General features: G+C 67.6%; 51 protein-coding genes and 2 pseudogenes (2 of these 53 running past the window's edge). 40 read left to right on the top strand and 13 right to left on the bottom strand.

Annotation, left to right across the window (positions count from 1 at the left end):
• The 4 genes from ACO2TI_RS12535 to ACO2TI_RS12520 all read left to right on the top strand — a co-directional run.
• On the top strand, positions 1-903 hold the 3' portion of the coding sequence (locus tag ACO2TI_RS12535; protein WP_336962437.1) for a long-chain fatty acid--CoA ligase. The gene continues 738 nt to the left of window position 1, outside the view; the window shows 903 of its 1,641 coding nt (coding positions 739-1,641); the start codon falls outside the window, past its left edge; it ends in the stop codon at positions 901-903.
• On the top strand, positions 903-2,639 hold the full coding sequence (locus tag ACO2TI_RS12530; RefSeq protein ID WP_024100073.1) for an aldehyde dehydrogenase family protein: 1,737 nt from the start codon (positions 903-905) through the stop codon (positions 2,637-2,639). Before ACO2TI_RS12535 ends, ACO2TI_RS12530 begins: the two co-directional genes overlap by 1 nt.
• A gap of 681 nt (positions 2,640-3,320) precedes the next feature.
• Positions 3,321-4,265, top strand: coding sequence for a LysR family transcriptional regulator (locus ACO2TI_RS12525; RefSeq protein WP_024100072.1), 945 nt, complete (start codon positions 3,321-3,323; stop codon positions 4,263-4,265).
• Positions 4,262-4,540 carry an EexN family lipoprotein gene (locus ACO2TI_RS12520; RefSeq protein WP_024100071.1) on the top strand — a complete coding sequence of 93 codons (279 nt, stop codon included), beginning with the start codon at positions 4,262-4,264 and terminating at the stop codon, positions 4,538-4,540. The genes ACO2TI_RS12525 and ACO2TI_RS12520 overlap by 4 nt, the downstream gene beginning before the upstream one ends.
• A gap of 129 nt (positions 4,541-4,669) precedes the next feature.
• Here the strand turns inward: ACO2TI_RS12520 and ACO2TI_RS12515 are convergent, their stop codons facing one another.
• Positions 4,670-5,650, bottom strand: coding sequence for an IS5 family transposase (locus tag ACO2TI_RS12515; protein WP_024100070.1), 981 nt, complete (start codon positions 5,648-5,650; stop codon positions 4,670-4,672).
• Between the two features lie 152 nt (positions 5,651-5,802).
• Between ACO2TI_RS12515 and ACO2TI_RS12510 the strand changes: the two are divergent.
• From ACO2TI_RS12510 to ACO2TI_RS12425, 18 genes and pseudogenes are all read left to right on the top strand, one after another.
• Positions 5,803-6,108: pseudogene (locus ACO2TI_RS12510) on the top strand (ISL3 family transposase); the annotation flags it as partial.
• A 67-nt stretch (positions 6,109-6,175) separates the two neighbouring features.
• Positions 6,176-6,610 (top strand): transposase, encoded by a 435-nt coding sequence (locus ACO2TI_RS12505; protein ID WP_079280737.1) that lies wholly within the window; start codon positions 6,176-6,178, stop codon positions 6,608-6,610.
• A 7-nt stretch (positions 6,611-6,617) separates the two neighbouring features.
• On the top strand, positions 6,618-6,950 hold the full coding sequence (gene tnpB, locus ACO2TI_RS12500; RefSeq protein WP_024100067.1) for an IS66 family insertion sequence element accessory protein TnpB: 333 nt from the start codon (positions 6,618-6,620) through the stop codon (positions 6,948-6,950).
• 64 nt (positions 6,951-7,014) lie between these two features.
• Positions 7,015-8,595, top strand: coding sequence for an IS66 family transposase (tnpC, locus tag ACO2TI_RS12495; protein WP_024100066.1), 1,581 nt, complete (start codon positions 7,015-7,017; stop codon positions 8,593-8,595).
• A gap of 43 nt (positions 8,596-8,638) precedes the next feature.
• Positions 8,639-9,589 (top strand): annotated as a pseudogene (locus tag ACO2TI_RS12490) (ISL3 family transposase); the annotation flags it as partial.
• Between the two features lie 222 nt (positions 9,590-9,811).
• Positions 9,812-11,845 carry a conjugal transfer protein TraG gene (locus ACO2TI_RS12485; protein WP_024100064.1) on the top strand — a complete coding sequence of 678 codons (2,034 nt, stop codon included), beginning with the start codon at positions 9,812-9,814 and terminating at the stop codon, positions 11,843-11,845.
• Positions 11,842-12,318: a CopG family transcriptional regulator gene (locus ACO2TI_RS12480; protein ID WP_024100063.1), complete on the top strand. Its 477-nt coding sequence runs from the start codon at positions 11,842-11,844 to the stop codon at positions 12,316-12,318. Before ACO2TI_RS12485 ends, ACO2TI_RS12480 begins: the two co-directional genes overlap by 4 nt.
• Complete coding sequence (gene trbB / locus ACO2TI_RS12475) at positions 12,315-13,352, top strand: P-type conjugative transfer ATPase TrbB (protein ID WP_024100062.1); 1,038 nt, start codon at positions 12,315-12,317, stop codon at positions 13,350-13,352. Before ACO2TI_RS12480 ends, trbB begins: the two co-directional genes overlap by 4 nt.
• Positions 13,349-13,741 (top strand): TrbC/VirB2 family protein, encoded by a 393-nt coding sequence (locus tag ACO2TI_RS12470; protein ID WP_024100061.1) that lies wholly within the window; start codon positions 13,349-13,351, stop codon positions 13,739-13,741. Before trbB ends, ACO2TI_RS12470 begins: the two co-directional genes overlap by 4 nt.
• Positions 13,738-14,010, top strand: coding sequence for a VirB3 family type IV secretion system protein (locus tag ACO2TI_RS12465; RefSeq protein ID WP_024100060.1), 273 nt, complete (start codon positions 13,738-13,740; stop codon positions 14,008-14,010). The genes ACO2TI_RS12470 and ACO2TI_RS12465 overlap by 4 nt, the downstream gene beginning before the upstream one ends.
• Before the next feature lie 9 nt (positions 14,011-14,019).
• Positions 14,020-16,479, top strand: a complete 2,460-nt coding sequence (gene trbE, locus ACO2TI_RS12460; RefSeq protein WP_024100059.1) for a conjugal transfer protein TrbE — start codon at positions 14,020-14,022, stop codon at positions 16,477-16,479.
• Positions 16,476-17,204 (top strand): P-type conjugative transfer protein TrbJ, encoded by a 729-nt coding sequence (gene trbJ / locus ACO2TI_RS12455; protein WP_024100058.1) that lies wholly within the window; start codon positions 16,476-16,478, stop codon positions 17,202-17,204. Before trbE ends, trbJ begins: the two co-directional genes overlap by 4 nt.
• Positions 17,205-17,215: 11 nt before the next feature.
• The gene (locus ACO2TI_RS12450) at positions 17,216-17,518 is read left to right on the top strand and encodes a hypothetical protein (RefSeq protein ID WP_024100057.1); all 303 of its coding nucleotides are present in this window, start codon (positions 17,216-17,218) and stop codon (positions 17,516-17,518) included.
• A complete protein-coding gene (gene trbL / locus ACO2TI_RS12445; RefSeq protein WP_024100056.1) occupies positions 17,515-18,858 on the top strand; it encodes a P-type conjugative transfer protein TrbL in 1,344 nt (447 codons plus the stop codon). Before ACO2TI_RS12450 ends, trbL begins: the two co-directional genes overlap by 4 nt.
• Positions 18,859-18,876: 18 nt before the next feature.
• Positions 18,877-19,581, top strand: coding sequence for a conjugal transfer protein TrbF (gene trbF, locus ACO2TI_RS12440; RefSeq protein ID WP_024100055.1), 705 nt, complete (start codon positions 18,877-18,879; stop codon positions 19,579-19,581).
• Positions 19,578-20,567, top strand: a complete 990-nt coding sequence (gene trbG / locus ACO2TI_RS12435) for a P-type conjugative transfer protein TrbG (protein ID WP_024100054.1) — start codon at positions 19,578-19,580, stop codon at positions 20,565-20,567. The genes trbF and trbG overlap by 4 nt, the downstream gene beginning before the upstream one ends.
• 2 nt (positions 20,568-20,569) lie before the next feature.
• Positions 20,570-21,832 (top strand): TrbI/VirB10 family protein, encoded by a 1,263-nt coding sequence (locus tag ACO2TI_RS12430; protein ID WP_024100053.1) that lies wholly within the window; start codon positions 20,570-20,572, stop codon positions 21,830-21,832.
• A complete protein-coding gene (locus ACO2TI_RS12425) occupies positions 21,829-22,080 on the top strand; it encodes a DUF2274 domain-containing protein (RefSeq protein ID WP_024100052.1) in 252 nt (83 codons plus the stop codon). Before ACO2TI_RS12430 ends, ACO2TI_RS12425 begins: the two co-directional genes overlap by 4 nt.
• 286 nt (positions 22,081-22,366) lie before the next feature.
• Here ACO2TI_RS12425 and ACO2TI_RS12420 read toward each other — a convergent pair whose 3' ends face one another.
• On the bottom strand, positions 22,367-25,000 hold the full coding sequence (locus ACO2TI_RS12420) for a [protein-PII] uridylyltransferase (protein ID WP_423284723.1): 2,634 nt from the start codon (positions 24,998-25,000) through the stop codon (positions 22,367-22,369).
• 16 nt (positions 25,001-25,016) lie between these two features.
• Entirely contained in the window at positions 25,017-25,853 is an 837-nt protein-coding gene (gene map, locus ACO2TI_RS12415) for a type I methionyl aminopeptidase (protein ID WP_423284722.1), read from the bottom strand.
• A gap of 121 nt (positions 25,854-25,974) precedes the next feature.
• On the opposite strand from map, the gene purL reads away from it, so the two are divergent.
• Positions 25,975-29,973: a phosphoribosylformylglycinamidine synthase gene (purL, locus tag ACO2TI_RS12410; protein ID WP_423284720.1), complete on the top strand. Its 3,999-nt coding sequence runs from the start codon at positions 25,975-25,977 to the stop codon at positions 29,971-29,973.
• A 22-nt stretch (positions 29,974-29,995) separates the two neighbouring features.
• Here the strand turns inward: purL and ACO2TI_RS12405 are convergent, their stop codons facing one another.
• From ACO2TI_RS12405 to ACO2TI_RS12395, 3 genes are all read right to left on the bottom strand, one after another.
• Positions 29,996-31,534, bottom strand: a complete 1,539-nt coding sequence (locus ACO2TI_RS12405) for a methyl-accepting chemotaxis protein (protein ID WP_423284719.1) — start codon at positions 31,532-31,534, stop codon at positions 29,996-29,998.
• Between the two features lie 105 nt (positions 31,535-31,639).
• A complete protein-coding gene (locus tag ACO2TI_RS12400; RefSeq protein WP_423284717.1) occupies positions 31,640-32,659 on the bottom strand; it encodes an LLM class flavin-dependent oxidoreductase in 1,020 nt (339 codons plus the stop codon).
• 115 nt (positions 32,660-32,774) lie between these two features.
• On the bottom strand, positions 32,775-33,365 hold the full coding sequence (locus tag ACO2TI_RS12395; protein WP_423284716.1) for an NAD(P)H-dependent oxidoreductase: 591 nt from the start codon (positions 33,363-33,365) through the stop codon (positions 32,775-32,777).
• A gap of 94 nt (positions 33,366-33,459) precedes the next feature.
• Here ACO2TI_RS12395 and ACO2TI_RS12390 point away from each other — a divergent pair, with 94 nt between their 5' ends.
• On the top strand, positions 33,460-34,293 hold the full coding sequence (locus ACO2TI_RS12390) for a metal-dependent hydrolase (RefSeq protein WP_423284714.1): 834 nt from the start codon (positions 33,460-33,462) through the stop codon (positions 34,291-34,293).
• Here the strand turns inward: ACO2TI_RS12390 and ACO2TI_RS12385 are convergent.
• Complete coding sequence (locus ACO2TI_RS12385) at positions 34,290-35,021, bottom strand: glutathione S-transferase family protein (protein ID WP_423284713.1); 732 nt, start codon at positions 35,019-35,021, stop codon at positions 34,290-34,292. The genes ACO2TI_RS12390 and ACO2TI_RS12385 overlap by 4 nt on opposite strands.
• Positions 35,022-35,037: 16 nt before the next feature.
• Positions 35,038-35,475, bottom strand: coding sequence for a DoxX family protein (locus ACO2TI_RS12380; RefSeq protein ID WP_423284711.1), 438 nt, complete (start codon positions 35,473-35,475; stop codon positions 35,038-35,040).
• A 74-nt stretch (positions 35,476-35,549) separates the two neighbouring features.
• Here ACO2TI_RS12380 and ACO2TI_RS12375 point away from each other — a divergent pair, with 74 nt between their 5' ends.
• Complete coding sequence (locus tag ACO2TI_RS12375; protein WP_423284709.1) at positions 35,550-36,491, top strand: LysR family transcriptional regulator; 942 nt, start codon at positions 35,550-35,552, stop codon at positions 36,489-36,491.
• Positions 36,488-37,213 carry a DUF1624 domain-containing protein gene (locus ACO2TI_RS12370; protein WP_423284705.1) on the top strand — a complete coding sequence of 242 codons (726 nt, stop codon included), beginning with the start codon at positions 36,488-36,490 and terminating at the stop codon, positions 37,211-37,213. The genes ACO2TI_RS12375 and ACO2TI_RS12370 overlap by 4 nt, the downstream gene beginning before the upstream one ends.
• 43 nt (positions 37,214-37,256) lie before the next feature.
• On the opposite strand, the gene ACO2TI_RS12365 is transcribed toward ACO2TI_RS12370, so the two are convergent.
• The 5 genes from ACO2TI_RS12365 to ACO2TI_RS12345 form a co-directional block, all read right to left on the bottom strand.
• Positions 37,257-38,072: a peptidylprolyl isomerase gene (locus ACO2TI_RS12365; RefSeq protein WP_423284703.1), complete on the bottom strand. Its 816-nt coding sequence runs from the start codon at positions 38,070-38,072 to the stop codon at positions 37,257-37,259.
• Positions 38,073-38,155: 83 nt separating this feature from the next.
• Positions 38,156-38,455 (bottom strand): BolA family protein, encoded by a 300-nt coding sequence (locus tag ACO2TI_RS12360; protein WP_423284701.1) that lies wholly within the window; start codon positions 38,453-38,455, stop codon positions 38,156-38,158.
• Positions 38,452-39,108, bottom strand: coding sequence for a septation protein A (locus ACO2TI_RS12355; protein ID WP_423284699.1), 657 nt, complete (start codon positions 39,106-39,108; stop codon positions 38,452-38,454). Before ACO2TI_RS12355 ends, ACO2TI_RS12360 begins: the two co-directional genes overlap by 4 nt.
• Positions 39,109-39,133: 25 nt before the next feature.
• Positions 39,134-39,565, bottom strand: coding sequence for a peptide-methionine (R)-S-oxide reductase MsrB (msrB, locus tag ACO2TI_RS12350; RefSeq protein WP_423284696.1), 432 nt, complete (start codon positions 39,563-39,565; stop codon positions 39,134-39,136).
• A complete protein-coding gene (locus ACO2TI_RS12345; protein ID WP_423284694.1) occupies positions 39,562-41,076 on the bottom strand; it encodes a protein adenylyltransferase SelO in 1,515 nt (504 codons plus the stop codon). The genes msrB and ACO2TI_RS12345 overlap by 4 nt, the downstream gene beginning before the upstream one ends.
• Before the next feature lie 188 nt (positions 41,077-41,264).
• Between ACO2TI_RS12345 and ACO2TI_RS12340 the strand changes: the two genes are divergently transcribed.
• The 14 genes from ACO2TI_RS12340 to ACO2TI_RS12275 all read left to right on the top strand — a co-directional run.
• Positions 41,265-42,911: a 3-(methylthio)propionyl-CoA ligase gene (locus ACO2TI_RS12340; protein ID WP_423284691.1), complete on the top strand. Its 1,647-nt coding sequence runs from the start codon at positions 41,265-41,267 to the stop codon at positions 42,909-42,911.
• 496 nt (positions 42,912-43,407) lie between these two features.
• Entirely contained in the window at positions 43,408-44,658 is a 1,251-nt protein-coding gene (locus ACO2TI_RS12335; protein ID WP_423284689.1) for a branched-chain amino acid ABC transporter substrate-binding protein, read from the top strand.
• A 101-nt stretch (positions 44,659-44,759) separates the two neighbouring features.
• Positions 44,760-45,782, top strand: a complete 1,023-nt coding sequence (locus ACO2TI_RS12330) for a branched-chain amino acid ABC transporter permease (RefSeq protein ID WP_423284688.1) — start codon at positions 44,760-44,762, stop codon at positions 45,780-45,782.
• A gap of 3 nt (positions 45,783-45,785) precedes the next feature.
• Positions 45,786-47,126 carry a branched-chain amino acid ABC transporter permease gene (locus ACO2TI_RS12325; protein ID WP_423284687.1) on the top strand — a complete coding sequence of 447 codons (1,341 nt, stop codon included), beginning with the start codon at positions 45,786-45,788 and terminating at the stop codon, positions 47,124-47,126.
• On the top strand, positions 47,123-47,890 hold the full coding sequence (locus ACO2TI_RS12320; protein ID WP_423284685.1) for an ABC transporter ATP-binding protein: 768 nt from the start codon (positions 47,123-47,125) through the stop codon (positions 47,888-47,890). The genes ACO2TI_RS12325 and ACO2TI_RS12320 overlap by 4 nt, the downstream gene beginning before the upstream one ends.
• Before the next feature lies 1 nt (position 47,891).
• The gene (locus tag ACO2TI_RS12315) at positions 47,892-48,587 is read left to right on the top strand and encodes an ABC transporter ATP-binding protein (RefSeq protein ID WP_423284684.1); all 696 of its coding nucleotides are present in this window, start codon (positions 47,892-47,894) and stop codon (positions 48,585-48,587) included.
• 121 nt (positions 48,588-48,708) lie between these two features.
• Positions 48,709-50,802 carry a 3-hydroxyacyl-CoA dehydrogenase NAD-binding domain-containing protein gene (locus tag ACO2TI_RS12310; protein ID WP_423284683.1) on the top strand — a complete coding sequence of 698 codons (2,094 nt, stop codon included), beginning with the start codon at positions 48,709-48,711 and terminating at the stop codon, positions 50,800-50,802.
• Positions 50,803-50,821: 19 nt separating this feature from the next.
• On the top strand, positions 50,822-51,391 hold the full coding sequence (locus tag ACO2TI_RS12305; protein WP_423284682.1) for an HD domain-containing protein: 570 nt from the start codon (positions 50,822-50,824) through the stop codon (positions 51,389-51,391).
• 22 nt (positions 51,392-51,413) lie between these two features.
• Complete coding sequence (locus ACO2TI_RS12300) at positions 51,414-52,589, top strand: acetyl-CoA C-acyltransferase (RefSeq protein WP_423284680.1); 1,176 nt, start codon at positions 51,414-51,416, stop codon at positions 52,587-52,589.
• A gap of 103 nt (positions 52,590-52,692) precedes the next feature.
• Positions 52,693-53,490 carry a hypothetical protein gene (locus ACO2TI_RS12295; RefSeq protein ID WP_423284679.1) on the top strand — a complete coding sequence of 266 codons (798 nt, stop codon included), beginning with the start codon at positions 52,693-52,695 and terminating at the stop codon, positions 53,488-53,490.
• A 34-nt stretch (positions 53,491-53,524) separates the two neighbouring features.
• Positions 53,525-53,998: a PaaI family thioesterase gene (locus ACO2TI_RS12290; protein WP_423284678.1), complete on the top strand. Its 474-nt coding sequence runs from the start codon at positions 53,525-53,527 to the stop codon at positions 53,996-53,998.
• Positions 53,999-54,105: 107 nt separating this feature from the next.
• On the top strand, positions 54,106-55,923 hold the full coding sequence (locus tag ACO2TI_RS12285) for an acyl-CoA dehydrogenase (protein WP_423284677.1): 1,818 nt from the start codon (positions 54,106-54,108) through the stop codon (positions 55,921-55,923).
• 11 nt (positions 55,924-55,934) lie between these two features.
• Positions 55,935-56,147, top strand: coding sequence for a hypothetical protein (locus ACO2TI_RS12280; protein ID WP_423284675.1), 213 nt, complete (start codon positions 55,935-55,937; stop codon positions 56,145-56,147).
• Positions 56,144-56,180, top strand: partial view of a Dabb family protein gene (locus ACO2TI_RS12275; protein ID WP_423284673.1) — the 5' end (the start) only. It continues 260 nt past the right edge of the window; the window shows 37 of its 297 coding nt (coding positions 1-37); its start codon is at positions 56,144-56,146; its stop codon lies off the right edge, out of view. The genes ACO2TI_RS12280 and ACO2TI_RS12275 overlap by 4 nt, the downstream gene beginning before the upstream one ends.

Here is a 56,180-nt window from a genome sequence, read left to right as displayed (position 1 = left end):
AAACTGGTATTGCCTGGCCCGAACCTTGACGGCCCAAGTCTCGCCACCCTGATCGACGACGAGGAAGTCGGTCTGGCACTTGGCGTTCCCACGATCTGGATGGGACTGCTGGCGGCGTTGAGGGCGCGCGGCACCAAGCCCAAAAGCTTGAAACGCACCATCGTTGGCGGCGCGGCACTGCCGCCGTCGATGTTCGCCGCGTTCCGGGACGAGTTCGGTGTCGAACTGATCCATGCCTGGGGCATGACCGAAACGAGCCCGCTGGGCACCCTGAATCAACCACTGGCTCGCCACATCCATCTTGATCCTCAGCGGCAGAGCGAAGTGCGACTGGGGCAGGGACGACCACCCTACGGCGTTCAGCTGCGCGTGGTCGATGACGGCGGCGCAGTCTTGCCGAACGACGGCAAATCCCCGGGCAAACTACAGATCAGGGGGCACTGGATCGTCAGCAGCTACTTCGGCGCCGAATCCAGTGCGCTGACCAGTGATGGCTGGTTCGACACCGGTGATATAGCAACGCTTGATGTCAACGGCTATATGGTCATCCGCGACCGCGCCAAGGACATCATCAAGTCTGGTGGAGAGTGGATTTCATCGGTCGAGATCGAGAACATCGCTATCGGACATCCTGCCATCGCCAATGCGGCGGCCATCGGCGTGCCCCACCCGAAGTGGGACGAACGACCGGTTCTGGTCGCCGTGAAAAAGGAAGGCGCGAATGTGTCCGAAGCGGACCTTCTGGCCTGCTTCAAAGGACGCCTGCCGGACTGGCAGATCCCCGACAAAGCCGTCTTCGTTGATGTGCTGCCACTCAGTGGCACGGGGAAGGTGCTCAAGAACAGGCTCCGCGAAGCCTACGGCAGCCTCCTGACCGGCAATACCACGGAGAGCACGCAGTGATGGGGGCCGCTCTCCCAAATTTCGATATTCAGGCCCTGTTGGATCAGGACTTGCAGGCACTGGATGGGGCCAAGCACCACTGGGCAAAAACCTCGGTCGCCGATCGGATTGCTATTCTCGGCCGCATCAAGCCAGCGCTGATGCAGGTTGCGCAGGGGTGGGCGGAGACAGCTGCCCGGAAGAAGCGCATTCCGCATGCATCGCCGCTGGCCGGGGAGGAATGGCTCTCCGGCCCCTACGCCCTCATGGGCGCCTGCAACGGGTTGATGCAGACACTCGGTGCCATTGATAGAAAGGAATATCTTGAGCACTTGCCCTTGGGCCACCTCAAGAATGGGCAATTGGCGGTTAGAGTTCTGCCCCATTCGATCTGGGATCGGTTGCTCCTATCCGGGGTCTCAGCTGAAGTCTGGATGCAAAAGGGAATCTCCGAGGCCAGTCTCGCTCAACATGCGGCGGTCGCCTATGACATCCCTCCCGAACAGCGGCGCGGTAAGGTGGCCCTAGTCTTGGGGGCAGGCAACATCGCGGCCATCTCGCCTCTCGATGCATTTCAGAAGCTGTTTATCGAAAACCAGGTGGTTCTGCTGAAGATGAATCCGGTCAACGACTACCTGACCGACTATCTCAAGGCAGCCCTGCGGCCCCTGATCGAATGCGACGCGCTACGCATCATTCGCGGCGATGGCGCCGTGGGTGCCTACCTGTGCGAGCATCCGCTGGTAGAGGAAATCCACATCACCGGCGCAAAGGCCACCCACGATGCCATCGTCTGGGGCATCGGAGAAGAAGGCGCACGCAACAAGGCCGCGAATACACCGAAGAACCATCGAAAGATCACGTCCGAACTGGGCGCAGTCTGCCCCACCATTGTGGTGCCCGGGCCGTGGTCGAACGCGGACATCCGCTTTCAGGCCGAACAGATAGCAACGCACAAGTTGCACAACTCCGGCTTTAACTGCGTGGCGTGCCAAACCTTGATCGTGCCTCGTGGCTGGCGACACACGGACAAACTTTTGGCTGCTGTGTCCAATGTCATGTCGCGCTTCGGGCAGCGGGAGGCCTACTACCCTGGCAACGAGCAGCGCATCGAAGAGTTTGCCGCCCACGCCGGAGGTTCGGATGCGATCGACCGTGGTCTGCTTGCGCCTGCGTGCATTCTTGCGAACATGGATCGGGGCGATGAGCCATGGCTGGCGCAGCACGAAGTCTTCGGCACGGCGTTAGCAATAAAGTCCTTCGAATATAAAGATGCGGGGTCGTACCTTGAATCAGCCATTGCGTACGCTAATGACCGTTTGTACGGCACCCTGGGGGCAAATATTCTGATTCACCCCAAGACTGTGCGAGAGATCGGTCGTCAACGCTTCGAAGAACTGCTTCAAAAGCTGCGCTACGGCACCATCGCCGTGAATGCTTGGACCGGATTGGGATTTCTGCTTGCACCCTGCCCCTGGGGAGGATTTCCCGGAGGGTCGTCGCGCGATCCGCAATCTGGTATTGGGACGGTACATAACTCGTTCATGCTTGAAGGAACGGAGCGTACCGTCATATCCGCCCCATGGCGACCATTCCCTCGCAGTCTGCTCTCACTGCATCCAACGCTCCTTCCTCGGCCACCTTGGTTCATCACGAACCGGCGGCAAGATGTGATTGGCCGTCTCTTGACCGACTTCCAGTTCAAACCCAGCTGGACCAAGCTGCCGAGGATTTTCGTCAACGCCCTGCGTGGGTGACGGCGAGAAATTCATACCAATTTGAAAGGATTTTCAGTTTACCCAAGCAAGTCTGGAGGTGAATCAAGGGCTCTTTCGCTACAGACTCTTTCCGACTTTGCGTGGGTTAAGCAGTTGCGGGCCTATCTGAACGAAGTTGTGCTTGCCTGTGCTCAGGAAGAATACGGTTCACCTGGTGGCGAAGCGGGTAGACGCGCGCCTTGCGCTTAGCCGCATGGAAGAAGCCGTTGGTCTGACGGACTTGCGTCTAGGCAACGATGTCCTCGAAATGTTTGCGGATCAGACAAGCGCCCCTCCTCGGCTCAACCCCGGAGCGCATGAAGGTCGTGTACCACTGGGTGCGCATCTCGCACGCAACGATGGTCTGCTTCCGAACGGGGAACTCGTGCAGCCGCTTTCGGTAAAGGCTCGCGCGCCGTGCGCTTGGTCGCAACTTGGGTGATGAGGCTGCTCAGATCGGCCCGTAGGAAGGCGGGCTGGCGGATGCGGTCTCTGATCAACGCCCAGCATGAGCCCTCGAGATCCGGTTCGATCTTCTGTCCAAGGTGAGGCGTCTAGTCAACATCGCTTGTGGCGTGGGCAACGAAGTAGAACTTATCGAAGGCAATGCGCGCGTTGGGGCAGGTCACTCGGCCATGCATCACCACAAGGCTTTGCCAGTCACCTAGTGAGGAACGGGATATGGAACTTCGTCATTTGCGCTGCTTTCTGGCTGTGGCCGAAGAACTCCACTTCGCCCGCGCCGCCGAGCGATTGTATATCGAGCAGTCGCCGCTATCGCGCGCCATCAAGGAACTGGAAGAAGAACTAGGCGTGATTTTGTTTGCTCGCACCACACGCAGCACGCGGCTAACCCGAGCCGGGAATCTGTTCCTTGAGCACGTGCGTCGCGTGTTTGCTGCCTTGGAACAAGCGCGTGACAGCGTGAAAGCGGCAGCCAATGGCTTTCACAGGCAACTGCGCGTGGCTCTGTCCGACGGTATCACGCTGTCGCGCCTATCCGCTTTGCTTGTACTTTGTCGCCAAGAAGAACCTGAGGTCGAGATTCGCCTCTTCGAGGTGCCGCTGTCGCAGCAGATCAAAGGGCTACATGACGATCTCTATGACGTAGGGTTCGCCCAGTCCAACGAAGTTGGCAATGGCATCGTTTCCGTGCCCGCTTGGAGCGATGCGCTGATAGTGGCAGTGCCCGCTCGGCACCCCCTACTGGCACATAAGCGCATTCCTTTAGACGAACTTTTGCGCTATCCGTTGGTCTTGTGCGATCCACAGGCATGTGAAGGCCATGCCAAGCACGTTGAGCGGGTGCTACGCCGCGCGGATATGGAGCCACTGATTGCAGAGCGGGTGGCATCCACTGACCTGATGATGGCCCTGGTATCAGCCGGCTTCGCGCTGGGACTGGTCGGCGCCGCACGCATTGCTGCCAATCGCGAGCCTGGCGTCGTGGCCCGGCCGTTGGCATCGCGCGTGCCGCCTTTGACAACTTACCTGCTGCGTCTCGAAGGCAACTCGTCCGATGTGCTGGCGCGGTTCATTGAGCGCGTGCAGGCCGTCGAGTCACCGGAGTCGCCCGGGCCCATACCGGACCTCCATCCCGATCCACCGGAGGAACCGAGGCCGTGAAGAAGATCATCCCCTTCCTGTTCGTGGCAGCCCTGACAGCCTGCGGCCAGTCCGAGACGCCTCAAAAGGCCGCCGTCTCAGAGGTCAGCATTCCAACGGTGGAAGAACTGGCAGCCAACCCCGAACGGCTCAAGGAGCTGCGGCGGCAATGCAAAGCCGGCCGCCCCAAGTTGGGTGACCTTCTGTGCAACCGGGTCGCCGAAGCCACGCGCAAGCGGTTCTATGGCGACGGCGAAACCCCGTACGCGCCACCGAAAGAATCGCCGAAGTTCTGACTGTTGGCGGTTAGGGAAGGTCTGAACAGGGCAAGAACGCGATGGCATTGAGCCGTGCGAACTGGTTCGGCCCGGAAGAGTGCCGGCGCTTCGAGGATTTTGGGCGCATCGCGCCGCGTTGTTCGTGCGTCATGCCATCTGCAGGCGGACGACTCCCACCATCGCCATCAACTTCTTGCGCGCCATCCACAGGTTCGACAGCGCGAAGAGGGTGACCACGTGGGCCGTGTTCTTCGCCAACCCCCGGAACCTGACCTTCACCAGCCCGAACTGCCACTTGATGACCCGAAACGGGTGCTCGACCTTTGCGCGCACGCTGGCCTTGCGGTACTCCTGCTTCCTGAGCCTCTGCTTCGCACGCCCCTCGGGCAGCTTGGCCATGTCGCTGGGCCGGCCGGCGATGTGCCAGTGCCGATCATCTCGGGTCACTCGGCGCTGCGCGCCCCGGTAGCCCGAGTCGGCCCACACGTCTTGTTCCTTGCCATGCAGCAGATCGCCGATCTGTTCGACGTCGGACTCGTTGGCCGCCGTGGTGGTGACCGTGTGAACCAGACCACTGTCGGCATCCACCGCGATGTGCGCCTTCATGCCGAAGTGCCACTGCTTGCCCTTGCGGGTCTGGTGCATCTCGGGGTCGCGCCCACCCTCGGCGTTCTTGGTCGAACTCGGCGCGGCGATGATCGTGGCGTCCACGATGCTGCCGCGCTTGAGCAGCAGGCCTTTGCGGGCCAGGTGCGCGTTGACCGTCTTGAGGATGTCCTCGGCCAGGTCGTTGGCCTCCAGCAGGTGGCGGAAGTTTAGGATCGTCGTCTCGTCAGGGATCGCCGCCAGATCCAGCTCGGCAAACGTGCGCAGCGAGGCGATCTCGTACAGCGCCTCTTCCATCGCCGGATCGCTCAGCGCGAACCAGTTCTGCATCAGGTGCACTCGCAGCATCGCCTCCAGCGGATACGGCCTGCGGCCCCGACCCGCCACCGGGTAGTGCGGCTCGATCACCTTGAGCAGCGCCTTCCACGGCACCACCACTTCCATCTCGCCGAGGAAGACTTCGCGCCGCGTCTTCTTCCTCTTGCCCGCTTGCTCCGCGTCCGAGAAACTGATCTGGCTCATCGATGTGGCTCCGCTGCGTGACCCTGTGCCTCATGCAAGAAACATGCACTTGTTCAGACCTTCCTTAGCCGCATCACCTCATTATTTTTGCCTCTCTTGAATTCCGAGTGGGTAATCTTGGGCCTTGGTGGGCATAGAAGCGGGGGGCAGTGATGACGGCCAAGCTGTTTGAGGTGGCGCTGGGGATTGCCCAGCCCTGGGTGGTGGACACGGTGGAGTTCGACGAAGCGGCCAAGGTGCTGACGGTGCTGATCGACTTCAAGCCGGGCACGCGCTTCACGATCTCCGGACACGAAGGTGCGCACCCGGTGCACGACACCGTGACCAAGACCTATCGGCACCTGAACTTCTTCCAGCACGAATGCCACCTGCAGGTGCGCACGCCTCGTGTCAAGCTGCCCAACGGCTCGGTGCGCCTGGTCGAGCCGGACTTTGCCGGGCGCCTGTCGGGCTTCACGCGTAACCGTCCGGCCAACCCACCTTGAATTGCCGCAGCCGGCCCTGGATGCTTGTGTCCACGAACAAATGCGTGGACACATGGACACTTCCCAACCCGATCCCGGTGTGGCGCGGCCACCCAAGCGGAGCTGGCGGCGGCACTGCGATGAGTTCAAGTCGCATGTCATCGCGATGGCCCGCCAAGGCCATGGCTCGGTCGCCGCAGTGGCGCTTGCCAACGGCCTGAACGCGAACATGCTGCGACGCTGGGTGCGCGAGTCGGAGATGGCCGACGATGCATCCGCGGCGACGCGCACCCAGGCCGCCATGAGCCCACCCGCATTCGTGCCGGTGACGCTGGCCGACTTCGGTGATCGAACACCTGCCGCGCCCGAGCCGAGCGCTGCCCCCTCGGCATCCGAACGCGTCACGGTGGAGATCCGCCGCGGCACCACCAGTGTCAGCGCCAGCCTGCCGATGGACGCGCGCAGCGCCGCCTGGCTGCGCGACGTACTGGCTTGAGACGCGCATGATCAAGGTCGATGCTGTGTGGCTGGCCGTACAGCCCCTGGACATGCGCCTGGGCACCGAGGCCGCACTCGCCCGCGTGGTCGGCGTCTTCGGCGCTGCGCACCCGAACCATGCCTACCTCTTCGCCAATCGGCGCGCCAACCGCATGAAGGTGCTGGTGCACGACGGCATCGGCGTGTGGCTGGCCGCTCGCAGGCTCAACGCCGGCAAGTTCGTCTGGCCCGCCGACGCCAGCGCCACGCTGCAGCTGACGCGGCCGCAGTTCGATGCCCTGGTGCTGGGCCTGCCCTGGCAGCGGCTGGGCGATGCGGGGATCATCCGTGTGATCTGAACCACCCTTGCAATTGCCGGATGTGCCGATGCGCAGGGCGCTTCGGCGCGGCAGGATCACGTCCATGATCAGCGCCGAGCAACTGGACACCCTGCAGCCGCAGATGCGCCAGGCCGTGCAGTCGCTGCTGGCGCAGATCCAGCAGCGCGACGCCGAGATCGCCTTCAAGCAGGCGTTCATCGACAAGCTCACGCACGAGATGGCCGTGCTCAAGCGGATGAAGTTCGCCGCCACCAGCGAACGCTTCGCTGCCAGCCTGGCACCCGAGCAAAGGAGTCTGCTGGAGGAGACGCTGGACGCCGACCTGGCCGAACTCGAACGGGAGATCGAACGCGAGCAGGGCCAGGCCGACGACAAGGCCAAGGACAAGACCGAGAAGAAGACGCCCAAGCGCACCCCGTTGCCAGCGCATCTGCCGCGCCGCGACGTGCTGCACGAGCCGGTGGACACCACCTGCAATTGCGGGCAGCCCCTGCAGCGCTTCGGCGAGGACGTGGCCGAGCGGCTGGACTACCAGCCCGGCGTGTTCAGCGTCGAGCGCCATGTGCGTGGCAAGTGGGCATGCCGCTGCTGCGAGCGGATTGTTCAGGCGCCGGTGCCGGCACACGTCATCGACAAGGGCATCCCGAGCGCCGGCCTGCTGGCGCACCTGCTGGTTGCCAAGTTCCTGGATCACCTGCCGCTGTACCGCCAGGAAGCCATCTTCGAGCGCGCCGGCCACCTGATCGCCCGCTCGACGCTGGCGCAGTGGGTCGGCGAGTGCGGGGCGCAATTGCAGCCGCTGGTCAACGCGCTGGCCGACGAGTTGCGCCGCCATGCGGTGCTGCACGCCGACGAGACGCCGGTGGCCATGCTCAAGCCCAAGCACCTGAGCGACGGCAAGACGCACAAGGCCTACATCTGGTCGTACTGCACCACGAGCTTGAACGCGACGAAGGCCGTGGTCTTCCAGTTCACCGAGGGCCGCAGCGGCGAGAACGTTCAGCAGTTCCTCAAGCTCGACACCCCGCGAGCCTGGCAGGGAACGCTGGTTACCGACGGCTTTGGCGGCTACACCGCCACGACGACCAAGGGCGTGACATCGGCGCAATGCATGGCGCACGCGCGCAGGAAATTCAACGACCTGTGGGCCAACCACGCCAGCGCGGTCGGCCACCAAGCGCTGCGCTACTTCCAGGTGCTGTTCAGGATCGAGCGCGAGATCGAGGAACTGCCTGGCGATGAGCGAAGGAAGATACGGCAGCGCAAGTCACGTCGGGTGCTAGCGGTCTTGCATCGCTGGTTGCTCAGACAGCGGCAGTTGGTGCCGCCGGGCTCGGCCACGATGAAGGCCATCGACTACAGCTTCAAGCGCTGGACGCAACTCACGCGCTTCGTGCAGGACGGCGATGTGCCGATCTCCAACAACTGGGTGGAGAACCAGATCCGGCCCATCGCCATCGGCCGCTCGAATTGGCTGTTCGCCGGCAGCCTGCGCGCAGGCCAGCGGGCGGCGGCCATCATGAGCCTGCTGCACTCGGCGCGCATCAACGGGCATGAGCCCTACGCCTACATCAAGAACGTGTTGGAGCGCCTGCCCACGCACCCGGCCAGCCGCATTGATGAGTTGCTGCCGCATCGCTGGAAGCTTGCGGCAGCCCCGTAGCAGCGCGCCAGATCAAAGGAATGCAAATCCGTCCAGGTGAGTTGGCCGGACGGATACCTTCACGCTGCTGTTCGAGGCGCTGATCCTGATGCTGGCGCAGCAGATGCCGTTTGCCGCCGTGGCGCGCATCGTGGGCGAGTCGGCCCACCGGGTGATGGCCGTGTGCGAGCGCTACGTTGAGATCGCCCTGGGCCTGGCCGACTTCAGCCAGGTCACGGCTCTGGCCATCGACGAGACCTCGCGTGCCCGAGGCCACGACTACGCCACTTTGGCTGCCGACGCCGCCGCACGCCGGGTGCTGTTCGTCACCGAGGGCCGTGACGCCAAGACGCTCCAAGCGCTGGCAGCGGACCTTGCTGCGCACGGCTGCCCGGCCGAGCAGATCACCTCGGTGAGCATCGACATGTCACCCGCCTTCATCAAGGGCTGCACTGAGTTCCTGCCCAACGCCCGCATCACCTTCGACAAGTTCCACGTTGTCTGGCATGCCAGTGCGGCGGTGGACAAGATGCGCCGCATCGAGCAGCGCAGCGACAAGTCGCTCAAGGGTCTGCGCTGGTCGCTGCTGAAGGATCGCAGCCGCCTCAGGCCCGAGGCCGCCGCCGATCTGGACGCCTTGATCGCCAGAATGACCACGGTGCGCACGGCCCGCGCCTGGGTCTACAAGGAGCAGCTGCGAGAGATCCTCGAGCGCAAGCAGATCAACGTCGTGCGCACCATGCTCCAGCACTGGTGCACTTGCGTCATGCACTCCAAGGTTGAACCGATGAAGGAGGTGGCCGCGCTCGTGCGTCGCCACCTGGAGGGCATCGTCGCCTGGGCGCAGACCCGCCAGACCAACGGCTTCTTGGAGGCCATCAACGGCCTGTTCCAGGCCGCCAAGCGCCGCGCCCGTGGCTTCGTGCGCCTGGCCACCATCAGAACCGTCATCTTCCTGATCGCCGGCAAGCTCGACTTCCAGGCCATCAATCCTCATGCCCCGCAACCCACTTGAAATTCAACAGAGCCTTATTTTTCTCAACACGCCGCAATGCGCCAGTTCTTGTGGCGTTTTTCTTTGACTCGCCGCTTCACGAATTCTTTCCTTTTGCTCGATCTTTCTGCCTGAAACGGTCTTTGACCGGCACTGACCTGACACCGATCCTGACGCCTGCGGCACGCCCTTGTGCCGCTTTTCCCATGAGGAATCAGCGCAGGAGAAATCGGAGGCAAGGTCATGCAAGGGACGAACGTACTGTTCGGTCAGATCGCCGTGGTATTCGGCATCGTGATCGCTGGCGTCTGGAGCGCCACGCAATGGACAGCCGCCGCTCTGGGCTATCAGCTACGCCTTGGCTCGCCCTGGTTTGATTTCCTGGGTACGCCGATCTACCACCCGTGGCGGTTGTTCGAGTGGTGGTTCTTCTTCGACGCCTACGCGCCCCGTGTTTTCGACATCGGCGGTGCGTTTGCCGGCGGCAGCGGCCTTGTCGCTGTGCTGGTCGCCATCGGCATGTCGATCTGGCGCTCGCGCCAATCACGCCTCGTCACCACCTACGGCTCGGCCCGCTGGGCCAACGCGGAGGACATTCGCAAGGCGGGCCTCACGCAGCCGGCCGGCGTGTTCCTCGGCCAGCACGACCGCCAGTACCTGCGCCACGAAGGCCCGGAACACGTCCTGACCTTCGCGCCGACGCGCAGCGGCAAGGGTGTCGGCCTGGTGGTGCCAACGCTGCTTTCCTGGCCCGCGTCCGCCGTCGTCCATGACATCAAGGGCGAGAACTGGCAGATCACCGCCGGCTGGCGCTCGCGCTTCTCGCATTGCCTGCTGTTCAACCCCACGGATGCGAAGTCGGCGGCCTACAACCCGCTGCTGGAGGTGCGGCGCGGCGCGCATGAGGTGCGCGACGTGCAGAACATCGCGGACATTCTGGTCGATCCCGAAGGCGCGCTGGAGAAGCGCAACCATTGGGAGAAGACTTCGCACGCGCTGCTGGTGGGCGCCATCCTGCATGTTCTGTATGCGGGCGAAGACAAGACGCTGCGCGGCGTCGCCAACTTCCTCTCCGATCCGGCCAGTCCCTTCGAGCTGACCCTGCACCGGATGATGACCACGCCCCACCTGATGAACGGGAACGGTGGAAGCCCGCATCCGGTGGTGGCCTCTGCGGCGCGCGAAGTGCTCAACAAGAGCGACAACGAGCGCTCGGGCGTGCTGTCCACCGCCATGTCGTTCCTCGGCCTGTACCGAGACCCTACGGTGGCCGAAGTCACGTCGCGCTGCGACTGGCGCATTGCAGACCTCATTTCCGCCGAGCACCCGGTATCGCTGTACCTCGTAGTGCCGCCTTCGGACATTTCGCGCACGAAGCCGCTGATCCGCTTGATCCTCAACCAGATCGGGCGGCGGCTCACCGAATCACTCGACGGCAGCGATGGCATCGAGCGCCGCCACAAGCTGCTGCTGATGCTCGATGAGTTTCCGGCGCTCGGGCGCCTGGACTTCTTCGAGACGGCCTTGGCCTTCATGGCGGGCTACGGCATCCGCAGCTTCCTCATCGCGCAGTCGCTCAACCAGATCGACAAGGCGTATGGGCAGAACCATTCGATCCTCGACAACTGCCATGTGCGCGTGACGTTCGCCACCAACGACGAACGCACGGCCAAGCGCATTTCCGAGACGCTGGGCACCGCGACCGAGCTGCGCGCGCAGCGCAACTACGCGGGCCATCGCCTCGCGCCGTGGCTGGGGCACCTCATGGTGTCGCGGCAGGAAACGGCCCGCCCGCTGCTCACGCCGGGCGAAGTCATGCAGCTACCACCCGACGAAGCCGTGGTGATGGTGTCGAGCGTGGCGCCGATCAGGGCCAAGAAGCTGCGCTACTACGCCGACGCCAACTTCAAGCGGCGCGTTCTGTCGCCGCCTGCGCTCGCCACAGCGTCCAGTCCAGGGCGCTATGCCGATGTTCCTCCGGCACGCGCTGACGACTGGAGTGGCCTGGCGATTCCGCCGACGCCTGCCGCACCGGCCACGGCATCCGCCGATGGCCTGGAGCACCTGGGAACGGCCGACGACGGCGGCCCGCGCCGCCAGCCCGAGCTAACTGAGGCCGTCGCCTACGACCCCGAGCAAGCCGCACCCGCGGCCGACCTCGGGCTGCTCGATGACGACGACGACCTGCCGCTTCCCCTTCCTCGCCAGCTCGATACGGCCATGCAGCGCACGGCCCGGCTGGCATCCCTCGACCCCAACGATGGAATCGAACTATGAGCCCACATCGTTCAAGTTATCGCCTGAATCTCTTTATCCAGCCCGAGCACGCCCAGCGGCTCGACGAACTGGCCGCCAAGAAAGGCGTGTCCAAATCCAGCATCGTCGCTGCCGCCTTGGCGTCCTGGCTGTCGCCCGATGCCGCCGACCAGCGCGAGGCGGCCATCGCCAAGCGGCTGGATCGCCTGTCGCGCCAGGCCGAGCGTATGGAGCGCGACCAGAACATCGCCATCGAAACGCTGGCGCTGTTCATCCGCTACTACCTCACGGTCAGCATGCCGGTTCCCGAGGCGCACCAAGAGGCAGCGCGCGCCCAGGGCAAAGCGCGCTTCGAGCAGTTCGTGGAGCAGCTTGGTCGCCACCTGCTGCGCGGGCGAAGCCTCGTGCGTGACGTAGTGGAAGAACTGCATCCTGATCCGGTACGGATGGAGGACGCGGCGGCAGCCACAGAAGCGCAGGAGCGTGCGTCATGAGCGCAGTTCCCCAATCCATGAGCGCCACGTCGCTCGACCGGCGCATCCAGATGCTGCGCACGGCAATGGGGCCGCTGATCGCCACCGCGCTCGAAGACCCCGACGTGGTGGAAATCATGCTCAACCCGGATCGCACCCTTTGGGTGGATCGCCTGTCCTCGGGCCGCGCGCCGATGGGCGTGGAAATGCCCGAAGCGGATGGCGAGCGAATCATCCGCCTAGTCGCGGCTCACGTCGGCGCGGAGGTGCATCGCGGCCAGCCGCTGCTATCCGCCGAGCTGCCCGAAACCGGCGAACGCTTCGAGGGCATCTTGCCGCCCGCCGCGCCGGGGCCTGCCTTTGCGCTGCGCAAGCGCGCCATCGGCGTGATCCCGCTGGAGCGGTACGTCGTGGACGGAATGATGACCGCCGCCCAGGCGGCCTTTCTCGTTCGCGCGGTGCGCGAGCGCAAGAACATCCTGATCGCCGGGGCCACCAGCAGCGGTAAGACCACGCTCGCCAATGCCTTGCTCGCTGAAATCGCCGCTACCGGCGACCGCGTGCTAGTGCTCGAAGACACGGTGGAGCTGCAATGCGCGGCCCGCGACCACGTTCCGCTGCGCACGCGTTCCGGCGTGGTGTCCATGACCGAGCTGGTGCGCTCATCCATGCGTCTGCGGCCGGATCGCGTCGTCGTCGGCGAGGTGCGCGGCCCCGAGGCGCTGGATCTCATCAAGGTGTGGGGCACCGGCCACCCCGGCGGCATCGCCACGATCCACGCAGGCTCCGCGCTGGGCGCGCTGCTGCGCATGGAGCAACTGATTCTCGAAGTGGCGGTGAACCCGCCCCGTGCGCTGATCGCCGAAGCCGTGGACGTGGTGATCCATATCGCCGGGCGCGGGCGCAAGCGCCGCATCGAGAGCATCGCCCGCGTCGTCGGCTTCGATGGCGTGGGCTACCAACTGGCGGACGCTCTGGCCGCGCCGTTTCCCGAGCTGCCATCGCAGTCCGACCTTTCTTCCCCGTCCCTCAACCACCCTGGAGAACTGCCATGACGCAGATGCACGTTCCTGCTTTCCGTATTTCCGTAAATCCGCCTTCGCGCCTGTCCGGCCTTGCCCGACTGCGCCGCCTGGCTCGCCCTGCACAGCAGGGAATGATGATGGCTGCGGTAATGCTGTTCATGGCCGGGACGGCAAAGGCCGCAGGTTCCTCGATGCCGTGGGAAGGGCCGCTGCAGTCGATCTTGGAGTCGATCCAAGGGCCGGTGGCGCGCATCGTCGCGGTCATCATCATCATCGCCACGGGCCTCGCGCTGGCCTTCGGCGACACGTCGGGCGGCTTCCGCAAACTGATCCAGATCGTGTTCGGCCTGTCCATCGCGTTCGCGGCTTCGAGCTTCTTCCTGTCGTTCTTCAGCTTCTCCGGCGGGGCTGTCGTATGAGCGGCCCGGACAGCTTCGCGGCAGGGTTCGAGGTGCCTTTGCATCGCTCGCTCACCGAGCCGATCTTGCTGGGCGGCGCACCGCGCACCGTGGCGATCGCCAACGGCACGCTGGCCGCCGCTGTCGGGCTGGGCCTGCAACTCTGGATTCCCGGTGCCGTGCTCTGGATCGTCGGCCATGCGCTGGCGGTTTGGGGGGCGCGCGTCGATCCGCAGTTCATGCAGGTCTTCGCGCGGCACGTCAAGCATCGCCCGCTGCTGGACGTGTGAGGTGATGCCATGCTGAACCTCGCCGAATACCGCCAGCGGCCCACGCTGCTCGCCGACTGGCTGCCCTGGGCCGGGCTGGTCGCGCCGGGTGTCGTCTTGAACAAGGACGGCAGTTTCCAGCGCACGGCCCGGTTTCGCGGTCCTGACCTCGACAGCGCCACGCAAGGCGAGCTGATCGCCACGTCGGCGCGCTTGAACAACGCGCTGCGCCGGCTGGGTTCGGGCTGGGCGCTGTTCATCGAGGCCGAGCGCCGCGCCGCCGCCGACTATCCTCACTCCGAGTTTTCCGAGCCGCTTTCGTGGCTGGTGGACGAGGAACGCCGTGCAGCGTTCGAGGAATCCGACAACCACTTCGAGAGCGGCTATCACCTGACGCTGGTGTACCTGCCGCCCGAAGAATCGCGTGCCCGTGCAGCGGGAATGCTGTACGAGAACCGGCCCACCGAGGGCGTGGACTGGCGTGAGCGCCTGACCGCCTTCGTGGCGGAGACGGATCGGGTCTTTGATCTGCTCGATGGCGTGATGCCGGAAATCTCCTGGCTGGACGACAGCCAGACGCTGACGTACCTGCACGCCACGGTATCGACGCGGCGCGATCGGCTGGCGGTGCCCGAAGTGCCGTTCCACATCGACGCGCTACTGACTGATTCGCCGCTGGTCGGCGGCCTGGCGCCCATGCTGGGCGACCGGCACCTGCGCGTGGTGTCGGTGCGGGGCTTTCCGACCTCGACCTGGCCGGGGATTCTGGACGACCTCAACCGCCTGGGATTTGGGTATCGCTGGAGTACGCGCTTTCTGTGCCTCGACAAATCCGAGGCGGAACGGGAATTGGGGCGTCTGCGCCGCCAGTGGTTCGCCAAGCGCAAGAACGTCATCGCGCTGCTGCGCGAAACGATCTTCCAGCAGGAAAGCCCGCTGGTCGATACCGATGCCAGCAACAAGGCCGCCGATGCGGATGCCGCCTTGCAGGAGCTGGGCAGCGATCAAGTCGCCTTCGGCTACCTGACGGCGACCGTCACCGTCATGGACGAGGACGCCGGCGCAGCCGACGAGAAGCTGCGGATGGTGGAGCGCGTCATCCAGGGGCGCGGGTTTGTGACCATCCCCGAAACGCTCAATGCCGTGGATGCGTGGCTGTCCTCGCTTCCCGGCAACGCCTATGCGAATGTCCGGCAGCCGATCATCTCGACCCTCAATCTGGCGCACATGATGCCGGTGTCGGCGGTATGGGCCGGGCCGGAGAAGAACGACCACTTGGACGGCCCGCCGCTGATCGTCACCCGCACCGATGGCGCGACGCCGTTCCGGCTGGTGACGCACATCGGCGACGTGGGCCACACGCTGGTCGCCGGCCCGACGGGCATGGGCAAGTCGGTCTTGCTTGCCACGCTGGCGATGCAGTTCCGCCGCTATCGCGGCTCGCGCATCTTCGCGTTCGATATGGGGCGCTCGATGCGCGCCACTGTTCTCGGGCTGGGCGGCGAGCACTACGACCTGGGCATGGATGGCGAAATCGCCTTCCAGCCGTTGGCACGCATTGACCGCGACGGCTACCGCACCTGGGCGGCCGAATGGATCGAAGGCCGCTTGCTGCACGAAGGCGTGGCCGTCGGCCCGGACGAGAAGGCGGCTATCTGGTCGGCACTCGGCAGCCTCGCTGGTGCGCCGGTGGAGCAGCGCACCATGACCGGCTTGTCAGTGCTGCTGCAATCGAACGCGCTGCGCCAAGCCTTGTCGCCCTATGTGTTGGGCGGCGCACACGGCAAGCTGCTGGACGCCGACCACGACCGGCTGGGCATGGCGGACGTGCAGGGTTTCGAGATGGAGGAGCTGATGCACAGCAAGGCCGCCGTCATGGCCGTGCTGCATTACCTCTTTGCGCGTTTCGATGAACGCTTCGACGGTGCGCCCACGCTGCTGATCCTCGATGAAGCCTGGTTGTTTCTCGATGACCCAGTGTTTGCAGCGCGCATCCGCCAATGGCTCAAGACGCTGCGCAAGAAAAACGTCAGCGTCATCTTCGCCACGCAGTCGCTCGCGGACATCAAGGATTCGAGCATCGCGCCCGCGATCGTCGAAAGCTGCGCGAGCCGCATCTTCCTGCCGAACCCGCAGGCGACCGAGCCGCAGATCAAGACGATCTATCAGGGCTTCGGCCTCAACAACCGCCAGATCGAAATCGTCGCCACGGCAGTTCCGAAGCGCGACTACTACTACCAATCCCGCCTCGGAAACCGCCTGTTCGACCTCGACCTGGGGGCGGCTGCGCTCGCGTTCGTAGGCGCTTCCACGCCGCAAGACCAGCTCGACATAGACCGCGTGCGGCTGGACGCCGGTACCCCCGGTTTCGCCGGCGCCTGGCTGCGCCATCGCGGCCTCGATTGGGCGGCTGACCTGCTGCCCTTGTTCTCCGGCCTCACGCCGGATTTCCTCCGTACCGCCGACTACCCACAGGAGAACCAGCCATGAAAAAGCGACTCATCGCCGCTGCCGTCGCGGCCATGCTTTGCACCGTTTCCACCGTACACGCGCAATGGGTCGTGATCGACCCCACGAACCTCGTGCAGAACACGCTGACCGCGATTCGCACGCTGGAGCAGATCAACAACCAGATCCAGCAGCTCCAGAACGAAGCGCAGATGCTGATGAACCAGGCGCGCAACCTCGCCAGCCTGCCGTCCAGCGTGGTCGGCCAGTTGCGCACCAACCTGGCGACGACCGAGCGGCTGATCGCCCAGGCGAAGGGCTTGGCCTACGACGTGACGAATCTGGATCAGGAGTTCGCGCGCCTGTACCCCGAGCAGTACGCGGCCACCGTCAGTGGCGACCAGATGTACCGCGACACGCAGGAGCGTTGGAAGAACACGCTCAACGGCTTGCAGACCACCATGCAGATGCAGGCGCAGGTGTCGCAGAACCTGGGCGTTGACGAAACCGTGCTGGCCGACCTCGTGGGCAAGAGCCAATCGGCCGAAGGCGCGTTGCAGGCGATGCAGGCCATGAACCAGTTGCTCGCCTTGCAGGCCAAGCAGTCGATCCAGTCGCAGCGGCTCCAGATCACGCAAGACCGAGCCACCGCACTGGAGCTGGCGCGGCAGGCCGCAGCCACCGAGCGCGGGCGCGAAGTGACGCGGCGCTTCCTGGGCAGCGGCACGCCGTACACGCCGCAGCCCGTCAACTTCTACAACCCCTGACGGGTGCGGCCATGAAGAACGCGCCCGTCCTGTTCGCTCTCGCTTCCCTGTTGGCCGGGTGCGGCCGGCCGCCTTCGGTGGACGCGCTGGCCGCCGACCCGTCCCGGCTGCACGCGCTACGCGCGCAATGCCGCGCGGGCGAGCACGGCGGCGCGTTCTGCGCGCAGGTGGCCCGAGCCGACCTGCGCCGCTTTCTCTCCGGCAAGGCCGGCCCCGGCGAGTACCAGACGCTCGCCGACCTGCCGCCGATCCCACCCAGCTTCGATGAACCCGCTGCCGATGACAACGGGCCTGGGCAGGAGAACTCGCCATGAATGACGTAACCATCATCGACCGCTTCCTCGATACGTTCTCGCGCTACATCGACTCGGGGTTTGGCCTGCTGCATGGCGAGGTGGCGTTTCTGACCGCCACGCTGATCGTCATCGACATGACGATCGCCGGGCTGTTCTGGGCGATGAGCCATGCCACCGGCCAGGGCGAAGACGTGATCGCCAAGCTGATCCGCAAGGTGCTCTACGTCGGTGCCTTCGCCTACATCATCGGCAACTTCAACTGGCTGGCCGGCATCGTGTTCCGCTCCTTCGCCGGGCTGGGCCTGACGGCCAGCGGCTCGACCTTGAGCATGGAGAACTTCCTGCATCCGGGAAGGCTGGCCAAGATCGGCATCGACGCCGGAGCGCCGATCCTCGATCAGATCGGCGACATGGCGGGCTTTCCCGAGGTGTTCGTGAACATCACGCCCATCGTCGTAATGTTCCTCGCCTGGCTGATCGTCCTGCTGTGCTTCTTCGTGTTGGCGATCCAGCTTTTCATCACGCTGATCGAGTTCAAATTGACGACGCTCGCGGGCTTCGTGCTGGTGCCGTTCGCCCTTTGGAACAAGACCGCGTTCCTCGCCGAAAAGGTGCTGGGCAACGTGGTGTCGTCGGGCATCAAGGTGCTGGTGCTGGCCGTCATCGTGGGCATCGGCTCGGGCTTGTTCGCCGAGTTTCAGGTGCAACCGGCCGAGCCGTCCATCGACCATTCGGTCGTCGTCATGCTGGCCTCGCTGACCCTGCTGGCGCTGGGCATCTTCGGGCCAGGCATTGCGACCGGGCTGGTATCGGGCGGCCCGCAACTCGGCGCGGGCGCGATGGCCGGCGCCGTGCTGGGCGCGGCCGGCACCGCCGTTGCCGTGGGCGCTGCGGCCACGGGCGTTGGTGGCGCCGTCGCTGCCGGCGCGCGCATGGCCCCGGCTGCCGCCAAGCTGGCCGGTAGCGGCGCGCGTGCCGCCGCCGGGGCCGCCAGCAGCGCGAAGTCCGCGTTTCAGGCTGGTTCCGCTTCTGCTGGCGGCGGCCTCAAGGGCGCAGCCGCCGGCGTGGGCAACGTCGCCAAGACCGGCGCACAGGCGGCCGGGCAGAAGGTGGCGCAAGGCGCGCGCTCGATCCGCGATCGCGCTGCCGCTGCGTTCAGCACCGATGCGCCAGCAGCCGCGTCCCCAGCGAGTGGCGATGCGCCGCCGTCAGCACCGCAGGAGCAACCGGCCTGGGCCAAGCGCCTGCACCGACGCCAACAGCTCACCCATGCCGCGACGACCGCCGCCCACACGCTGCGCGGTGGCGACGGCGGCAGTTCCAGCCAAGGGCCGAGCCTGCGCGATTCCGATTCCTGATCTTCAAGGAGAACACCCATGCGATTCAAACGCCCGCAGGTGCGCTATGCCGACACGCCGCAGCCTGCGACCCCGTATCAATCCGCCGCGCAAGTGTGGGACGAGCGCATCGGTTCGTCCCGCGTGCAAGCGAAGAACTGGCGGCTGATGGCTTTCGGCTGCCTGCTGCTGGCGCTGCTGATGGCCGGCGGCCTGGTGTGGCGCTCCGCGCAATCCATCGTCACGCCCTACGTGGTGGAGGTGGACAACGCGGGCCAAGTGCGCGCCGTCGGCGAAGCCGCCACGCCGTACCGGCCCAGCGATGCACAAGTGGCCTACCACCTGGGCCGCTTCATCGAGCTGGTGCGCTCGCTGTCCATCGACCCCATTGTCGTGCGCCAGAACTGGCTCGACGCCTACGACTACACCACCGACAAGGGCGCCGTGGTGCTCAACGACTACGCGCGCACCAACGACCCGTTCGCGCGTATCGGCAAGGAATCCGTCACGGTGCAGATAACCAGCGTGACCCGCGCCAGCGACACGTCTTTCAACGTGCGCTGGACGGAACGGCGCTTCGTCAACGGCGCCGCGGCGGGCACTGAACGCTGGAACGCCGTGATTTCCATCGTGCAGCAGACCCCGCGCACCGAACAGCGCCTGCGCAAGAACCCCCTGGGCATCTACGTCAACGGCCTGTCGTGGAGCCGTGAGCTGGATTCTTCCGAAGGAGCAAAACCATGAACCTGTCTTTCCGCTTTTACGCTTTGCCGTTGATGCTCGTTGCCTTGGCGGGCTGCGCCACACAGGGCAAGCCGCCGCCGGCCATCTCGCTCGATGAGCCGGTGCAGGCCCAGCCGCTGCCGGAGCCGCCCGCGCCGGTGGAAGTGGTCAAGGTGCCCGAGCCGCTGGCGCTGCCGGCGCAGTTGAAGCCGTTGCCCGAAGCCGAGGCCGCCAAGCCCGTGCCGGAACCGGCCGACGAAACTGTGCGCGTCTCGCGTGCCAATGCCGAGGCGCGCATCGCGCCCACGCGCGAGGGCTACGTCAATGCGATTCAGGTGTGGCCCTTCACCGATGGCGCGCTGTATCAGGTCTATGCGGCCGTGGGCCGCGTGACCGTGATCGCGCTCCAGCCCGGCGAGGAACTGGTGACGGTCGCCGCGGGCGACACGGTGCGCTGGATCGTGGGCGACACGTCCAGCGGCAGCGGTGATGCGCTGCGCGTGAACGTGATGGTCAAGCCCATCCGCTCGGGCCTCAAGACGAATCTGGTCATCACCACCAGCCGGCGCACCTACCTGCTGGAGCTGACCTCGACCGAAAAGACATGGATGGCCTCGGTTTCCTGGGAGTACCCGAAGGACAAGATGCTGGCCTTGCAGCGCCAGGCGCAGGCGGCCAGCACCGCCGCGCCTGTTGATACCGGCTTGTCGCTGGAGAAGATCCGCTTCCGCTACGCGGTCAGCGGCAGCAATCCGCCGTGGAAGCCGCTGCGCGCCTTCGATGACGGCGAGAAGGTCTATATCCAGTTCCCCGCCGGCATCGCGCAAGGCGAGCTGCCGCCGCTGTTCGTGATCGGTGCGCAGGGCGACGGGCAACTGGTGAACTACCGCTTCCGCGCGCCGTACTACATCGTGGATCGCCTCTTTGGCGCGGCGGAGCTGCGCCTGGGCGGCGACAAGGGCGACGTGGTGCGGATCGAGCGCACGGACGGCACCCGGAGGAACTGACCATGAGCAAGGACGACACCCCCGACCGTGCCGCGCCGCAGGCGGGCAAGGTCGCGCCCGAGGCGGTGGCGCTGCGCGCCCAGCCGCGCCCGGTCACTCGCCTGAACCGGCGCACGCTGGCGATGCTCATGGGCGGCCTGTCGGTCGCCGTGCTGGGTGCGACTATCTGGTCATTGCAGCCGCACCGGCGGGGCGCGGGCGAGCAGACCGAGCTTTACAACGTCGATCGCGTGAGCAAGTCCGAAGGGCTGGACGGCCTGCCTTCGGACTACTCGAAGCTGCCGCAGAAGGTGCCCGAGCTGGGGCCGCCGCTGCCGGGCGACCTTGGCCCCGCCATCGTGGCCTCGCAGCAGCCGGTAACGCCGACCTATGCGCCGCCCGGCCACGACCCAGAGGACGCCTTGCGCAAGGAGGCCGACGCCGCGGCGGCCTCATCGGTGTTCTTCCGCTCGGGCCAGCAGGGCAAGGCCGCAGCGCCAGCCACGGCCCAAACCCCTGCGGCTGCGCCGGGCAGCGCCTTCGACCCGCTGGCGGCCGGGCCGGCCTCGACAGCGGCCCAGCCCGCCGACCCGACCGCCACGCAGAACCGGCAAGACCAGAAGGAGGCGTTCCTGAAAGGCGGTTCTACGGAAACCCGCAATTCCGGCAACCTGCAAATGCCGGCATCGCCGTATCAGGTCATGGCTGGCACGGTGATCGCCGGGGCGCTCGTCACGGGCATCAAGTCGGACTTGCCGGGCGACGTGATCGCCACGGTGACGGAGCCGGTCTATGACTCGGCCACAGGCAAGTTCCTGCTGATCCCGCAAGGCTCGCGCATCATGGGCAAATACAACAGCCAGGTCAGCTACGGGCAGAGTCGCGTGCAGGTGGTGTGGAACCGGATCATCCTGCCGGACACGTCTTCGCTGACCATCGACAACCTTGTGGGCACCGACCCGGCCGGCTATTCCGGCCTCGAAGATGGCGTGGACTACCACTGGAGCCGCATCGTCGCCGGCGCGGCGCTGACGACGCTACTGGGCGTGGGTGCCGAGTTGGCCGCGCCGGAGAACCGGCAGGACGGCAACCGCATCGTGATCGCGGGGCGCGACAGCGCGCAGGACAGCATCAATCAGGTCGGCCAGGAGATGACCCGGCGCAACATGAACATCCAGCCGACCTTGACCGAGCGGCCGGGCCTGCCGGTGCGGATCATCGTCAAGCGTGACCTGGTGCTGCGACCGTACCAGCCGATGTTCTTCAACAGGGGGGCGATGCGATGAGCACGGGCAAGAAGCTGCGGCTCGGGCCACTGCCGAAACTGGAGTCCACGAAGCTGACCTTCGCGTGTCCGGCCAGCCTGCGGGCCGACCTCGACCGCTACGCCGCGCTGCACGCGCAGACCTACGGCGAGGCGGTCGATGCTGCGACGCTCATCCCGCACATGCTGGAGGCGTTCATGGCTGGGGATCGAGGATTCAGGAAAGGAGCAGTGGCGGCGGCGAAGGCCGTGCAACCGAAACAGGCCTGATTTTGTTGGTTCATCACGACGAAAGCGCAGCCTACGGGCTGCGCTTTCGCTTTTGGAGTGGATTGCACCAGGCTAGAAGCTACAACAGCGATGCGCCCCGGCTCGCCGGAGTGCCCCTACACTTGCCACCGCAAAGCGCCTATGTGGCACCTAGCCTAAAAAGCAGTAGGAGCGCGCAACGGTCGATTTTTGGCCTAACCTATTGCCCCACAAGACCTTTCATGTTGCTGCCTGTCCGCATCAAAGGCTTGACAGCGGACATTTTTCATTGCACTGAGTTGCTCTTCTAGGCGATCGCGTCGAGCAGTTCGCTTTCGATCTCGAGCTGCTGGCGGCTGAGCTGCAGCGAGGGGCCGTCGACGAGGAAGGTGTCCTCGACGCGCTCGCCGAGCGTCGAGACCTTGGCGAGCTGCAGGTTGATCTGGTGGCGCGCCAGCACGCGCGCAATCGCATAAAGCAGGCCGGAGCGGTCGCTGGTCGAGACGCTGAGCAGCCAGCGTTGCGCTCGCTCGTCGGGGCGCAGCGAGACGCGCGGCGTGATCGGGAAGCTGCGCACGCGTCGCGACTGGCGGCCGCGGCTGGGTTCGGGCAGCGCCTTGGTCGTCACCAGCGCCTGCAAGAGCTGCGTTTCCACCAGCGAGATCAGGTCGCGGTAGCTGACGCCGGTGCCTTGCTCGAGCTGCGGCGCGATCACCTGGAAAGTGTCGAGCGCGTAGCCGGTCTTGGTGGTGTGGACCTTGGCGTCGAGGATGTTGAACTGCGCGTAGTCGAAGTAGCCGCAGATGCGCGCGAACAGGTCTTGCCGGTCGGGTGCGTAGACCAGCACCTGCAGCCCTTCGCCGACGCTCGACAGCCGCGCGCGCACCACCGGCGTCGGCGAGGCCACGTGCTGGTAGAGCGAGCGTGCGTGCCAGGCGAGGTCGGCCGCGTCGTGTCGCGCGAAGTAGCTGATCTCGAGCGTGGCCCACAGCGGCTGCTCGATGCCGGTCGGCAGCGAGTAGAGGTTCAGCGCGTGCTGCGCCTCCTGCTGGCGCGCCTCGATCTCGGCGTCGAGGTTGGGCCGCGCGCCGCCCAGCGCACGCAGCGCGGCGCGGTACAGGTCTTCGAGCAGCTTGCCCTTCCAGGCGTTCCAGACCTTGGGGCTGGTGCCGCGGATGTCGGCCACGGTCAGCAGGTAGAGCGCGGTCAGCCAGCGCGGGTTGCGCACGCGCGCGGCGAAGCCTTCGACCACCGCGGCGTCGGCCAGGTCTTCCTTTTGCGCGACGCGGCTCATCGTCAGGTGTTCCTTGACGAGAAACTCGATCAGCTGCGCATCCTCGCGCTCGATGCCGTGCTCGCGGCAAAAGCGCCGCACCTCGACCGCGCCGAGGTCCGAATGGTCGCCGCCGCGACCCTTGGCCACGTCGTGGAAGAGGGCGGCGACGTAGAGCACCCAGGGCTTGTCGAAGCTGGCCGCGAGCTGGGTGCAGAACGGGTACTCGTGCGCGTGCTCAGGGATGAAGAAGCGCCGCACGTTGCGCAGCACCATCAGGATGTGCTGGTCCACGGTGTAGACGTGGAACAGGTCGTGCTGCATCTGGCCGACGATGCGGCGGAACACCCAGAGATAGCGGCCGAGCACCGAGGTCTGGTTCATCAGCCGGAACGCGTGCGTGTGCCCCTCGGGCTGGCGCAGGATCTGCATGAACAGCGCGCGGTTGACCGGGTCGCGGCGGAACTTCGCGTCCATCAGCTCGCGCGCGTTGTACAGCGCGCGCAGCGTCCGCGCCGACAGGCCCTTGATGCCGACCGACTGCTGGAAGACCAGGAAGGTCTCCAGGATGGCGTGGCGGTCGCGCTCGTAGAGATCGTCGCTGGCCACCTCGAGCATGCCGGCGCGGTCGAAGAATTTCTCGTTGATCGGGCGCATCGGCGCGCCCACCGAGCCGGTGATGCGCTCCTCGATGTTGAGCATCAGGATCTGGTTGAGCTGCGCCACCGCCTTGGCGGCCCAGTAGTAGCGCCGCATCAGCGCCTCGGAGGCGCGGCGCTCGCGCGTGTTCTGGTAGCCGAAGGTCTCGGCCACGGCGGTCTGCAGGTCGAACACCAGTCGGTCTTCGCGGCGCCCGGCCACCACGTGCAGGCGCGCGCGGATCAGCTTGAGCAGGCCCTCGTTGCGCTGCAGCTGCTTGACCTCGAACGCCGTGACCAGGCCGTTGGCCGCCATCGCATGCCAGTTCTTGCCCAGGCCGGCCGCGCGCGCGACCCAGACCAGGACTTGCAGGTCGCGCAGGCCGCCCGGGCTTTCCTTGCAGTTGGGCTCGAGCGAGTAGGGCGTGTCCTCGTACTTCACGTGGCGCTGCCGCATCTCGAGCAGCTTGGCGCGAAAGAAGGCGGACGCATCCATCGCCTGCGCCTGGGCGCGGCGGAACTGGTCGAACAGGCGCCGGCTGCCGCAGAGGAAACGCGCCTCGAGCAGCGAGGTCTGCACCGTCACGTCGCGTTCGGCCTCGGCGACGCATTCGCTGACGGTGCGCACGCTCGAGCCGATCTCCAGGCCGATGTCCCAGCAGGCGGTGATGAAGCCGCTGATGGTCGACTGCTGCGCGTCGTGGTCGGCGGCGTGCAAGCTCTCGTCCGGCAGCAGCACCAGCACGTCGACATCGGAATACGGGAACAGCTCCGCGCGCCCGTAGCCGCCCACGGCCACCAGCGTGGCGCCGCGCGGCATGCCGGCGTGCAGCCAGAGGTCGGTCAGCGTCAGGTCGACGTGGTGGGCGAGGCCGCGCAGCAGCTGCGAGGTGGCCGGCGCGGTCGGCCGCGCCTCGCGAAAGCGCTGGATCAGGGCCGCCTTGCCGTCGCGCAGGCGCGCACGCAGTTCGGCCACCGAAGGGGGAGGGGACACCGGGCCGGCATCGACCGGCGAGATCACCGCCGCCATGACGAGCGCGCCGCGCTCAGGCGGCCTGGGCCGCCGGCGCCGTCACGAAGGCCGGCGGCGGCGGGCTGCCGGCCGACAGCGTCAGCACCTCGTAGCCGGTCTCGGTGACCAGCACCGTGTGCTCCCACTGAGCCGACAGCGAACGGTCCTTGGTGACGATGGTCCAGCCGTCGTAATGGCCGCCCTTGCGGTCTTCCTTGATCTCGCGGCGGCCGGCGTTGATCATCGGCTCGATCGTGAAGATCATGCCCGGCACCAGGGTCTCGAGCGTGCCGGGGCGGCCGTAGTGCAGCACCTGCGGCTCCTCGTGGAACTTGCGGCCCACGCCGTGGCCGCAGAACTCGCGCACGACGCTGTAGCCCTGGTTCTCGGCGAAGGTCTGGATCGCATGGCCGATGTCGCCCAGGCGCGCGCCCGGCTTGACCTTGACGATGCCCTTCCACATGGCCTCGTAGGTGATCTGGCACAGGCGGTTGGCCGCGATCGAGCCCTTGCCGACCACGAACATGCGGCTGTTGTCGCCGTGCCAGCCGTCCTTGATCACCGTGACGTCGATGTTGACGATGTCGCCGTCCTTGAGCGGCTTCTCGTTCGGGATGCCGTGGCAGACCTGCTCGTTCACCGACGCGCACAGCGATGCCGGGTAGGCGGGATAGCCGGGCGGCTGGTAGCCCAGCGTGGCCGGCACGGCCTTCTGGACGTTGACGATGTAGTCGTGCGCGAGGCGGTCGAGTTCGAGCGTGGTGACGCCGGGCTTGATGTGGGGCGTCAGCATGTCCAGGACTTCGGAGCCCAGGCGGCCCGCGACGCGCATGCCTTCGATTTCAGCGCCGGTCTTGATGGGGATCGTCATGCCCGGGATTATCCCACCGGGTCCGTAGAATCTCGGGTTCCACGGCCCATCCCCCACGAGGGGCGCAGCCGTTTCCGGTTCATCTCGAGTCACCTCGTTCGTCCGCCGCCCGACGGGTTCCATGACCTCCTCCAAGCACCTGATCCATTTCGAGGGCGGCAACGCCTTGTCCGCCTTCCGTGCGCAGGCCCTGCTGCCGAAGTTGCAGGCCGCATGCCCCAAGGTGACCGGCGTCACCGCGCGTTTCGTGCATTGGGTCTGGAGCGACGCAGCGCTGGGCGGCGGAGAACTCGACAAGCTCCAGGCACTGCTGACCTACGGCGACGCCTACAACGGCGGCAGCGACGGCGCGCTGGTGGTCGTGGCACCGCGCCTGGGCACGGTGTCGCCCTGGGCCAGCAAGGCCACCGACATCGTCCACAACTGCGGCCTCGCGCAGGTTCACCGCGTCGAGCGCGTCACCGAGTACCGGCTCGCGCTCAAGAGCGGGCTGCTGGGCGGCGCCAAGCCCTTGTCGGCCGACGAGCTGGCCGCCTGTGCGGCGCTGCTGCACGACCGCATGACCGAGAGCGTGGCCTTCGAGCGCGAGTCGGCGCGCCACCTGTTCGACGAGCAGCCGGCCGAGCCGCTGGCGCACGTCGACGTGGTCGGGCGCGGTCGCGCCGCGCTGGACGCCGCGAACACCGAATTCGGCCTGGCGCTGTCGGCCGACGAGATCGACTACCTGGTCGACGCCTTCACCAAGCTGGGCCGCAACCCGAGCGACGTCGAGCTGATGATGTTCGCGCAGGCCAACAGCGAGCACTGCCGCCACAAGATCTTCAACGCGCAGTTCACGATCGACGGCCAGGCGCAGCCGCTGTCGATGTTCGGGATGATCCGCAACACCGAGAAGCTGCATCCGCAGCACACGGTGGTCGCCTACAACGACAACGCGGCGGTGATGGAGGGCGGCCCCGTCGAGCGCTGGCTGCCGCAGGGCTACACCAACGCACCGCAGTACGGCGCGCGTCACGAGACGGCGCACGTGCTGATGAAGGTCGAGACGCACAACCATCCGACGGCGATCTCGCCGCATCCGGGCGCCTCCACCGGCGCCGGCGGCGAGATCCGCGACGAGGGCGCGACCGGCCGCGGCGCCAAGCCCAAGGCGGGCCTGACGGGCTTCTCGGTCAGCAACCTGTACCTGCCCGGAACGAACGAGCCCTGGGAGCGCGAGCCCTACGGCAAGCCCGAACACATCGCCAGCGCGCTGGCCATCATGACCGAGGGCCCGCTGGGCGGCGCGGCCTTCAACAACGAGTTCGGTCGGCCCAATCTCGGCGGCTATTTCCGCGTGTTCGAGCAGACGGTCGCCGGCGTGCGCCGCGGCTACCACAAGCCCATCATGATCGCCGGCGGCCTGGGCACGATCAGCGCCGGCCAGACGCACAAGCTCCCCTTCGGCGCCGGCACGCTCCTGATCCAGCTCGGCGGCCCCGGCATGCGCATCGGCATGGGCGGCGGCGCGGCCAGCTCGATGGCCGCCGGCAGCAACACCGCGGCGCTCGACTTCGATTCGGTGCAGCGCGGCAACCCGGAGATCCAGCGTCGGGCGCAGGAGGTCATCAACCACTGCTGGGCGCTGGGCGAGAGCAACCCCATCGTCGCGATCCACGACGTTGGGGCAGGCGGCATCAGCAACGCTTTCCCGGAGCTGGTCGACGGCGCCGGCAAGGGCGCGCGCTTCGACCTGCGCAAGGTGCCGCTGGAAGAAAGCGGCCTCGCACCCAAGGAGGTCTGGTGCAACGAGAGCCAGGAGCGCTACGTCCTGGCGGTGACGCCCGAGGCGCTGCCGCTATTCGACGAGATGTGCCGCCGTGAACGCTGCCCCTATGCGGTGATCGGCACCGCGACCGACGACCAGGAACTGATCCTCGAAGACGGTCCCGGCGGCGAGCGCGTGATCGACATGCCGATGGACGTGCTGCTCGGCAAGCCGCCCAAGATGCAGCGCGACGTCACGCGCATCGAGCGCCAGGAAAAGCCGCTCGACCTCACCGGCGTCAAGCTCGAGCAGGCCGCGTTCGACGTGCTGCGCCACCCGACCGTGGCGTCCAAGCGCTTCCTCGTGACCATCGGCGACCGCACCGTCGGCGGCCTGAACCATCGCGACCAGATGGTCGGCCCGTGGCAGGTGCCGGTGGCCGACTGCGCCGTGACGCTGGCCGACTACGCGGGCTTTCGCGGCGAGGCGATGAGCATGGGCGAGCGCACGCCGCTCGCGTCGATTGATGCGCCCGCCTCGGGCCGCATGGCGGTGGCCGAGGCCATCACCAACCTGCTGGCCGCGCCGATCGGGCTCGAGCGCGTCAAGCTCAGCTGCAACTGGATGGCGGCCTGCGGCGAGCCCGGCGAGGACGCCGCGCTCTACGACACCGTCAAGGCGGTCGGCATGGAGCTGTGCCCGGCGCTGGGCATCAGCGTGCCGGTCGGCAAGGACTCCTTGTCGATGCGCACGCGCTGGAGCGAGGGCGGCCAAGGCGGCGCCATCAAGCAGGTCACCGCGCCGGTGAGCCTGATCGTCTCGGCCTTCGCGACGCTCGATGACGTGCGCGGCACGTTGACGCCGCAACTGCAGCCGGGCGACACGACGCTGCTGCTGATCGATCTCGGCAACGGCCGCAACCGCATGGGCGGCTCGATCCTGGCGCAGACGCTCAACCAGTTCGGCGATGTCGTGCCCGACCTCGACGACGCGGCCCAGCTCAAGGCCCTGGTCGACGCCATCAACCGCCTGCGCGGCGAAGGCAAGCTGCTGGCCTACCACGACCGATCCGACGGCGGCCTGTGGGCGGCGGTCTGCGAAATGGCCTTCGCCGGCCACCTGGGCGTGAGCCTCAACGTCGACCTGCTGGTCACCGAGAGCGACGGCATCAATGACAGCCGCGCCGAGTACGGCGACTCGAAGAACTGGGCCAGCCAGGTCGGCGAGCGCCGCAACGAGCTCACGCTCAAGGCGCTGTTCGCCGAAGAGCTGGGCGCGGTGATCCAGGTGCGCACCAGCGAGCGCGACGCCGTGATCGCAGCGCTGCGCGAGGGCGGCCTGTCCAAGCACACCCACGTGATCGGAAAGACCAACGAGCGCGGCGTGGTCGAGGTCTGGCGTGACGCCAAGGCGCAGTTCAGCGCGCCGCTCGAGCAGCTGCACAAGACCTGGGACGAGGTCAGCTGGCGCATCGCTGCGCAGCGCGACAACCCCGCCTGCGCCGACAGCGAGCATGCCGCCGCCGGTGCCGCGGACGACCCCGGCCTGCACGTGCAGCTCAGCTTCGACCCTGCCGAAGACATCGCCGCACCCTTCATCGCCACCGGCGCGCGACCCAAGTTCGCCGTCCTGCGCGAGCAGGGCGTGAACTCGCACGTCGAGATGAGCTACGCGATGGCGAAGGCCGGCTTCGACACCTTCGACGTGCACATGACCGACCTGCAGACCGGTCGTGCGCGCCTGGACCAGTTCAAGGGCTTCGTCGCCTGCGGCGGCTTCAGCTACGGCGACACGCTCGGTGCCGGCGAGGGCTGGGCGCGCTCGGTGATGTTCAACCCGGCGCTGGCCGAGCAGTTCGCGGCCTTCTTCGCGCGCACCGACACCTTTGCGCTCGGCGTGTGCAACGGCTGCCAGATGCTGGCGGCGCTGAGCCCCATCATCCCCGGCGCGCAGGACTGGCCCAAGTTCACGCGCAACCGCAGCGAGCAGTTCGAGGCGCGCCTGTCGCAGGTCGAGGTGCTCGACAGCCCGTCGATCTTCTTCAAGGGGATGGCCGGCAGCCGCCTGCCGATCGCGGTGGCGCACGGCGAGGGCTTTGCCGACTTTTCCCAGCGCGGCGACGCGCGCAAGGTGCTGCGCGCGATGCGCTTCGTCGACGGCCACGGCCAGCCGACCGAGGTCTACCCGGCCAACCCGAACGGCAGCCCCGAGGGCCTGACCGCGGTGACCACCGCCGACGGCCGCTTCACCGCGCTGATGCCGCACCCGGAGCGCGTGTTCCGCAACGTGCTGATGAGCTGGACCTCGGGCGATCGCAGCGAGCTCAGCCCCTGGATGCGCATGTTCCGCAACGCGCGGGTCTGGGTCGGCTGATGTCGGCTGATCGCGCTGCCGCTCAGGCGGTGCGCAGCCTGAACGCCGCCACCGTGCGCGCCAGGCGCTCGGCCTGCTGACGCAGGCTGGCCGCTGCAGCGCTGGTTTCGTCGACCAGCGCCGCGTTGGCCTGGGTGGCGGCATCGAGCTGCTGCACGGCCTGCGCGACCTGGTCGACGCCCTGGCGTTGTTCACCGCTCGCCGCGGCGATCTGCGCCACCAGTTCGGCCACCTCGTGCACATGGTCGACCGCGCGCCCGATCGCCGCGCCGGCACTCTCGGCGGTCGCGTGGCCGGCGTCGATGCCGCGGGTGCTGGCGTCGATCAGGGCCTTGATTTCGCGCGCGGCTTCGGCGCTGCGCGAGGCCAGCGTGCGCACCTCAGCCGCGACGACGGCGAAGCCGCGGCCGTGCTCGCCCGCACGCGCCGCCTCCACCGCCGCGTTGAGCGCGAGGATGTTGGTCTGGAACGCGATGCCGTCGATCACGCCGGTGATGCCGGCGATGCGCCCGCCGGCCTCGCGGATGGTCGCCATCGTTTCGACCATGCGCGCCACGGCCTGGCCGCCGTCGCCGGCGATCTGCGAGGTGCGCGTGGCCAGCTCGCGCGCATGGCATGCGTGATCGCAGGCTTCACGCAGGCTGACGGCCATCTCTTCCATCGAGGCGGCGGTCTGCTGCAGTTCGCCGGCCTGGCGTTCGGTGCGCGCGCTCAGGTCCTGGTTGCCATGGGCAATCTCGCCCGATGCCGCCGCGATGGCCTCGACCCCCTGACGGACGTCGCCCACCATCGCCGAGAGCTGCTGCGTCATCGACGACAGGGCCAGTTGCAGCCGGCCGATCTCGTCGCGCCGGTCCGTGGCCAGGTCCGCCGCCAGGTCGCCTTGCGCGACGCGGTCGGCCTGGGCCGCGCAGTCCTGCAGCGGCGCCAGGATGCTGCGGCGCGCCAGCAGGTAGGTGACGAGCATCGCGACCAGCATCGTCGCGGCGGCGAGGGCCATCGCCGCCAGTCCGCGCGAGCGGGCCTGCTCGAAGCCGCGCGCCGACGATTCGGCGAAGCCGTTGGCCTGGCTCACGGTGGCATCGACGCCTTGCCGGTGCGCGAGGTACAGGGCATGGACCTCGTCGAGCCCGCGGCGCGCCGCATCGGCGTCGCCGCGCATCAGCGGCTCCAGCACGCCGCGGCGCGCCTCGGCCATGAAGGCCTGTGCCGCCTCGTGCTGGGCGCCGAGCAGGGCGCGCTCGAGCCCGAACGGGGGATTGGCGCGCCAGTGGGCCGCACGCGCGTCGTACTCGCGCGCCAGCCGCTCGAACTCGTCGCGCGCTTCGTCGAGCGCCAAGGTCCGCTCGACCGCGCGCGACAGCAGCAGCCGCATCTCGATCAGGTACATCGGCGGCGGCAGGATGTCGGCGACGACGTCCTTGCCGATCATGACCTCGCGTGCACGGGCGTCGAGCGCCGAGAAGCTGGAGATCGCCTGGCCCAGCATGATCAGCGTGGCCAAGGTGCCGACGGCGCCGATCGACAGCAGCGCGCCGCGCAGGGATTTGAAAGGGTTCATGTCGGATGCTGCCGGTGACAGTGGCGATGCCCCTGATGTCGGCTGATCCGCGCCGATCGCCTTGCCTCGCCGCGTGGCGGGACTTGACTGTCGGCGGCCCGGCGCTCAGGACAGGGCCGTTTCGTCGACCGTCAAGGCCGGCCGCGCCTCGGCCAGCAGCGCATACGAGCGCTTGCGCGCGTCGTGGTCGTGCACCGCGCAGGTGACGATCAGCTCGTCGGCGCGCGTCAGTGCGAGCAGCTCGCGCAGCCGCCGCACCACCGTGGCCGGCGAACCGACCGCCGAGACCGCCAGCGCGCGCTCGACGCCGAGCCGCTCCGGCTCGCTCCAGCGTCCGTCCATCGTGGCCACCGGACGCGGCAGGGGCCCGCGTTGGCCGCGCTGCATGCCCAGGAAGCGCTGCTGGAGCGAGGTGAACAGCCGCGCCGCTTCGTCGTCGCTGTCGGCGGCGATCACGTTGACGCCGACCGCCGCGTACGGCCGGGCCAGCGTGGCCGACGGCCGGAAGCGCTCGCGATAGATCTCGAGCGCCTGCAGCAGCATGGCCGGCGCGAAGTGCGAGGCGAACGCGAACGGCAGGCCGAGCATGGCCGCGACCTGGGCGCCGTAGAGGCTGGAGCCGAGGATCCACACCGGCACCTCGGTGCCGACGCCGGGGATCGCACGCACCGGCTGGCCCGGGCGGGCCGGACCGAGGTAGGACTGCAGCTCCTGGACATCGGCAATGAACGAATCGTCGTCCTGCACCAGGGTGCGCCGCAGCGCGCGCATCGTGACGGGGTCGGTACCGGGCGCGCGGCCGAGCCCGAGGTCGATGCGCCCGGGATACAGCGTCGCCAGCGTGCCGAACTGCTCCGCGATCACCAGCGGCGCGTGGTTGGGCAGCATCACGCCGGCCGAGCCGACGCGCATGCGCGAGGTGCCGCCGGCCACATGGCCGATCAGCACCGCGGTCGCGGAGCTGGCCACACCCTCCATGTTGTGGTGCTCGGCCAGCCAGTAGCGGCCGAAACCGAGCGCCTCGGCGTGGCGCGCGAGATCGAGCGTGTGGGCGAGCGCCCGGGCGGCATCGCCGCCTTCGACGATGGGCGAGAGATCGAGGACGGACAGGGCAACGGGATTCACGCGCGGCAGTGTAGGCATCGGCCCGCGGCGCCACCGCCCGTGCGCGCCAAGCCCATGGCTCGTGCGCGTGCAACGCGCCGTCGCGCGCCGCCGCGCGTGGACTTGCGCTAGGGCGCTACTGCGCGTCGCGGCCGAGCCGGTGCATGCGCGCAAACCATTTGCTCGCGGCGGCTTCGTCGATGCGGTCGACCAGGCCCACCAGCGTCTCGCGGATCGGCGCGATGCCGACGAAGCCGAGGATGTTGCGCTCCAGCGATCGCAGGCTGTGGGCGCGGAACCAGTGGCGGTACACCAGCGCCGGCATGCCCATCGTGACGACGACGCGCGCTGAGCGCCCGGCCAGCGCCTTGACCGCGAACGGGTTGTCGCCCTCGGAGCGGACCGCGAAGCCGGGCCGCGCCACCTGTTCGAGAAAGCCCTTCAGCAGCGCCGGCATGTCGCCCAGCCACAGCGGGAAGCACAGCACGATGTGCTCCGCCCAGCCGATCGCCTGTTGCGCCTCGTGCAGCCCCGAGGGCAGCGAACCATGCTGCCATTCGCGCTGGCTGCGCAGCAGCGGGAAGTCGAGGTCGGCCACGTGGACCTCGCGCAGCTCATGGCCGGCTTCGCGCGCGCCCTGCGCATAGGCCTCGGCCAGTGCGTGGCCCAGGTGGCGGTGCCCGCCGTCGGGATGTCCCTGAAGGATGAGGATGCGGCGGCCTGTCATCGGATCTCCGGCTGGTGGTGTCGGCGGCGATGACGCATCATCGGCAGCGCCACCGCCGGCCAGCTTGAGCCAGCGCAAGGACAGGGAAGCCGCCATGACCGCCATGCTGCTGGTGCGCCGCCTGCTGATCGATCTCGAGGCACCGTTCGCGCGCCACTGGTGCGGCGGCGACGCGTTTCGCAGCGCCTTCTTCGACGCGCTGTCGATGAGCTTTCCGCTCGGCGAGCAGTTCTTCATCGACTCGGTGCGCGCCGGCGTCGAGGCGCTGCCCGAGGCCGAGCGCGAGCGCTTCTCGCCGCAGGTGCAGGGCTTCGTCGGCCAGGAGGCGACGCACCGGCGCGTCCACGCGCTGTTCAACAGCCATCTCGAACGGCAGGGTTATCGAAACGGCTGGGAGCGCCGCATCGCCGCGCGATTGCCGCGCCTGGCGGGCACCGACCGCCGCCACGCGGTCGCGATCACGGCCGCGACCGAACACTTCACCGCCATCCTCGCCGAGCACCTGCTCGCGCATCCGCAGGTGCTCGACGGCGCCGAGCCACGGCTGCGCGCGCTCTGGCTGTGGCACGCGTCCGAGGAATCCGAGCACCGCAGCGTGGCCTTCGACCTGTACCGCGCGATGGGCGGCAACGAGGCCTGGCGGCGCCGCTGGTTCCGCGTCGTGACGATGACCTTCCTCTACGACGCACTGCGCCAGACCGCCTCCAACCTGCGCCGCGACGGCGAGCTATGGCGCTGGCGCAGCTGGGTCAGCGGCGCGCGCTTCCTGTTCGGGCGCGAGGGCGTCGTGCGCTGCACCTTCGGGCCGTGGCGAGCGTACCGGCGCGCGGACTTCCATCCGTCGCAGCAAGACAGCTCGCGCGCCGAGCGCTGGCTGGCCGAGCACGCCGACGCGTATCGGGTCGTCGGCGAGCGGGCCCAGGCTTAGCTGGCGGCCATCGCCGCACCGGCACGCTCGGCGAGCGGCCCACGCTGCCGCGCGACGTAGGCGCGCAGGCGCTGCGGGTAGTCGGGCGCCACGGCGGCGCGCACCGAGGCGCGCTGCCCCAGTGCCCGTCGCCAGGCGGCCGCGCGCGGCGCCTGGGCGAGCCAGTCGACCGGCAGCAGGGTCTCGAACAGGTCGAGATAGCGGAACACCGGCGCGAACGCCGCATCGACCAGCGAGAACGCCTCGCCGCCGAACCACGGCCCGCATGGGTCCAGGGCCGCGTCGAGCTGCCGAAGGCGCTGCTGCAGCGACTGCGTGTGCTGTGCGAGCGCGGCCTCGTCGGGCGCCGTGTAAAGGCGCCAGATCAGGTCGAGCGTCGCCGAGGCGAACTCGACCCAGGCGCGGTGGCGGGCGCGCTCGAGCGCCTCGGGCGGATGCAGGCGCGGCGCGACGGTCTCGTCGAGGTACTCGGCGATCACCGCCGACTCGAACAGCGCCACGACCGCGTCGTCGTGCGCGACCAGCAGCACGGGCGTCTTGCCCAGCGGCGAAACCGCGGCGAACCAGGCGGGCTTGCGCTCGAGGTCGATGTCCACACGCAGAAATGCCTGGTCCTTCTCCGCCAGCGCGATCGCAGCGCGCTGGACGTAAGGGCACAGCGCGTGGCTGACCAGCACGGGCCGGCCGGGCTCGACCGCGAACGGCAAGGTGGCGGGATCGATCGTCATGGCGGCCACTCCCGTTTCAGGCGCGCGCGCCGCCGAGCCCGAGCGCATGCGCTGCGGCCGGGGTCGACAGCGCAAAGCGCCCGTCGCCCAGCAGGCCGTGCGCGATCGACATCGCGGCCAGGAAGGCCGGGTACTCCCAGCCGCCGCCGGCCGCGGTGAAGACCCAGCCATGGGGCCAGTGGATCGCGAGGGCGCCGGCCAGGATCGGCAGCAGCGCCAGCGAGGCGCGCGCGCCGTGCCAACCCAGCAGGATCAGCAGACCGCCGCCGATCTCGGCCAGCACGATCGGCCAGGCCAGCGCTGCCGGCAGGCCCTGCTGCTCGAGAAAGCCGCGAAAGCCGGCCATCGTGAAGACGCCGAGCTTGAGCCAGGCGTGGCTGAACCACATCGCGGCCAGGCTGGCGCGCAAGAGCAGTCGCGCGGCATCGCTGCGCGTGGCAAAAGGTGAATGCATGAGGACCTCCGGTAGACGTTGCATCGGTACCGGCGAATAATGGGCGGCATCGCTCCATACTTAAATCGGCGCTGGTGAAATCTGCGTATGCATCGGCGCAAGCGAATGCGCCTAAAGCGGCGCCCAAAGCGGCGACCAAAGCGCCCGAGCTGAGCCCCCAGGACCTCGGTCTGGTGCTCGCGCTGGTGCGCGGCGGCACGCTGGCCGAGGCGGCGCGCCAGCTCGGCGTCGACAGCTCGACGGTGTTTCGCGCCATCGGACGGCTCGAGAAGCAGCTCGGGCTGGCGCTGTTCGTTCGCGGCCGGCGGGGCATGGCGGCCAACGACCTGGCGATGGCGCTGGCACGCCGCGCCGAGGCCATCGAGGGCGAACTCGACCAGGCGCGCGAGCTGCTGCGCACCGGCGACCGCGCGCTGACAGGCACGCTGCGCGTCACCACCACCGACACGATCCTGCAAGGGCTGCTGCTGCCGGCGCTGGCCGAGTTCCGCCGCGCCTGGCCGCAGCTCGAGCTGGAGCTGGTCACGACCAACCAGCTCGCGAGCCTGAGCCGGCGCGAGGCCGATGTCGCGATCCGCGCGACGCGCAAGCCGCCCGAACACCTGGTCGGCGCGCGCCTGGGCACGATCCGCTCGGCGCTGTGGGCCAGCGAGCGCTACCTGGCCGGCGCGCCCAGTGGCGGCGAACTGGCAGCGCTGGACTGGGTGTCGCCGGAGGCCGACGACATGCTGGCCGGCCATCCGTCCATCCAATGGCGCCGCGAGCGGCACCCAGCCGCGCAGCCGACGGTGCGCTGCAACAGCATCCTGGCGGTCGCGCAGGCGATCGAAGGCGGGCTGGGCATCGGCGTGGCGCCGCTGTTCCTGCTCGAAGGGCGCCCCGGCGTCGTCAATCTCAGCGGGCGCGTGCCCGAGCTCGACACCGACCTGTGGATGCTGTCCCACGCCGACGTGCGGCATTTGCGCCGCGTGAAGGTCTTCTTCGATTTCCTGCGCGAGCGCCTGCAGCTGTCATGACCTCTTTCGACCCGCGGCCCCGCTACGACCGCCTCGACGCGCTGCGCGGCGTCGCCATCGTCTGGATGGCGGTGTTTCACTTCTGCTTCGACCTCGCGCACTTCAAGCTCGTCGGCTGGAACTTTCGCAGCGACCCGTTGTGGACCGTGCAGCGCACGATGATCGTGAGCCTGTTCCTGTTCACGGCCGGCCTGTCGCAGGCGGTGGCGCAAGCCCAGGGCCAGCGCTGGCCGCGCTTCTGGCGCCGCTGGGCGCAGATCGTCGCGTGCGCGCTGCTGGTGAGCGCCGGGTCGGCGCTGATGTTCCCGCGCACCTTCATCTACTTCGGCGTGCTGCACGGCATCGCGGTGATGCTGGTGATCGCGCGGCTGAGCGGCAGCTGGGGACGCTGGCTGTGGCTCGCGGGTCTGCTGGCGATCGCGGCGCCGCATCTCGTGCAGATCGAGGCCTTCAACGGCCGCGCGCTGAACTGGACCGGCCTCGTGACGCGCAAGCCGGCCACCGAGGACTACGTGCCGCTGCTGCCGTGGCTGGGCGTGATGTGGTGGGGCCTGGCGGCGGGGCAATGGCTGCTGCGCGAGCGCCCGTCGTGGCTGCAGGGCGGCCTGCCGCGCGCGGCACATCCGCTCGCGCTGCTCGGCCGCTGGAGCCTGAGCTTCTACATGCTGCACCAGCCGGTACTGATCGGCCTGATCATGGCGGCGATGTGGTGGCTGAAATGACGAAGGGCGCCCGCAGGCGCCCTTCGATGGTCGTCGTGGCCGATCAGCTGCCGAACTTGTAGTCGGTCTTGGCCTTGGTCTTGAGCTCGTCGCGGAAGGCGGCGAGCTTTTGCTGCGTGAGGCGCTGCTTGATCTGCGGCGTCACTTCCTCGACCGTGGGCAGCTGCACGTCGCGGATGTCTTCGACCTTGATGATGTGCCAGCCGAACGAGGTCTTGACCGGCGCATCGGTCATCTGGCCCTTGGCCAGCTTGGCCATCGCCTGCGAGAACTCGGGCACATAGGCGTTGGCCGGCGACCAGTCGAGGTCGCCGCCGTTGGGCGCCGAGCCCGGGTCCTTGCTGTTCTTCTTGGCCAGTTCCTCGAAGCTCGCGCCGCCCTTGATCTGCGTGATCAGCGACTTGGCGTCTTCTTCCTTCTCGACCAGGATGTGGCGGGTGTGGTATTCCTTGGCGTCGCCGGCCTGGGCCTTGAACTTGTCGTACTCGGCCTTGATGTCGGCGTCGGTGACCGGGTTCTTCTTCTCGTAGTCGGCGAACAGCTCGCGGATCAGCACCGTCTGGCGCAGCAGCTCCATCTGCTCGCGGTACGAGGCGCTCGCCGGCAGGCCGCGCTTCTCGGCCTCCTGCACGAAGATCTCGCGCAGCACGACCTCGTCCTTGACCTGCTGCTCGAGCTCGGGCGTGCGGGGCTGGCCGCCTTGCTTGGTGATCTGGTTCATCAGCGTCTCGACACGGGCCTTGGGCACCGGCTTGCCGTTGACGATGGTGATGTTCTGCGCGCTCGCGATGGCGGGCGCGAGAAGGACCGCGGCGAGGGCGATCGACGACAGCCGAGCGGCAGCGATTCGAGCTTTCATGCGGGGGAGACGGTGAACGTCGGATGAGATCAACGCGGGGAGGGTATTGGCCGGGTGCTGCGAGCACCGGTGGCCGGCCCGGTTCAGGCGGCGGCTTCGGCCGGGGTCAGCGTCTGCAGCGCCAGTGCGTGGATGCCGCGATGCATCCAGGGGGCCAAAGCATCATACACAAGGCGATGCCGCGCGATGCGCGCCAAACCATCGAAGCGCTGACTGACCAGGCGCACCTTGTAGTGCCCGCCGGCGCGTGCGCCGGCATGGCCGGCGTGGGACGCGCTGTCGTCGACCACATCGATCGCGAGCACCGGCAGCGCGGCGCGCAATGCGGCCTCGATCGCCGCGGGCGTCGGGCGCTCGTGCAGGGGAACGACAGGATCGCTCACGGCCGCGGCGCCTCGCCGCTCGTGGTCGCGGCCTCTTCCTCGGGTGCCAGGTGGCGGCTCAGGTAGACGCCCTGGGCCAGCATGAACAACAGCATCAGGCCGACGCCGCCGAACAGCTTGAAGTTGACCCAGGCGTCGGTCGAGAAGCTGTAGGCCACCCACAGGTTGGCCAGGCCCATCAGCGCGAAGAAGCCGATCCACATCAGCGTCAGCGTGCGCCACACGGGCACGGGCAGCTTGAGTTGCTCGCCCATCAGCACCTGCAGGAGGTTCTTCTTGAACAGCGCCTGGCTGGCCCAGAAGGCCAGGCCCATGACCCAGTACAGGACGCTGGGCTTCCACTTGATGAAGGTCTCGTTCTGGAACCACACGGTCGCACCGCCGAGCACCGTAACCAGGCCCAGGCTGACCCACAGCATCGTGTCGACCTTCTTGCGGCGCGCGAGCAGCCAGCCGATCTGCGCGAAGGTTGCGGCGATCACCACCAGCGTGGCCAGCAGCACCGGCGCGATCTTGGCGTCGACGATGCCGCCCGAGACCATGCTGCCGAAGTGGCTGGTGGCAAAGGCGGCCGCGGCATCGGGGTTGCCCTCCGCCACCTTGAAGACGGCGAAGAACAGGACGATCGGGAGGAAATCGAACAACAGCTTCATCGGTGCTGGCAGGGCCTTCGCCGCGTCACGGCCGGGGCTCGAAGTTTAGGGCCGCCGAGTTGATGCAATAGCGCTCGCCGGTTTCGGTCGGGCCGTCGGGGAAGACGTGGCCGAGATGCGAGCCGCAGTCCATGCAGCGCACCTCGACGCGCACCATGCCGTGGCTGCGGTCGACCACGCGCTCGATGATCTCGGCGCGCACGGGCTTGTCGTAGCTCGGCCAGCCGCAGCCGGCGTCGAACTTGGTGTCCGACTCGAACAGCGGTGCGCCGCAGGCGACGCACTTGTAGACGCCGTTTTCCCAGTGGTCCCAGTACTGGCCGGTGAAGGCGCGTTCGGTCGCGGCGTGGCGCGTGACCTCGTATTGCATGCGGTCGAGCTGCTCGCGCCACTCGGCGTCGGACTTGACGACCTTGCGGGGGGTGGAGTCGGGGGAGTCGTGGGTGGCGGCACTCATGATGAACAGGACACCTCGATGCTTTGAGCCCAGTCGGGCGGGAAGTCGGCGTACGCGCGCGGCGCCGACGCCTGTTCGTCGAACGGGCGCTGCAGAACTTTCAGCAGCCGTTCGATTTCAGAGAAGTCTCCCGAATCGCCCGCGCGGATCGCCGTCTCGGCCAGATGGTTGCGCAGCACGAACTTCGGATTGACGGCATTCATGCGCACCGCGCGCTCGGCGTCGATGCTGGATTCGGTCGCCAGGCGGGCGGCATAGCGCTGCGCCCAGGCGTCGAAGCCGGCGCGGTCGATGAAGAGGTCGCGCAGCGCGGCGTTGTCGGCGCCGGGGGCGGTGGAGAACGTGCCCAGGCGGCGCCACAGGATCGTGTAGTCGGTGCGCTCGGCGGCGGCCAGGCGCAGCAGGTCGTCGGCCAGCGCCGGGTCGCCGTCCTGCGCGCTGGCCAGGCCCAGCTTGGCGCGCAGGCGCGATTCAAGCGCGCCCGGCAGCGTTGCGCGATAGGGCTCGATCGCTTCCAGCGCGAGCTCCGAGGCCGCCTCGGGCTCGTCGCCGAACAGCGGCAAAAGCGCGGTGGCCAGTGCCTGCAGGTTCCACCACGCGACGCCGGGCTGGCGCGCGTAGGCGTAGCGGCCCTGGTGGTCCGAGTGGTTGCAGATGTGCATCGGCTCGAAACCGTCGAGAAAGCCGAACGGGCCGTAGTCGATCGTGAGCCCCAGCAGGCTCATGTTGTCGGTGTTCATCACGCCGTGGCAAAAGCCCACGGCCTGCCAGTCGGCCATCAGCTCGGCGGTGCGGCGCGCCACCTCGCGCAGCATCGCGGCCACCGGCTGGGCGTCGTCCCGGCAGGCCGGGAAGTGATGGTCGATCGCAAAGTCGACCAGCGCGCGCAGTGCGTCAAGGTCTTGCGCGGTGTGCGTGAAATGCTCGAAGTGCCCGAAGCGCAGGAAGCTCGGTGCGACGCGCGTGACCACCGCGCCGGTCTCGATGGTCTCGCGCCGCACCGGCAGCGGCGAGCCGACCACGGCCAGTGCGCGCGTGGTCGGGATGCCGAGATGGTGCATCGCCTCCGAACACAGGAACTCGCGGATCGACGAGCGCAGCACCGCGCGGCCGTCGCCCATGCGCGAGTAGGGCGTGAGGCCGCTGCCCTTGAGCTGGATCTCCTGCGGCCCGATCGGCGAATCGACCTCGCCGAGCAGCAGCGCGCGGCCGTCGCCGAGCTGGCCGGCCCACACGCCGAACTGGTGGCCGCTGTAGACGCTGGCGAGCGGGCGCATGCCGGGCCAGGTGGCCGCGCCGCTGAAGACCTCGAGCGCGCGCCAGTCGGGCCGCGTGGCCCAGTCGCCGGGCCAGCCGAGCGAGGCGGCCAGCGCATCGTTGCGCGCGACCCAGTGCGGCGAGGGCAGGGCTTGCGCGGGCAGCTCGGTGAAGTAGCGCGGGCCGAGCGCAGCGAAGCGATTGGGCCAGCGCAGCGCCGGCGCCTCGAGCGCGGCATCGAGGAGGGCGGACATGGCAGCCAGTCTAGGCCTCGAAGGCAAACCGCTGCCCGTGTAGGGCCTGTCGAGACATCCGGTCGCAGGGGCACGGTGTCATCTCAGTGACTGGCCGGGCTAGGGTTGACCGCGTGTTTCGCCGGCGAGATGGCGTCCCTATGATGCAGCGCGCAAATTCGCCGTCACATGGAAAGCAGGAGAACCGCATGGCGCAGTTGATGGGCCAGATGATGCAGATGCCGCTGTCGATCTCGTCATTGATCACGCATGCGGCGCGCCACCACGGCGACACGGAGATCGTCTCCAAGCGCGTCGAAGGCGACCTGCACCGCACCACCTGGGCCGAGACCGAGCTGCGCTCCCGCAAGCTGGCCCAGGCCTTCGCGCGCCTGGGCCTGGCGGCCGGCGAGCGCGTCGGCACGCTGGCCTGGAACGGCTATCGCCACCTCGAGATCTACTACGGCAGCTCCGGTTCCCAGCTGGTGTGCCACACCGTCAACCCGCGCCTGTTCCCGGAGCAGATCGCCTGGATCATCGGCGACGCCGAGGACAAGGTGCTGTGCTTCGACCTCACCTTCTTGCCGCTGGTCGAGAAGCTCGCGCCGGCCTTGAAGACGGTGCGGCACTTCGTGCTGATGACCGACCGCGCGCACATGCCGGCGCAGACGACGATTCCCGACCTGCTGTGCTACGAGGAACTGGTGGAAGCCGAGAACGGCCAGTACACCTGGCCCGAGTTCGACGAGAACACCGCCTCGAGCATCTGCTACACGTCGGGCACGACCGGCAACCCCAAGGGCGCGGTCTACAGCCACCGCTCGACCGTGCTGCACGCCTTCGCGGCCGCGCTGCCCGACGCGATGGCGCTGGCCGCGCGCGACACGGTGCTGCCGGTGGTGCCGATGTTCCACGTCAATGCCTGGGGCCTGCCGTACGCGGCAGCGATGACTGGCTGCCGGCTCGTGTTTCCCGGCCCGCATCTCGACGGCAAGTCGCTCTACGAGCTGTTCGAGAACGAGCGCGTGAGCTTCAGCGCCGGCGTGCCGACGGTCTGGCTGGGGCTGCTCACCTACGTGAAGCAGAACAACCTGAAGTTCTCGACCTTCAAGCGCACCGTGATCGGCGGCTCGGCCTGCCCGCCGGCGATGATCCGCACGCTGGAAGACGACTTCGGCGTCGAGGTGATCCATGCCTGGGGCATGACCGAGCTGTCGCCCCTGGGCACGCTGGCGCGGCTGAAATCCAAGCACGACACGCTCTCGCGCGAGGAGCGCCAGCACATCCTCGAAAAGCAGGGCAAGGCGGTCTACGGCATCGACATGGCCATCGTCGGCGACGACGGCAAGGCGCTGGCCTGGGACGGCAAGACCTCGGGCGACCTGGTGGTGCGCGGGCCGTGGGTGATCCGCCGCTACTTCAAGCAGGAGGGTTCGCCGTTGCAGAGCATCGACGGGCGCGAATGGTTCCCGACCGGCGACGTCGCGGCGATCGATGCCGACGCCTACATGCAGATCACCGACCGCAGCAAGGACGTCATCAAGTCCGGCGGCGAGTGGATTAGCTCCATCGACCTCGAGAACATCGCGATGGCGCACCCGGCGGTGCACGAGGCGGCCGCCATCGCCTGCCGGCACCCCAAGTGGGACGAGCGCCCGCTGCTGGTGGTGGTGAAGAAGCCCGGCGCGGAACTCACGCGCGAGGAGATGCTGGCGCACTTCGAGGGCCGCATCGCCAAGTGGCAGATCCCGGACGACGTGGCCTTCGTGGCCGAGATCCCGCACACGGCGACCGGCAAGATGCAAAAGCTCAAGCTGCGCGAGCAGTTCAGGGACTACAAGCTGCCGACGGCTTGAGTCTGCGGGGCAGCCCGCCGGTCATCGTCTTTACGGAGCCGGGACGGACCTGCAAGGGTGTGGGTCGTCGCAGGGAAACACCGCTTGCCTGGACGGGCTGGGCGCGGCGGGACGGCGTGGGTGCCTCGGAGGCGCCGAGGAGCGCAGCTTCGGGGGCGGCGCGCGCAGCGCGCTTCGACGTCTGACTCGCCGATTTGTTTGAGCGCAGTGAGCAACGCGAACGCAGCGAGTTATGAGGCGCGCCCCCGAAGCGAGCACCGCAGGGAAGTCGACGCCACGGGCGTCGACCGCCTCCGCGAAGCCCGCGACGGCCCGCCGCGCCCAGCCTGTCCACAGCGCGCACCAACGCCAATGCCAAGCCGCGATGCCCCCGTGTCCTCTGAGTGACAGAACCTGTCGGGAAGTCCCTGAATCCCGCACCGCAGCAGCGGCATTAACCTGCGCTCGCTTTGACACACAACGACCTCGGGGCTCCCGAGGGCACAAGGAGACGGCGATGCGATTCACGAAGCGGATGTTCGGGCTGACGGTCGGCGCATCGATGGCGCTGGCTGGCGGATTGGCCTTTGCGCAAAAGGGCGAGACGGTCAAGATCGCGTGGATCGATCCGCTGTCGGGCCTCATGGCGCCGGTCGGCCAGAACCAGGTCAAGAGCTTCCAGTTCTTCGCCGAGAAGTTCAACAACGATCCCAAGCTGAACCCCGCGGGCGTGAAGTTCGAGATCGTGCCGATCGACAACAAGCTCAGCCCCACCGAGAGCCTCAACGCGCTCAAGGCTGCGATCGACCAGGGCGTGCGCTACATCACCCAGGGCAATGGCTCCTCGGTGGCCGGCGCGCTGATCGATGCGGTGGCCAAGCACAACGAGCGCAACCCGGGCAAGGAGATCGTCTACCTGAACCACTCGGCGGTCGATCCCGACTTCACGAACAGCAAGTGCAATTACTGGCACTTCCGCTTCGACGCCGACACCTCGATGAAGATGGAGGCCCTGACGACCTTCATGAAGGACCAGGCCGACATCAAGAAGGTCTACCTGCTCAACCAGAATTACTCGCATGGCCAGCAGGTCGCCCGCTACGCGAAGGAAAACCTCGCGAAGAAGCGCCCCGACGTTCAGATCGTCGGCGAGGACCTGCACCCGCTGGCCCAGGTGCGCGACTTCGCGCCCTACATCGCGAAGATCAAGGCCGCCGGCGCCGACACCGTGATCACCGGCAACTGGGGCTCCGACCTCGCGCTCCTGATGAAGGCGGCCAACGAGGGCGGCTTCAACGGCAAGTTCTTCACCTACTACACCGGCGTCAGCGGCACGCCCACCGCGCTGGGCAAGACCTTCGACGGCAAGATCTTCCAGGCCTCGTACAACCACTACAACCTGCCCGGCCAGATGGGCAAGTGGCAAAACGAGTTCAAGCAGAAGTTCAACGACGACTTCTACACCGGCTCGGTGATCCGCATCTACGCGGCGCTGTCCTCGGCGATGGCCAAGGCCAAGTCGACCGACCCGGTCAAGGTCGCCGCCGCGCTCGAGGGCCTGCGCTTCGACGGCCAGATGAACGGCGAGGTCGAGATGCGCAAGTCCGACCACCAGCTGCAGCAGCCGCTGTACATCACGGTCTGGCAGAAGGCCGACGCCAAGTACCCGTACAGCCCCGAGAACACCGGCATGACGCTGGCCCCGGTGGTCGAGTACCCGGCCTACGTGTCGAGCACGCCGACCAGCTGCCAGATGAAGCGTCCGTAAGCCTGCGGCTCACGCAGTCTCTGCAAGGGCCCGATCGGGTACGCCTCATCGGGCCCTTTGTTTTGCGCGCCGCATCGGCGGCTTGAATGAAACGAGCGACGATGGAGTTCATCACCATCTCGATGCTCAACGGCCTGAGCTACGGGCTGTTGCTGTTCATGCTGAGTTCGGGCCTCACGCTCATCTTCAGCATGATGGGCGTGCTGAACTTTGCGCACGCGAGCTTCTACATGATCGGTGCCTATGTCGCCTACACGATCGCCAAGATCGTCGGCTTCTGGCCCGGCCTGTTCATCGCGCCGATCGTCGTCGGCATCCTTGGCGCGCTGTTCGAGCGCACCAGCTTGCGCAAGGTGCACAAGTTCGGCCACGTGCCCGAGCTGCTGGTGACCTTCGGCATCTCCTACGTGATCCTCGAGCTGGTGCAGCTGGTGTGGGGACGCACCGCGGTCGAGTTCGCGCCGCCGCCCTCGCTGCAGGGTCCGGCCTTCACGCTGGTGCACGACGCGGCCGACAAGCTGCGCCTCGTGTGGGGCGCGGCGCCGCCCGAGCTGTGCGCGGCGGCCGGCACGATCTGCTCGCCGTTCCCGGCCACGCGCGGCTTCATGATGCTCGTCGCGCTGCTGATGCTGGTGTCGCTGTGGCTGCTGCTCACGCGCACGCGCATCGGCCTCGTGATCCAGGCGGCGCTCACGCACCCGGAGATGGTCGAGTCGCTCGGCCACAACGTGCCGCGCGTGTTCATGCTGGTGTTCGGCGCCGGCTCGGCGCTCGCCGGCCTGGCCGGGGTGGTCGGCGGCATCACCTTCGTCACCGAGCCGCAGATGGCGGCCACGGTCGGCTCGGTGATCTTCGTCGTGGTGGTGGTCGGCGGCATGGGCTCGCTGGCGGGCGCCTTCCTCGCGTCGATCCTGATCGGCGTGATCCAGACCTTTGCGACGGCGCTCGACAACTCGCTGGCCGGCGGCCTCGCGTCGCTGGGCGTGCAGGTCTCGAGCAGCTCGGCCTGGTACACGCTGCTCAACCTGAAGCTCTCGCAGGTCGCGCCGATCCTGCCTTACCTGTTCCTCGTGCTGATCCTGATCTTCCGACCCAAGGGTCTGCTGGGCACGCGCGAGGGCTGAGCCATGGACACTCAATTGAACGCCACCGCCACGCTTGCGGCAGCCGTGCCGGGCCGCACCGGCTACTACGAGTTCAAGCCCTACAACGTCGGGCGCTGGATCATCTGGGGCGCGTTCGCCGCGCTGCTGATCGTTGCGCCCAAGGTGTTCTCCAGCGGGCTCGGGCTGACCATGCTCTCGCAGATGGGCATCGCGATCATCGCCTGCCTGTCCTACAACATGCTGCTGGGCCAAGGCGGCATGCTGAGCTTCGGCCACGCGGTCTACACCGGCCTGGGCTCCTACCTCGCGGTGCACGCGCTCAACAAGGTCGCCGGCGGAGAGCTGCCGATCCCCGTGAGCCTGATCCCGCTGGTCGGTGCCGTGGCCGGCATGTTCTTCGCGGTGCTGCTGGGCTTCGTCACCACCAAGAAGGCCGGCACGCCGTTCGCGATGATCACGCTCGGCATCGCCGAGCTGGTGTTCGCGATGTCGCTGATGATCCCGGAGTTCTTCGGCGGCGAGGCCGGCGTGGCCGCCAACCGCGTGGTCGGCAAGCCGGTGCTGGGCATCAGCTTCGGGCCGCAGATCCAGGTCTATTACCTGATCGCGCTCTACACCTTCGTCGCCACCGCCGGCATGTTCGCGTTCACGCGCACGCCGCTGGGCCGCATGCTCAATGCGGTGCGCGACAACCCCGAGCGCGTCGAGTTCATTGGCTACAGCACGCAGCGCGTGCGCTACCTGGCCTTCATCATCTCGGGCTTCTTCGCCGGCCTGGCGGGCGGGCTGTACACGCTGAACTTCGAGATCGTCACGGCCGAGGTGGTGGGCGCGGCGCGCTCGGGCGCCTACCTGCTGTTCACCTTTCTCGGCGGCGCGACCTTCTTCTTCGGCCCGGTGATCGGCGCGATCCTGATGGTGCTGGCCTCGGTGCTGCTGTCGGAGTTCACCAAGGCGTGGCTGCTGTACCTGGGCCTCATCTTCCTGTTCATGGTGATGTACGCGCCGGGCGGCGTGGCCAGCCTGATCATGATGAACCTGCGCGTCGCCAAGTTCGGCAAGCTGCGCAAGCTGTGGACCAGCTATCTCGCGCTGGCCGGCACCGCGCTCGTCGCGCTGGTGGGCGCGGCCGCGATGATCGAGATGGTCTACCACCTCCAGCTCAACACCGCCTTGGGGACCAAGCTGCAGTTCATGGGCGCGACGCTCGACGCGGCCGGACTCGACAGCTGGTTCGGTGCGGTTTTCGTGATGCTCACCGGCATCGCGATGTTCGAGGTCGCGCGCCGCCAGTTCGGCAAGGAGTGGGGCCTGATCCAGGAAGAGATCGAGCACGAGATCCGCCGGAGGGAAGCCCTGTGAGCGATCAGCAGTACGCCATCGAGCTGAAGGACGTCCGCAAGAGCTTCGGCAAGACCGAGATCATCCGCGGCGCGAGCATGGCGGTGCGCCCCGGCGAGCGCGTCGCGATCATCGGCCCCAACGGCGCCGGCAAATCGACGCTGTTCAACCTGATGTCGGGCCGCTTCGACCTCACCAGCGGCGAGATCCGCCTCAAGGGCGAACGCATCGACGGGCTGGCGCCGTTCAAGATCAACCGCAAGGGGCTGGCGCGCAGCTTCCAGGTCAGCAACCTGTTCCAGCGCCTGTCGGTGTTCGAGAACCTGCGCTGCGCGGTGCTGTGGTCGCTGGGCTATCGCTACGCGTTCTGGAAGTTCCTCGCCGACCTCGACGACGCCAACGACCGCGCCGAGGAGGTCATGAAGATGATCCGCCTCGACAAGAAGCGCGACACGCTGGCGATGAACCTCACCTACGCGGAGCAGCGCGCGCTGGAGATCGGCATCACGATCGCCGGCGGCGCCGAGGTGATCCTGCTCGACGAGCCTACCGCCGGCATGAGCAAGAGCGAGACCAAGCGCTTCATCCAGCTGATCCGCGAGGTCACCGAGGGCAAGACGCTGCTCACCGTGGAGCACGACATGGGCGTCGTGTTCGGCCTGGCCGACAAGATCGCGGTGCTGGTCTACGGCGAGGTGATCGCGTTCGATACGCCCGAGGCCGTGCGCGCCAATGCGCGCGTGCAGGAGGCCTACCTGGGTTCCGTGCTGGCCGAGGCACATTGAGATGCTGAAACTCGACAACCTCCACGCCTTCTACGGCAAGAGCCACGTGCTGCACGGCGTCTCGATGGACGTGAAGCCCGGCGAGATCGTGAGCCTGCTGGGCCGCAACGGCTCGGGCCGCTCGACGACGGTGAAGGCCATCATGGGCCTGGTCGACGGCCAGGGCTCGGTGCGCTGGAACGATCGCGAACTGCTGGGCAAGAAGGCCTTCGAGATCGCGCACGAAGGCATCGGCTACGTGCCTGAGAACCGAGACATCTTTCCCAAGCTCACGGTGCACCAGAACCTGCTGCTCGGCGAGAAGCGCGGCAACAAGCAGCCGCGCTGGAGTTACGACGACATGTATCGGATGTTCCCGCGTCTCAAGGAGCGCCAGCACACCGAGGCTGGCGTGCTCTCGGGCGGCGAGCAGCAGATGCTCACGCTGTGCCGCACGCTGATGGGCGATCCGGACCTGATCATGATCGACGAGCCGACCGAAGGCCTCGCGCCCAAGATCGTCGAGCTGGTCGCCGAGTACCTCAAGGAGCTCAAGAAGCGTGGCCTGTCGGTCCTGCTGGTCGAGCAGAAGCTCACCATCGCGCTGGCGATCTCCGAGCGCTGCTACGTGATGGGCCATGGCCGCGTCGTCTTCGAGGGCACGCCGGACGACCTGCGCGGCAACGCCTACATTCGCAAGGAGTGGCTGGAGGTGTAAAAACGCCTCGCCGAGCCACCCGCGGCGCCTGTCACGACTGAGACATCGCGCCGCCTTTTTTCGCCACAGAATCGAACGATCGTTCGTTTCCAGAACCATCGCCCCGAACCGAGGAACCGACATGAGCGCAAGCTACGAAGTGCGCGACGGCGTGGCCGTCATCACGATGAACAACCCGCCGGTCAACGGCCTCGGCCTGGCGACGCGCCAGGGCATCGCCGCCGGCATCGAGCAGGCCCAAGCCGATGCGGCCGTGAAGGCGGTGGTGATCACCGGCGCCGGCAAGGCCTTCTCGGGCGGCGCCGACATCCGCGAGTTCGGCTCGCCCAAGGCGGTCGCCGAGCCCAACCTGCTGAGCCTGATCAGCCTGGTCGAGAACTGCACCAAGCCGGTGGTCGCGGCGATCCATTCGGTGTGCATGGGCGGCGGCCTCGAGCTGGCGCTCGGCTGCCACTACCGCGTGGCCGCGCCCGGCACCAACGTCGCGCTGCCCGAGGTGAAGCTGGGCCTGGTGCCCGGCGCCGGCGGCACGCAGCGCCTGCCGCGCGCGATCGGCGTCGAGCCGGCGTTGAACATGATCGTCAGCGGCGAGCCGGTCAAGAGCGAGTTGCTGGCGCAGATTCCCGGCCAGACGCTGTTTCAGAAGATCGTCGATGGCGATGTCGTCGAAGGCGCGATCGCCTACGCCAAGGAGATCGCCGACGCACGGCCGCTGCCGCGCGTGCGCGACGCGAAGGCCCGCCACCCGAACCCGGACGCCTACTTCCAGTTCGCGCGCAACACCGTCAAGGCGATGGCGAAGAACTTCCCCGCGCCGGCCAAGTGCGTCGACTGCGTGGAGCAGGCCGTCAAGGCCAAGTTCGAGGCCGGCATGGTCTACGAGCGCGAGGTCTTCATGGCCCTCATGCTCACGCCGGAATGCAAGGCGTTGCGCCATGCCTTCTTCGCCGAGCGCGCGGCCAGCAAGATCCCCGACGTGCCCGAAGACACGCCGGTGCGCGAGATCAAGAAGGTGGCCGTGATCGGCGCCGGCACGATGGGCGGCGGCATCAGCATGAACTTCCTGAACGCCGGCATCCCGGTGACCATCCTCGAGATGAAGCAGGAAGCCATCGACCGCGGCATCGGCGTCATCAAGAAGAACTACGAGGCCCAGGTCAAGAAGGGCAAGCTGAAGGCTGACAAGTACGAGCAGCGCATGAGCCTGCTCAGCACCACGCTGAACTACGCCGACCTGAAGGACGCCGATCTGATCATCGAGGCGGTGTTCGAGGAGCTGAGCGTCAAGGAGAAGGTGTTCCGTGCGCTCGACGAGGTGGCCAAGCCGGGCGCGATCCTGGCCTCCAACACCTCGACGCTCGACGTCAACAAGATCGCTGCCTTCACCAAGCGTCCTCAGGACGTGGTCGGCATGCACTTCTTCAGCCCGGCCAACGTGATGAAGCTGCTGGAGGTGGTGCGCGGCGAGAAGACCGCCAAGGACGTGCTCGCCACCGTGATGGGCATCGCCAAGAAGATCAAGAAGACCGCGGTGGTCTCGGGCGTGTGCGACGGCTTCATCGGCAACCGCATGATCGAGCAGTACTCGCGCCAGGCCGGCTTCCTGCTGGAAGAGGGCGCGACGCCGCAGCAGGTGGACCGCGCGATCGAGAAGTTCGGATTCGCGATGGGGCCGTTTCGCATGGGCGACCTCGCCGGCAACGACATCGGCTGGGCGATTCGCAAGCGTCGCTACGTCGAGAAGCCCAGCCTGCGCTACAGCAAGACCGCCGACCTGCTGTGCGAAATGGGCCGCTTCGGCCAGAAGACGGGCGCCGGCTGGTACGACTACCAGCCGGGCAAGCGCGACGCGATCCCGAGCGACGTGGTGGTCAAGATGATCGAGGACCACCGCAAGGAGCTCGGCATCACGCCGCGCAAGATCGACGACGAGGAGATCGTGCACCGGCTGGTTTATTCGCTCGTCAACGAGGCCTGCCACATCCTCGAGGAAGGCATCGCCAGCAAGGCCAGTGACATCGACATGGTCTACCTCACCGGCTACGGCTTCCCGCTGTGGCGCGGCGGCCCGATGTGCTATGCCGAGACGCAGGGCCTGTTCAACGTCGTGCAGGCGATGAAGCGCTTCGCGAAGAACCCTCTCGACGACGCCAAGTTCTGGGAGCCGGCGCCGCTGCTCGCGCGCCTGGTGGCCGAGGGCAAGAACTTCAGCTGAACGAACGCGAAGGCCGGCGATGCAGCGCGCGAACTTCACCCGCATGGAAGACAGCCGCCAGGAAGACTGGCAGCTGATCCTCGGCGAGTTCATCCCCTTCGCGCGCGCGCAGGCACAGCGCGTGCTGGCGCACCTGGAGCTGCTCAAGGGCGACTGCGGCGGCTTTCCCGTCGACCGCTACACCCACAGCCTGCAGACGGCGACTCGCGCGCTGCGCGACGGCCGCGACGACGAGTACGTGGTCTGCGCGCTGCTGCACGACATCGGCGACACGCTGGGCGCCTACAACCACCCGGACATCGCCGCGGCCATCCTCAAGCCCTTCGTCAGCGAGGAAAACCTCTGGATGGTGCAGCAGCACGGCATCTTCCAGGGCCACTACTTCTTCCACCACCTGGGCATGGACCGCGACCTGCGCGACCAGTTCAAGGACCACCCGCACTACGAGCGCACGGCCGAGTTCTGCGCGCTCTACGACAACCCCGCCTTCGATCCGCGCGGCGAGACGCTGCCGATCGAGCACTTCACGCCGATGGTCGAGCGCGTGTTCGCGCGGCCTCGCCAAACGATCTACAAGGCCGCGGCCTGACGCCCGGCAACAGGAGCCTGACATGACCGACGCCGTCATCGTTTCGACCGCCCGCACGCCGCTTGCCAAGAGCTGGAAGGGCGCCTTCAACATGACCCACGGCGCCACGCTCGGCGGCCACGCGGTCAAGGCCGCGCTCGAGCGCGCCGGTGTCGACGGCAGCGCCGTCGAGGACGTGCTGATGGGCTGCGCCAACCCCGAGGGCGCGACCGGCATGAACATCGCGCGCCAGATCGCGCTGGCCGCCGGCTTGCCGGTCACCGCCGGCGGCGTGACGATCAACCGCTTCTGCTCGAGCGGCCTGCAGACCATCGCGATGGCCTCGCAGCGGGTGATCGCGGGCGAGGGTGAGGTGTTCGTGGCCGGCGGCGTCGAAAGCATCTCGTGCGTGCAGCAGGAGATGAACCAGCACATGCTCACCGACCCGGCGCTGATGAAGCAAAAGCCCGAGATCTACTGGAGCATGCTGCAGACCGCAGAGAACGTCGCCAAGCGCTACGGCATCAGCAAGGAGCGCCAGGACCACTACGGCGCCGGCAGCCAGCAAAAGGCCTGCGCGGCCCAGGAGAAGGGCCTGTTCGACGCCGAGATCGCACCGATCACCGTGATGGCCGGCGTGGCCGACCCGGTGATGGGCATGCGCACCAAGGAGGTCACGGTCAAGGCCGACGAAGGCCTGCGCCCGGGCACCACCTACGAGAGCATCAAGGACATCCGCACCGCGATGCCGGGCGGCGTGGTCACGGCTGGCAACGCGAGCCAGTTCAGCGACGGCGCCGGCGCCTGCGTGGTGGTGAGCGACAAGTACGCGCAGCAGAAGAACCTCAAGCCCCTGGGCCGATTCCTCGGCTTTGCGGTCGCCGGCTGCGAGCCCGACGAGATGGGCATCGGTCCGGTCTTCGCGGTGCCCAAGGTGTTGTCGCGCCTGGGACTCAAGGTCGACGACATCGACCTGTGGGAGCTCAACGAGGCCTTCGCGGTGCAGGTGCTCTATTGCGCCGACAAGCTCGGCATCCCGATGGACCGCCTCAACGTCAACGGCGGCGCGATCGCGCTCGGCCACCCCTACGGCGTGAGCGGCCAGCGACTCACCGGCCACGCGCTGATCGAGGGCAAGCGCCGCGGCGCTAAGCGCGTCTGCGTGACCATGTGCATCGGGGGCGGGATGGGCGCGGCGGGCGTGTTCGAGGTGCTCTAATGCCCGCGCCGCGGCACCGGGCCACGGCATCCGGTGCCGCGCGCCCACGAGGCGCACGGCGAAGACTCGACATCACCGCGCCCGTGCGGCGCCCTTGACACCCATGCTGACGCTACGACGCTCCATTGCCGCGCTGTCCGCGGCCGTGCTGACTCCCTGGACCGCCCACGCGGCATCGTCCGCCGACTACCGCCTCGAAGCGCTCGCGCGCGGTGATTGCGAACAGACGGTGAAGACCCTGCAGGCCGGCCTCGACGCGAAGGACCCCGAAGCGCTGTACAGCGCCGGCCGCCTTTACGACGAGGGCGCCTGCGTCAAGCAGGACACGGCGACCGCGGCGCAACTGTGGCTGCAGGCTGCCAAGGCGGGCCACCAGGCGGCGCGCCTGGCCGTCGCGGTGAAGGTCGGCCTGGGCGAAGGCGTCGACCAGGACTACGCGCTCGCCGGTTCACTGCTGCGCGGCGGCGAGCTGCCGGTCAAGGTCAGCGGCGAGGTCAACGACTACACGCTCGGTTATGCCTTCACCGCGCTGCGCACGATGCAGCACGACTTCCAGTACCCGTCGGCGCTTGCCGACCAGCGCGTGATCGGCTCGGCCGAGATCAGGTTCGCGACCAAGGACAGCGCGTTCGAGTTCGGCACCTTCCGCCGCTCGGCCAACAGCGACCAGCCGCCGGTCGGCACCCGCGTGGACCGTGCCCGCACGCCGATGGCCCAGGCCTTCGAGGTGGCGGCACGCAGCGCGCTGTCTCGCATGAAGAAGCCCGACCCGGCGCAGCTCAGCGCCGCGCAGGTGAGCGAGCGGCTGGCCTTCGGCCCGAACGAGAGTGACCTGAAGCTGCCCAACGCGTCCGGCATCGACATGAACGTGCTGCGCGCCGGCGGCCTGCGGCTGCAGTAGCCGCGCGCACCGCCGTTTGCCTTGCGAGACCGGAATGTCGCAGCAGCGAACCGAGCGCGTCCTGCACGATGAGCAAGCGGCGGTCGATCCCGCGCGCTTCCTGGCCCTGGGTCGCGAGGTGCTCGCGACCCAGCCGTTCTCGGTGCTGCTGGGCGCCGAGCTCGCGGCGCTCTCGCCGGGGCGCTGCGAGCTGGCCGTCGAGCTCAAGCCCGAGTTCAGGCAGCAGCACGGCTTTGCCCACGGTGGCGTCGTCAGCTACCTGGCCGACAACGCGCTGACCTATGCCGGCGGCACCGCCATGCGCGTGCCGGTGGTGACTTCGGAGTTCAAGATCAACTATGTCCGCCCGGCCATCGGCGAGAGACTCGTCGCTCGCGCCCAGGCCGTGGCGGTCAGCAAGTCGCAGGCCGTGTGCCGCTGCGACGTGTTCGCCATCCAAGGCGGTGACGAGAAGCTGTGCGCCATGGCGCAAGGCACCATCGCCCGGCTACCGCAGCGCGACGAATGAGGCTGACCTCGGTGCCTGCAATGGGACAGCGCACTGCCGCCATCTGCCGCTGCGTGACACGCAGCTACGAGTTCCGACTCGACTGAGGATCTCCGGGAAGGATCTGGATGCGCTCGACGATTGATTTCCTCCTCTATGACTGGCTGAACGCCGAGGCGCTGACCGCGCGAGCGCGGTTCGCCGACCACTCGCGCGAGACCTTCGCCCAGGTGCTCGACACCTGCGAGCGCATCGCGCGCGAGAAGTTCGCGCCCTTCAACCGCCTGGTCGACACGCAGGAGCCGCACTTCGACGGCGAGAAGGTCGTGCTGCCCGAGTGCTCGCACGCGGCCGCGCGCGCCTACGTCGAAAGCGGCATGCTCGCGGCCGCGCAGGACTACGAGATCGGTGGCATGCAGCTGCCGTGCACGGTCGAGATGGCCGCCCACGCCTTCTTCTCCAAGGCTGGCATCGGCCTGGGCGGCGGCGGCATGCTCACCAGCGGCAACGCCAACCTGCTGATGGCGCACGGCACGCCGATGCAGCGCGAGGTGTTCGCGCGCAACGAGTTTGCCGGGCGCTGGTTCGGCACGATGTGCCTGTCCGAGCCGCAGGCGGGCTCGGGGCTGTCGGACATCGCAACGCGCGCCGTCCCAGACGGCGACGACTTCGAGGCCGATCCGCTCGGCGCGCGCTATCGGCTGCGCGGCAACAAGATGTGGATCAGCAACGGCGAACATGAGCTGACCGAGAACATCGTTCATCTCGTGCTGGCCAAGATCCCCGGCCCCGACGGCAAGCTGATTCCCGGCACCAAGGGCATTTCGCTGTTCATCGTGCCGAAGAAGCTGGTGAACACCGAAGGCGAGCTGACCGGCGAGCGCAACGACGTCGCGCTGGCGGGACTGAACCACAAGCTCGGCTACCGCGGCATCCCGAACACGCTGCTGAATTTCGGCGAGGGCAAGTTCCCGGTCCGTGGCGCCGCGGGCGCGATCGGCTACCTCGTCGGCAAGCCCGGCGAGGGCCTGCGCTGCATGTTCCACATGATGAACGAGGCGCGCATCGCGGTGGGCCTTGGCGCGGTGATGTTGGGCTACGCCGGCTACGAAGCCAGCCTCGAGTACGCGAAGCAGCGTGCCCAGGGCCGCCCGATGGGCCCGGCCGGCAAGGACGTGAGCAAGCCGCCGGTGCCGATCATCGAGCACGCCGACGTCAAGCGCATGCTGCTGGCGCAAAAGAGCTACGTCGAAGGCGGCCTCGCGCTGGCGCTGTACTGCGCGCGCCTGGTCGACGAGCAGCACACCGGCGATGCGGTCGCTGCCCAGGAGGCCGCGCTGCTGCTGGAGATGCTCACACCGATCGCCAAGAGCTGGCCGAGCGAGTGGTGCCTGGAGGCCAACAGCCTGGCGATCCAGGTCCACGGCGGCTACGGCTACACGCGCGACTTCCCGGTCGAGCAGTACTGGCGCGACAACCGCCTGAACATGATCCACGAGGGCACGCACGGCATCCAGGCACTGGACCTGCTGGGCCGCAAGGTGGTGATGGACGGCGGCGCCGGCCTCAAGCTGCTGGCCTCGCGCGTCAACGCGACGATCGAGCGGGCAGGGCATGTCGAGGGCCTGGCCGAGCCCGCCAACGCGCTGGCGCAGGCGCTGGCGCAGCTGGGCGCGGCGACCAAGGCGGCGTGGGCCACCGGTGATCCGCAGGACGCGCTGCCGAACGCGACGCCCTACCTGCAGGCCTTCGGCCATGTGGTGCTGGCGTGGATCTGGCTGGACGTCGCGCTGGCCGTGCCGGGCGGCGCCGAGCCGTTCGCGGTCGGCAAGCGCGCCGCGGCCGACTACTTCTTCCACTACGAGCTGCCCAAGATCGGCGCATGGCTTTCGGTCGTGTCGTCGCGCGACGCGACCTGCCGCGATCTCGATCCCGCAGCGTTCTGAATCGAACTCGCATGAAGGCATCGACCCTCGAAACCTGGATCTGGGTGCTGATCTACGGCGGCCTGGTCGGCGTGCTGATCGGCGCGTTCACGCTGTCGTTCGACGAGGTGCTGGGCCACTCGCTGGTGTGGAGCGGCGCCGCCGTCGCCGCGCTCGGCGCCGTGGGCATTTGGCTGCGTTCGCGCCTGCGCGGCGACGCGCCGGCACCAGGGCCCAAGCCATGATCGAGCACATCGTGATGTGGCGGCTCAAGAACG

This window comes from Caldimonas sp. KR1-144 (genome assembly GCF_049446155.1).
Taxonomy (GTDB): domain Bacteria; phylum Pseudomonadota; class Gammaproteobacteria; order Burkholderiales; family Burkholderiaceae_C; genus Rivibacter.
The sequence above is the reverse complement of the archived record's forward strand: the minus strand, read 5'-3'. Positions and strand labels throughout refer to the sequence as shown.

Excerpts from the sequence above, each read along its gene's own strand:
- ACO2TI_RS12310 (WP_423284683.1), top strand. The coding sequence starts at position 48,709 with ATGAGCGCAAGCTACGAAGTGCGCGACGGCGTGGCCGTCATCACGATG.
- map (WP_423284722.1), bottom strand. The coding sequence starts at position 25,853 with ATGACGATCCCCATCAAGACCGGCGCTGAAATCGAAGGCATGCGCGTC.
- ACO2TI_RS12280 (WP_423284675.1), top strand. The coding sequence starts at position 55,935 with ATGAAGGCATCGACCCTCGAAACCTGGATCTGGGTGCTGATCTACGGC.
- trbF (WP_024100055.1), top strand. The coding sequence starts at position 18,877 with ATGCGATTCAAACGCCCGCAGGTGCGCTATGCCGACACGCCGCAGCCT.
- ACO2TI_RS12515 (WP_024100070.1), bottom strand. The coding sequence starts at position 5,650 with ATGAGCCAGATCAGTTTCTCGGACGCGGAGCAAGCGGGCAAGAGGAAG.
- ACO2TI_RS12405 (WP_423284719.1), bottom strand. The coding sequence starts at position 31,534 with ATGAACCCTTTCAAATCCCTGCGCGGCGCGCTGCTGTCGATCGGCGCC.
- ACO2TI_RS12340 (WP_423284691.1), top strand. The coding sequence starts at position 41,265 with ATGGCGCAGTTGATGGGCCAGATGATGCAGATGCCGCTGTCGATCTCG.
- trbG (WP_024100054.1), top strand. The coding sequence starts at position 19,578 with ATGAACCTGTCTTTCCGCTTTTACGCTTTGCCGTTGATGCTCGTTGCC.
- ACO2TI_RS12420 (WP_423284723.1), bottom strand. The coding sequence starts at position 25,000 with ATGGCGGCGGTGATCTCGCCGGTCGATGCCGGCCCGGTGTCCCCTCCC.
- ACO2TI_RS12295 (WP_423284679.1), top strand. The coding sequence starts at position 52,693 with ATGCTGACGCTACGACGCTCCATTGCCGCGCTGTCCGCGGCCGTGCTG.
- ACO2TI_RS12285 (WP_423284677.1), top strand. The coding sequence starts at position 54,106 with ATGCGCTCGACGATTGATTTCCTCCTCTATGACTGGCTGAACGCCGAG.
- ACO2TI_RS12365 (WP_423284703.1), bottom strand. The coding sequence starts at position 38,072 with ATGAAAGCTCGAATCGCTGCCGCTCGGCTGTCGTCGATCGCCCTCGCC.
- ACO2TI_RS12330 (WP_423284688.1), top strand. The coding sequence starts at position 44,760 with ATGGAGTTCATCACCATCTCGATGCTCAACGGCCTGAGCTACGGGCTG.
- ACO2TI_RS12305 (WP_423284682.1), top strand. The coding sequence starts at position 50,822 with ATGCAGCGCGCGAACTTCACCCGCATGGAAGACAGCCGCCAGGAAGAC.
- trbL (WP_024100056.1), top strand. The coding sequence starts at position 17,515 with ATGAATGACGTAACCATCATCGACCGCTTCCTCGATACGTTCTCGCGC.
- ACO2TI_RS12325 (WP_423284687.1), top strand. The coding sequence starts at position 45,786 with ATGGACACTCAATTGAACGCCACCGCCACGCTTGCGGCAGCCGTGCCG.
- ACO2TI_RS12430 (WP_024100053.1), top strand. The coding sequence starts at position 20,570 with ATGAGCAAGGACGACACCCCCGACCGTGCCGCGCCGCAGGCGGGCAAG.
- trbE (WP_024100059.1), top strand. The coding sequence starts at position 14,020 with ATGCTGAACCTCGCCGAATACCGCCAGCGGCCCACGCTGCTCGCCGAC.
- ACO2TI_RS12505 (WP_079280737.1), top strand. The coding sequence starts at position 6,176 with ATGCGTGGACACATGGACACTTCCCAACCCGATCCCGGTGTGGCGCGG.
- ACO2TI_RS12465 (WP_024100060.1), top strand. The coding sequence starts at position 13,738 with ATGAGCGGCCCGGACAGCTTCGCGGCAGGGTTCGAGGTGCCTTTGCAT.
- purL (WP_423284720.1), top strand. The coding sequence starts at position 25,975 with ATGACCTCCTCCAAGCACCTGATCCATTTCGAGGGCGGCAACGCCTTG.
- ACO2TI_RS12315 (WP_423284684.1), top strand. The coding sequence starts at position 47,892 with ATGCTGAAACTCGACAACCTCCACGCCTTCTACGGCAAGAGCCACGTG.
- ACO2TI_RS12525 (WP_024100072.1), top strand. The coding sequence starts at position 3,321 with ATGGAACTTCGTCATTTGCGCTGCTTTCTGGCTGTGGCCGAAGAACTC.
- tnpB (WP_024100067.1), top strand. The coding sequence starts at position 6,618 with ATGATCAAGGTCGATGCTGTGTGGCTGGCCGTACAGCCCCTGGACATG.
- ACO2TI_RS12370 (WP_423284705.1), top strand. The coding sequence starts at position 36,488 with ATGACCTCTTTCGACCCGCGGCCCCGCTACGACCGCCTCGACGCGCTG.
- trbB (WP_024100062.1), top strand. The coding sequence starts at position 12,315 with ATGAGCGCAGTTCCCCAATCCATGAGCGCCACGTCGCTCGACCGGCGC.
- tnpC (WP_024100066.1), top strand. The coding sequence starts at position 7,015 with ATGATCAGCGCCGAGCAACTGGACACCCTGCAGCCGCAGATGCGCCAG.
- ACO2TI_RS12395 (WP_423284716.1), bottom strand. The coding sequence starts at position 33,365 with ATGACAGGCCGCCGCATCCTCATCCTTCAGGGACATCCCGACGGCGGG.
- ACO2TI_RS12480 (WP_024100063.1), top strand. The coding sequence starts at position 11,842 with ATGAGCCCACATCGTTCAAGTTATCGCCTGAATCTCTTTATCCAGCCC.
- ACO2TI_RS12485 (WP_024100064.1), top strand. The coding sequence starts at position 9,812 with ATGCAAGGGACGAACGTACTGTTCGGTCAGATCGCCGTGGTATTCGGC.
- ACO2TI_RS12390 (WP_423284714.1), top strand. The coding sequence starts at position 33,460 with ATGACCGCCATGCTGCTGGTGCGCCGCCTGCTGATCGATCTCGAGGCA.
- ACO2TI_RS12335 (WP_423284689.1), top strand. The coding sequence starts at position 43,408 with ATGCGATTCACGAAGCGGATGTTCGGGCTGACGGTCGGCGCATCGATG.
- ACO2TI_RS12385 (WP_423284713.1), bottom strand. The coding sequence starts at position 35,021 with ATGACGATCGATCCCGCCACCTTGCCGTTCGCGGTCGAGCCCGGCCGG.
- ACO2TI_RS12425 (WP_024100052.1), top strand. The coding sequence starts at position 21,829 with ATGAGCACGGGCAAGAAGCTGCGGCTCGGGCCACTGCCGAAACTGGAG.
- ACO2TI_RS12300 (WP_423284680.1), top strand. The coding sequence starts at position 51,414 with ATGACCGACGCCGTCATCGTTTCGACCGCCCGCACGCCGCTTGCCAAG.
- ACO2TI_RS12450 (WP_024100057.1), top strand. The coding sequence starts at position 17,216 with ATGAAGAACGCGCCCGTCCTGTTCGCTCTCGCTTCCCTGTTGGCCGGG.
- msrB (WP_423284696.1), bottom strand. The coding sequence starts at position 39,565 with ATGAGTGCCGCCACCCACGACTCCCCCGACTCCACCCCCCGCAAGGTC.
- ACO2TI_RS12345 (WP_423284694.1), bottom strand. The coding sequence starts at position 41,076 with ATGTCCGCCCTCCTCGATGCCGCGCTCGAGGCGCCGGCGCTGCGCTGG.
- ACO2TI_RS12530 (WP_024100073.1), top strand. The coding sequence starts at position 903 with ATGGGGGCCGCTCTCCCAAATTTCGATATTCAGGCCCTGTTGGATCAG.
- ACO2TI_RS12380 (WP_423284711.1), bottom strand. The coding sequence starts at position 35,475 with ATGCATTCACCTTTTGCCACGCGCAGCGATGCCGCGCGACTGCTCTTG.
- trbJ (WP_024100058.1), top strand. The coding sequence starts at position 16,476 with ATGAAAAAGCGACTCATCGCCGCTGCCGTCGCGGCCATGCTTTGCACC.
- ACO2TI_RS12290 (WP_423284678.1), top strand. The coding sequence starts at position 53,525 with ATGTCGCAGCAGCGAACCGAGCGCGTCCTGCACGATGAGCAAGCGGCG.
- ACO2TI_RS12355 (WP_423284699.1), bottom strand. The coding sequence starts at position 39,108 with ATGAAGCTGTTGTTCGATTTCCTCCCGATCGTCCTGTTCTTCGCCGTC.
- ACO2TI_RS12470 (WP_024100061.1), top strand. The coding sequence starts at position 13,349 with ATGACGCAGATGCACGTTCCTGCTTTCCGTATTTCCGTAAATCCGCCT.